This window comes from Carboxylicivirga marina (genome assembly GCF_016612505.1).
GTDB lineage: Bacteria > Bacteroidota > Bacteroidia > Bacteroidales > Marinilabiliaceae > Carboxylicivirga > Carboxylicivirga marina.
This window is the reverse complement of the sequence record NZ_JAENRR010000030.1, coordinates 1-57,671: the sequence shown is the minus strand read 5'-3', so window position 1 is coordinate 57,671 and position 57,671 is coordinate 1. Positions and strand designations below refer to the sequence as shown.

At 37.9% G+C, this 57,671-nt stretch carries 53 protein-coding genes, 2 tRNA genes and 1 pseudogene (1 of these 56 running past the window's edge); 17 read left to right on the top strand and 39 right to left on the bottom strand.

Features of this window, described 5'->3' with window-relative positions:
• The 12 genes and pseudogenes from JIV24_RS13160 to JIV24_RS13105 form a co-directional block, all read right to left on the bottom strand.
• Positions 1-167: the start of an arylsulfatase gene (locus JIV24_RS13160; protein WP_200465514.1), read on the bottom strand. Its footprint begins 1,279 nt before the window's first position; the window shows 167 of its 1,446 coding nt (coding positions 1-167); its start codon is at positions 165-167; its stop codon lies beyond the left edge, outside the window.
• 6 nt (positions 168-173) lie between these two features.
• Positions 174-1,619 carry a sulfatase gene (locus tag JIV24_RS13155; protein ID WP_200465513.1) on the bottom strand — a complete coding sequence of 482 codons (1,446 nt, stop codon included), beginning with the start codon at positions 1,617-1,619 and terminating at the stop codon, positions 174-176.
• Between the two features lie 204 nt (positions 1,620-1,823).
• Positions 1,824-2,093 (bottom strand): T9SS type A sorting domain-containing protein, encoded by a 270-nt coding sequence (locus tag JIV24_RS13150; RefSeq protein ID WP_200465512.1) that lies wholly within the window; start codon positions 2,091-2,093, stop codon positions 1,824-1,826.
• Between the two features lie 14 nt (positions 2,094-2,107).
• Positions 2,108-4,165: a sulfatase-like hydrolase/transferase gene (locus JIV24_RS13145; protein ID WP_200465511.1), complete on the bottom strand. Its 2,058-nt coding sequence runs from the start codon at positions 4,163-4,165 to the stop codon at positions 2,108-2,110.
• Between the two features lie 122 nt (positions 4,166-4,287).
• On the bottom strand, positions 4,288-5,943 hold the full coding sequence (locus JIV24_RS13140; protein WP_200465510.1) for a discoidin domain-containing protein: 1,656 nt from the start codon (positions 5,941-5,943) through the stop codon (positions 4,288-4,290).
• Positions 5,944-6,150: 207 nt separating this feature from the next.
• Positions 6,151-7,479: a LamG domain-containing protein gene (locus JIV24_RS13135; protein WP_200465509.1), complete on the bottom strand. Its 1,329-nt coding sequence runs from the start codon at positions 7,477-7,479 to the stop codon at positions 6,151-6,153.
• Between the two features lie 229 nt (positions 7,480-7,708).
• A complete protein-coding gene (locus JIV24_RS13130; protein ID WP_200465508.1) occupies positions 7,709-9,469 on the bottom strand; it encodes a RagB/SusD family nutrient uptake outer membrane protein in 1,761 nt (586 codons plus the stop codon).
• Positions 9,470-9,480: 11 nt separating this feature from the next.
• Positions 9,481-12,468 carry a SusC/RagA family TonB-linked outer membrane protein gene (locus tag JIV24_RS13125; RefSeq protein ID WP_200465507.1) on the bottom strand — a complete coding sequence of 996 codons (2,988 nt, stop codon included), beginning with the start codon at positions 12,466-12,468 and terminating at the stop codon, positions 9,481-9,483.
• A gap of 15 nt (positions 12,469-12,483) precedes the next feature.
• Complete coding sequence (locus JIV24_RS13120; protein WP_200465506.1) at positions 12,484-14,337, bottom strand: RagB/SusD family nutrient uptake outer membrane protein; 1,854 nt, start codon at positions 14,335-14,337, stop codon at positions 12,484-12,486.
• Between the two features lie 11 nt (positions 14,338-14,348).
• Positions 14,349-17,435, bottom strand: a complete 3,087-nt coding sequence (locus JIV24_RS13115) for a SusC/RagA family TonB-linked outer membrane protein (protein ID WP_200465505.1) — start codon at positions 17,433-17,435, stop codon at positions 14,349-14,351.
• Positions 17,436-17,685: 250 nt separating this feature from the next.
• Positions 17,686-18,141 (bottom strand): helix-turn-helix domain-containing protein, encoded by a 456-nt coding sequence (locus JIV24_RS13110; protein ID WP_200465504.1) that lies wholly within the window; start codon positions 18,139-18,141, stop codon positions 17,686-17,688.
• A 290-nt stretch (positions 18,142-18,431) separates the two neighbouring features.
• Positions 18,432-18,653 (bottom strand): annotated as a pseudogene (locus JIV24_RS13105) (IS66 family transposase); the annotation flags it as partial.
• Between the two features lie 1,590 nt (positions 18,654-20,243).
• On the opposite strand from JIV24_RS13105, the gene JIV24_RS13100 reads away from it, so the two are divergent.
• The 5 genes from JIV24_RS13100 to JIV24_RS13080 all read left to right on the top strand — a co-directional run bounded on the left by JIV24_RS13100 (position 20,244) and on the right by JIV24_RS13080 (position 23,116).
• Positions 20,244-20,555: a helix-turn-helix domain-containing protein gene (locus tag JIV24_RS13100; RefSeq protein ID WP_200465502.1), complete on the top strand. Its 312-nt coding sequence runs from the start codon at positions 20,244-20,246 to the stop codon at positions 20,553-20,555.
• Positions 20,500-20,940, top strand: coding sequence for a transposase (locus JIV24_RS13095; RefSeq protein ID WP_200465501.1), 441 nt, complete (start codon positions 20,500-20,502; stop codon positions 20,938-20,940). The genes JIV24_RS13100 and JIV24_RS13095 overlap by 56 nt, the downstream gene beginning before the upstream one ends.
• Positions 20,941-21,064: 124 nt before the next feature.
• Complete coding sequence (locus tag JIV24_RS13090) at positions 21,065-21,796, top strand: Mu transposase domain-containing protein (protein WP_200465500.1); 732 nt, start codon at positions 21,065-21,067, stop codon at positions 21,794-21,796.
• Between the two features lie 12 nt (positions 21,797-21,808).
• A complete protein-coding gene (istB, locus tag JIV24_RS13085) occupies positions 21,809-22,546 on the top strand; it encodes an IS21-like element helper ATPase IstB (protein ID WP_200465499.1) in 738 nt (245 codons plus the stop codon).
• Between the two features lie 186 nt (positions 22,547-22,732).
• Positions 22,733-23,116 carry a hypothetical protein gene (locus JIV24_RS13080; RefSeq protein WP_200465498.1) on the top strand — a complete coding sequence of 128 codons (384 nt, stop codon included), beginning with the start codon at positions 22,733-22,735 and terminating at the stop codon, positions 23,114-23,116.
• Between the two features lie 155 nt (positions 23,117-23,271).
• Here the strand turns inward: JIV24_RS13080 and JIV24_RS13075 are convergent, their stop codons facing one another.
• From JIV24_RS13075 to JIV24_RS12970, 22 genes are all read right to left on the bottom strand, one after another.
• Entirely contained in the window at positions 23,272-24,963 is a 1,692-nt protein-coding gene (locus JIV24_RS13075; protein WP_200465497.1) for a LamG-like jellyroll fold domain-containing protein, read from the bottom strand.
• Positions 24,964-25,140: 177 nt separating this feature from the next.
• Positions 25,141-25,341, bottom strand: coding sequence for a transposase (locus JIV24_RS13070; RefSeq protein WP_200465496.1), 201 nt, complete (start codon positions 25,339-25,341; stop codon positions 25,141-25,143).
• Positions 25,320-26,114, bottom strand: a complete 795-nt coding sequence (locus tag JIV24_RS13065) for a hypothetical protein (RefSeq protein WP_200465495.1) — start codon at positions 26,112-26,114, stop codon at positions 25,320-25,322. The genes JIV24_RS13070 and JIV24_RS13065 overlap by 22 nt, the downstream gene beginning before the upstream one ends.
• Before the next feature lie 444 nt (positions 26,115-26,558).
• Positions 26,559-27,983, bottom strand: a complete 1,425-nt coding sequence (locus tag JIV24_RS13060; RefSeq protein WP_200465494.1) for a relaxase/mobilization nuclease domain-containing protein — start codon at positions 27,981-27,983, stop codon at positions 26,559-26,561.
• A 9-nt stretch (positions 27,984-27,992) separates the two neighbouring features.
• Complete coding sequence (mobC, locus tag JIV24_RS13055; RefSeq protein WP_200465493.1) at positions 27,993-28,370, bottom strand: plasmid mobilization relaxosome protein MobC; 378 nt, start codon at positions 28,368-28,370, stop codon at positions 27,993-27,995.
• Positions 28,371-28,563: 193 nt separating this feature from the next.
• Positions 28,564-29,241: a DUF3945 domain-containing protein gene (locus tag JIV24_RS13050; protein ID WP_200465492.1), complete on the bottom strand. Its 678-nt coding sequence runs from the start codon at positions 29,239-29,241 to the stop codon at positions 28,564-28,566.
• Positions 29,242-29,277: 36 nt separating this feature from the next.
• A complete protein-coding gene (locus tag JIV24_RS13045) occupies positions 29,278-31,194 on the bottom strand; it encodes a type IV secretory system conjugative DNA transfer family protein (protein WP_200465491.1) in 1,917 nt (638 codons plus the stop codon).
• Between the two features lie 53 nt (positions 31,195-31,247).
• Positions 31,248-32,045, bottom strand: coding sequence for a DUF4138 domain-containing protein (locus JIV24_RS13040; RefSeq protein ID WP_200465490.1), 798 nt, complete (start codon positions 32,043-32,045; stop codon positions 31,248-31,250).
• A 21-nt stretch (positions 32,046-32,066) separates the two neighbouring features.
• Complete coding sequence (traM, locus tag JIV24_RS13035; protein ID WP_200465489.1) at positions 32,067-33,260, bottom strand: conjugative transposon protein TraM; 1,194 nt, start codon at positions 33,258-33,260, stop codon at positions 32,067-32,069.
• Positions 33,235-33,549: a hypothetical protein gene (locus JIV24_RS13030; protein ID WP_200465488.1), complete on the bottom strand. Its 315-nt coding sequence runs from the start codon at positions 33,547-33,549 to the stop codon at positions 33,235-33,237. The genes traM and JIV24_RS13030 overlap by 26 nt, the downstream gene beginning before the upstream one ends.
• A 21-nt stretch (positions 33,550-33,570) precedes the next feature.
• On the bottom strand, positions 33,571-34,197 hold the full coding sequence (gene traK / locus JIV24_RS13025) for a conjugative transposon protein TraK (RefSeq protein WP_200465487.1): 627 nt from the start codon (positions 34,195-34,197) through the stop codon (positions 33,571-33,573).
• A 172-nt stretch (positions 34,198-34,369) separates the two neighbouring features.
• A complete protein-coding gene (locus JIV24_RS13020; protein ID WP_200465486.1) occupies positions 34,370-35,305 on the bottom strand; it encodes a hypothetical protein in 936 nt (311 codons plus the stop codon).
• A gap of 33 nt (positions 35,306-35,338) precedes the next feature.
• Positions 35,339-36,076 (bottom strand): hypothetical protein, encoded by a 738-nt coding sequence (locus JIV24_RS13015; protein WP_234445828.1) that lies wholly within the window; start codon positions 36,074-36,076, stop codon positions 35,339-35,341.
• On the bottom strand, positions 36,063-36,326 hold the full coding sequence (locus tag JIV24_RS13010) for a hypothetical protein (RefSeq protein WP_200465484.1): 264 nt from the start codon (positions 36,324-36,326) through the stop codon (positions 36,063-36,065). The genes JIV24_RS13015 and JIV24_RS13010 overlap by 14 nt, the downstream gene beginning before the upstream one ends.
• 15 nt (positions 36,327-36,341) lie before the next feature.
• On the bottom strand, positions 36,342-36,716 hold the full coding sequence (locus JIV24_RS13005; protein ID WP_200465483.1) for a hypothetical protein: 375 nt from the start codon (positions 36,714-36,716) through the stop codon (positions 36,342-36,344).
• Position 36,717: 1 nt separating this feature from the next.
• Positions 36,718-39,105 carry a TraG family conjugative transposon ATPase gene (locus tag JIV24_RS13000; RefSeq protein ID WP_200465482.1) on the bottom strand — a complete coding sequence of 796 codons (2,388 nt, stop codon included), beginning with the start codon at positions 39,103-39,105 and terminating at the stop codon, positions 36,718-36,720.
• Positions 39,106-39,111: 6 nt separating this feature from the next.
• Positions 39,112-39,432, bottom strand: coding sequence for a DUF4133 domain-containing protein (locus tag JIV24_RS12995; RefSeq protein WP_200465481.1), 321 nt, complete (start codon positions 39,430-39,432; stop codon positions 39,112-39,114).
• Positions 39,433-39,435: 3 nt separating this feature from the next.
• On the bottom strand, positions 39,436-39,744 hold the full coding sequence (locus JIV24_RS12990) for a DUF4134 domain-containing protein (protein WP_200465480.1): 309 nt from the start codon (positions 39,742-39,744) through the stop codon (positions 39,436-39,438).
• Between the two features lie 12 nt (positions 39,745-39,756).
• Positions 39,757-40,131: a hypothetical protein gene (locus tag JIV24_RS12985; protein ID WP_200465479.1), complete on the bottom strand. Its 375-nt coding sequence runs from the start codon at positions 40,129-40,131 to the stop codon at positions 39,757-39,759.
• A 796-nt stretch (positions 40,132-40,927) separates the two neighbouring features.
• Entirely contained in the window at positions 40,928-41,239 is a 312-nt protein-coding gene (locus tag JIV24_RS12980) for a hypothetical protein (RefSeq protein ID WP_200465478.1), read from the bottom strand.
• A 53-nt stretch (positions 41,240-41,292) separates the two neighbouring features.
• Entirely contained in the window at positions 41,293-41,937 is a 645-nt protein-coding gene (locus JIV24_RS12975) for an ATP-binding protein (protein ID WP_200465477.1), read from the bottom strand.
• 2 nt (positions 41,938-41,939) lie between these two features.
• Entirely contained in the window at positions 41,940-42,266 is a 327-nt protein-coding gene (locus JIV24_RS12970; protein WP_200465476.1) for a helix-turn-helix domain-containing protein, read from the bottom strand.
• Positions 42,267-42,547: 281 nt separating this feature from the next.
• Here JIV24_RS12970 and JIV24_RS12965 point away from each other — a divergent pair, with 281 nt between their 5' ends.
• Positions 42,548-42,787, top strand: coding sequence for a hypothetical protein (locus tag JIV24_RS12965; protein ID WP_200465475.1), 240 nt, complete (start codon positions 42,548-42,550; stop codon positions 42,785-42,787).
• Positions 42,788-42,799: 12 nt separating this feature from the next.
• The gene (locus JIV24_RS12960) at positions 42,800-43,402 is read left to right on the top strand and encodes an RteC domain-containing protein (protein ID WP_200465520.1); all 603 of its coding nucleotides are present in this window, start codon (positions 42,800-42,802) and stop codon (positions 43,400-43,402) included.
• A 335-nt stretch (positions 43,403-43,737) separates the two neighbouring features.
• Here JIV24_RS12960 and JIV24_RS12955 read toward each other — a convergent pair whose 3' ends face one another.
• Positions 43,738-45,009, bottom strand: a complete 1,272-nt coding sequence (locus JIV24_RS12955; RefSeq protein WP_200465474.1) for a site-specific integrase — start codon at positions 45,007-45,009, stop codon at positions 43,738-43,740.
• Positions 45,010-45,478: 469 nt separating this feature from the next.
• Between JIV24_RS12955 and JIV24_RS12950 the strand changes: the two genes are divergently transcribed.
• The 5 genes from JIV24_RS12950 (at position 45,479) to JIV24_RS12930 (ending at position 51,100) form a co-directional block, all read left to right on the top strand.
• Positions 45,479-46,705, top strand: a complete 1,227-nt coding sequence (locus tag JIV24_RS12950; RefSeq protein WP_200465473.1) for a site-specific integrase — start codon at positions 45,479-45,481, stop codon at positions 46,703-46,705.
• Positions 46,705-47,280 carry a hypothetical protein gene (locus JIV24_RS12945; RefSeq protein WP_200465472.1) on the top strand — a complete coding sequence of 192 codons (576 nt, stop codon included), beginning with the start codon at positions 46,705-46,707 and terminating at the stop codon, positions 47,278-47,280. Before JIV24_RS12950 ends, JIV24_RS12945 begins: the two co-directional genes overlap by 1 nt.
• A 282-nt stretch (positions 47,281-47,562) precedes the next feature.
• Positions 47,563-47,850, top strand: a complete 288-nt coding sequence (locus JIV24_RS12940) for a helix-turn-helix domain-containing protein (RefSeq protein WP_200465471.1) — start codon at positions 47,563-47,565, stop codon at positions 47,848-47,850.
• 70 nt (positions 47,851-47,920) lie between these two features.
• Positions 47,921-49,495 (top strand): phage/plasmid replication domain-containing protein, encoded by a 1,575-nt coding sequence (locus JIV24_RS12935; protein WP_200465470.1) that lies wholly within the window; start codon positions 47,921-47,923, stop codon positions 49,493-49,495.
• A gap of 444 nt (positions 49,496-49,939) precedes the next feature.
• Entirely contained in the window at positions 49,940-51,100 is a 1,161-nt protein-coding gene (locus JIV24_RS12930) for a DUF3800 domain-containing protein (RefSeq protein ID WP_200465469.1), read from the top strand.
• 70 nt (positions 51,101-51,170) lie between these two features.
• On the opposite strand, the gene JIV24_RS12925 is transcribed toward JIV24_RS12930, so the two are convergent.
• From JIV24_RS12925 to recO, 3 genes are all read right to left on the bottom strand, one after another.
• Positions 51,171-51,242: transfer RNA gene (locus JIV24_RS12925), tRNA-Arg, on the bottom strand.
• A 66-nt stretch (positions 51,243-51,308) separates the two neighbouring features.
• Entirely contained in the window at positions 51,309-52,451 is a 1,143-nt protein-coding gene (locus JIV24_RS12920) for a methionine aminotransferase (RefSeq protein WP_200465468.1), read from the bottom strand.
• 152 nt (positions 52,452-52,603) lie between these two features.
• Positions 52,604-53,332 carry a DNA repair protein RecO gene (gene recO, locus JIV24_RS12915; RefSeq protein ID WP_200465467.1) on the bottom strand — a complete coding sequence of 243 codons (729 nt, stop codon included), beginning with the start codon at positions 53,330-53,332 and terminating at the stop codon, positions 52,604-52,606.
• A gap of 202 nt (positions 53,333-53,534) precedes the next feature.
• Here recO and JIV24_RS12910 point away from each other — a divergent pair, with 202 nt between their 5' ends.
• The 5 genes from JIV24_RS12910 to JIV24_RS12890 all read left to right on the top strand — a co-directional run bounded on the left by JIV24_RS12910 (position 53,535) and on the right by JIV24_RS12890 (position 57,167).
• The gene (locus JIV24_RS12910) at positions 53,535-54,932 is read left to right on the top strand and encodes an MFS transporter (RefSeq protein WP_200465466.1); all 1,398 of its coding nucleotides are present in this window, start codon (positions 53,535-53,537) and stop codon (positions 54,930-54,932) included.
• Between the two features lie 87 nt (positions 54,933-55,019).
• A tRNA-Leu gene (locus JIV24_RS12905) sits at positions 55,020-55,103 on the top strand.
• A 588-nt stretch (positions 55,104-55,691) separates the two neighbouring features.
• Complete coding sequence (locus tag JIV24_RS12900; RefSeq protein ID WP_143299601.1) at positions 55,692-55,907, top strand: type II toxin-antitoxin system Y4mF family antitoxin; 216 nt, start codon at positions 55,692-55,694, stop codon at positions 55,905-55,907.
• Positions 55,907-56,239, top strand: coding sequence for a HipA N-terminal domain-containing protein (locus JIV24_RS12895; RefSeq protein ID WP_234445826.1), 333 nt, complete (start codon positions 55,907-55,909; stop codon positions 56,237-56,239). The genes JIV24_RS12900 and JIV24_RS12895 overlap by 1 nt, the downstream gene beginning before the upstream one ends.
• Positions 56,232-57,167, top strand: coding sequence for a HipA domain-containing protein (locus JIV24_RS12890; RefSeq protein ID WP_200465464.1), 936 nt, complete (start codon positions 56,232-56,234; stop codon positions 57,165-57,167). The genes JIV24_RS12895 and JIV24_RS12890 overlap by 8 nt, the downstream gene beginning before the upstream one ends.
• Before the next feature lie 106 nt (positions 57,168-57,273).
• On the opposite strand, the gene JIV24_RS12885 is transcribed toward JIV24_RS12890, so the two are convergent.
• A partial coding sequence (locus JIV24_RS12885) for a helix-turn-helix domain-containing protein (RefSeq protein ID WP_200465463.1) occupies positions 57,274-57,671 on the bottom strand: 398 nt, incomplete at its 5' end.

Below are 57,671 nucleotides of genomic sequence, written 5' to 3'. Positions count from 1 at the left end.
TAGCAACTCAGATCGGCATAACCGAGGTCATCTGCCAGAATATAGATGACGTTTGGTCGTCGTACCTTACTTTTATCCTGCTCATTTTGCTTTACTCCACAGCCTGTCAGAACTCCTGTAAACAGAAGTAACAATAGGCTAAAAACTGAAAGATTAACTGTCTTCATTATATTTTAATTAGATATGTATTTTGAATTTAACTCTGTTGGTACTGGTGCATTCGTATTATCCCTCCATTTTTCCAAATGTTCTAATAACTCATTTGCTTTTTCTGGGTTAGATTGAGCAAGGTTATTTTTTTCACCTAAGTCATCTTTTAGATTAAACAATTCAATATCGTTATTCTCAAAATACTGAATGAGTTTCCAATCACCCAAACGGATGGCAGAGCCGGGACGGGTACGAAATAAAGGATCGAAGGTAGTGGTATCGTTATTCACATAAGCCTCAAGGTATATTGGGAAATGCCAATAGAGTGGTCTAGGTGCCATTTCTGACTGATTGGTTAATACAGGTAATATTGACCGACCATCCAGTACCTTATCAATTGGTTTTGCAACGCCAGCTACCTCAAGGATAGTTGGATAAAAATCTAAATTTGAGATCGGCGTTTCTGACTTTGTTCCTGCCAGAATTTTACCCTCCCAGTAGGCAAACATGGGTGCACGTATCCCACCTTCGTAATACGCCCCTTTACCAGATCTTAAAGGCCATTGTTTGGTAATTTTGTAGTGTCCTCCATTATCGGAAATAAACAGGATAAAGGTATTTTCAAGTTGACCTGATTCTTTCAGCTTAGCAATCATTCTTCCAATTTGTGTATCCAAATTTTCAACCATGGTAGCATACGTGGCGTTATTCTGCCCATTCCATGCTGGTTTACCTTCATATTTTTCCAGTAAAGACTTTACGGGCTGAATTGGAGTATGAACCGCATAGGGAGAATAATAAAGGAAAAACGGTTGGTCATTGGCGGCATCAAGAAAATCCAATGTTTTATCCATCACTAGGTTGGTGAGGTAATAATCGTCACTTGGTGGGGTCAATGAAGGTACCCTCTTATAAGGAGGATAGTAGCTACCAGGATTACCGGAATGGTTGCCGCCAATATTTACATCAAAGCCATTTGTGGTGGGATCGTCATTTAGGTGCCATTTACCTGAGTGGCAAGTAATGTAACCTGCTTTTTTAAGCACTTCAGGGATGAGAATATTATCTTTAGTAATATAATCCTTGTTTTTTGTTGGTATTAATTTACGAGTGGAGCTTTTTCCTCTTTCAGAAGAACCCACAGTGAAAATTCCATGACGTTGTGGCCATTGTCCACTCATCATATTGGCACGGCTTGGTGCACAGTTTGATGATGAAGCATAGGCATTGGTGAAAATCATACCACTTGCAGCCAGGGCATCTAGGTGCGGTGTTTCATAGTACTCGGAGCCCATGAAGCCAACATCACGCCATCCCATATCATCAACATTAATAAGGATTATGTTCGGTCGGATCTTTTCTGTATTTTTTTCAGCTATATATTTTTCGGCTTTATTACTGCACGAAAACAGTATTAGAAAAATAAACACAAGTGATAAACTTTGAATGCAATCCTTTGCTTGAATCATCTTTATTTTTTTTAAAAATATTGAATATCATATTATTCTTTCTGCCAGACAGACTTTTAATCCTTAAGAATACTCAATTACTATTGATTAACCTTTTGCATTGATGCTAATCGTATTCATTAGCAGGATTAATACTATTATGTAATCTCTAATATCTTTCTTCATTTTCATATTACTCCAACTATCTATAATTAATTACATAACTTAAGCTTTAACAAATTGTTGAATTATTATCTCTCTTTTATTAAGTGCAATTAATTTAAATATGTAAATTCCAGATTTAAGGTGATTAATCGATATGCTAAGATCCTTACTTTCTATTAATTCGGCTTTATCATCAAAATAGACTGTATTGCCGGTTAAATCATAAATAACTATTTTAAATGTACCCGTAAAACTATTATTTAGGCTAACATTTAGCATGTCATCTGCAGGCAATGGGTAAAGGTTTATCGTTTTAGAAGCTTCTGACATCGGATTACTAGAGGTCAGTTTTTCAAAAAAAAAGAAATAGGCTTTTTAGGCATCTCTGGCCCACTCATATATAGTTCAATTAACGGAGTATTGAGCTCATTTTGCTGATAAAAAATTCGCACTGGATGATATCCGGCCTTTAAGTTAACATCGTTTGATATTTCATTCTCTGAGAAATTAAAATCATTATCTAACAAGTGTATATCATGCAGCATGACATGACAATTGGAAGCTGAATTAAGGTAAAAGGTATAGGTACCATCCCGAGGCACATTTACATAACCATGGCAATAATAGCCTACTTCTGAATCCTGTCCATCACTACCTATATCTTCAAGGCTTTCGCAAACGTCACTTTCCACAGGGGATAAATACTTAAAGTCAGGCACCCAATCATACTTTCCTCTATATATATTCTTGCTAAGGCCATTTTTTACATTCTCTACTTCTACTGCAGGAATTAATTCACTATCATATGGTCGTTTAACGACTTCTGCTTGTCTTACCTGTAAAACTTTATCTAGCATTTGTTGCTGCAACTCAGGCATAGTAGCGGCAAGGTTATTTACCTCACGTTCGTCATCAACTACATTATAAATTTCAAAAGGTGTGCTGTGATTTTGTATTTTGTAACGTACACCCTTGTAATCTCTTATCCGAATCACCTGCATCTGCCCTCGCTTCCTTCCTCTTTTAGATGGTTCAAAGTCAGAATAATTTGGTGTTGAACTGCCTACACTATACTCGTGATAGGTGTAACCTTTATCAACTTGCTTGTCATCTTCTTGTTTTAATGACGGCATAAGAGAAATGCCATCGGTATATGCAGGAACAGGTACATTTGCCAGCTCACAAAAAGTAGCAAGCCAATCCCATTGCCCTGAAGGGAAATCCACTTCAGTACCTGTTGGAATAACGCCCGGATAGTGGCAAATAGTAGGTACTCGTATGCCACCTTCCCACATATCGCGTTTAATACCATTAAAATTACCATACGACTGAAAAGATTGAGCTTTTTGTCCACCTGTACTATGTGGTCCATTATCTGATGAAAAAACAATCATTGTTTGGTCATCGATATTTAAGTCTTTTAATAGTTGTAATAAATCAGCCACTGCATTATCAACCCGTCGAATCATAGTGGCATGTTTCTTTTCATTGGCCGTCCAACCTTTAGATGCATAATCAGGATGAATGAATGAATCCTTGGTTCCTGAAGCTGTATTTACATAGGGAGTAGGCGAATTGGCATTGGTCCATTGAAGCCCTCCTTTTAATCCGCCACCGGCTGGATAAGCCTGAGTAGGCACTTGTAATGCAGAGTGTGGTACATCGTATGCCAAGTATAAAAAGAAAGGCTGTTCAGGATTGTTTGAGCGATGCTCGCTTATCCAATGTTTCGATTTTGCTGTAAAAGCATCGGTGGTATAGCACAGTTCTGTATTGTCCATCAACATGTTATAACCATCGGTAAAATAGCAATACTTTTTAGCATTCGTAGGTTCAGGGTAATGAAGGTGCCCCTGGTTATGGTATAAAAACCCAAAGAATTGATCAAATCCTCTTTTCATAGGGTGAGCTGCTAAACTCGCTGGATCGGGATATGGGTTGTTACTTAAGTTACGCTTTCCTGCTAGTCCGGATTTGCCAATATGCATGGTTTTATATCCTGCTCTTGAAAGCAACTGAGCCACATTTAAACCATCGGCTAATGGCATGTCAAATTGATTATCACGGATACTGGCATGACCTTGATGTAATCCTTCCAAAAGCGATGAGCGAGCTGGTGCACATACCGGTGCGGCCGTGTAGTGATGTGTTAACATTGCCCCTTCATTGGCTAAAGCATCAAGTTGTGGTGTTAATAATTTTTTATCTGAGCTTCGTTGGTTTTGCCAAAACTTCCCTAGGTCACCATAGCCTAAATCATCGAGATAAACGAATATAATATTCGGCCCCTGACCTATTGATTCGTTTTTAGAATTATTATAATCCTCTTTATAAACGATTTGCGCCTGAATGAGGTGACACAACACCATGCAAATTGTAAAAAATATCTTTCTTAACCCCATACCCCTATTCAATAAGTCTATTCATTTAAAAAATCAAGATCCAAAAAACTCTCGGAACATCATAAATTGGCTATTTCCTGGAATTCGTTGTAGAATTTCGTTTGCTGATTCTCATCTTTATTTTATAAGACACTAAGCTCACATATTATTAGATTCTCTGCACCATTAGTCGCATCCGTATAAATCTCATCAACCAGAATTTTCACATATTGAACCGCAACGTTTTGATCAAATTCAATACTTATTTCCTTCGCCGCAGCAATTGATTCTACCGTATAGTTGCTTTGTTCGGCCCAGGTAGTAGCATCGGCACTGGTTTGCACAATAATATGTTTAGGTCTGAATTGTGCATTATTCTCTCTACGGGAATACAAATAGACCCCTTTGATATCAGTTATTGATCCCATATTTATTATAATTTCATGCGCCCCATTGTTAGCAATATTATATGGCCACTTTGAATGCCAGAATGTAGAATAATCTCCATCTAACATATTAGGTGACTTATCTTCTTCGCTAGTCTGAGAATTAGCTTGAGCCGTCCACGCCGATCGATCAAGTAAATTAAAGACAGGGGGCCAGCTGTATAATATATCATCGTTTGGAACCATGGTAGAGGTATTAGTGGTATAACTGCGCGTTGATATAACCTTTTTTATTCCATTTTCGCATACGATGTTTAAACTTATTTCTGCTTCATCCTTATTGCCACTCTGATAGCCATTAAATAAGTCTTCGTATGGCACCTCAAATTGTACTGTATATGTACCTTCCCCCAAAATCGTAGGAATTTCGGCATAAGTAATTTCGTCATAGTTATCATTTGGATGACTGGCGCCTTCATTAACAAAGTCGAATCCCACATAGGTATTGGTAACCTGAATATTTGATTCAAATTCAGCATCTATTGTAATGCTTCCATTAGCTGCATCCTTATTGATAATTATTTTATTCAACTTCGTACTAGGCTGTTGCCCGTAATAATTGATGCCATTATCTGTTCTATTGAAAAGTGGATTTACATTTAATATGGCACAGCTACTTTTTGTAAGAAATACTTTTTCCGGATTTTTACTGAACGTACTATTTCCATAACCCATTAAACTGACATTGGGCATTTCTGAGACTTTATAAGAATTATGTGGAAGGTTTAAACCATGCCCTAACTCGTGATAAACACCCCCTGCTTTTTTTCTTAATTCCAGGTCTCCCAGGTATAATCCGATTGGTTCTGTAATATAATTCGAACTGGCTGCATGTGCCCATTTACCCAATCCTGCAAAACCAACTCCTCCAGTACCTAAAACAAGGGTGTGCTCACTTTTTTCGGCACCCGGATTTTCACTAAAGTATTGTTTTACATCGCTGTTAACTTCCCCGGTTGAGCCCCCATTGTTATCATAGCCCTGAACCACATGAATCTTAACGGCTCCAAATTGGTTTTTTTCCAAGCCAAAGGTTTTGTAACCGTAACCTTGTAATTTCATTTGTTCACCAAACCAGGCCTGACAAAAATTCATCATTACTGATATATCTTCCAGCATGGCGTTTGTTACCTTTTCGCCAACCGGCTTGAAAAGCACGACGTTTAGGGCGGCCTGACCTTCTGGATAGATATTCCAAACAGGATCTTCTTTTACTGGTATATTTTCCTCGAATAGAGGTTCATTTTCATCAGGTGAACAAGAGTTGAGAATAATGGTTAGCAGAAAGACTGAAAGAGTTATAAATTGAGTTAGCCTACTTTTTTGACGTTGGTATTGGTTATATTTAATCATAATAGTGTTAGTGTAATTTAAGGAATCGTAACTATAATAAAATACAAGTGCGTTATATCATAATAAATACGATATGAACACACTATGTATTTTTCTTACAATTTATATACCTGTACCCTCGAGGTCTACAAAACGTATATTTCTAGATTTAAACATCGTTCGATTCTGTTGATTCCATTTATAAATTCCTTTGTTCAAAAGGCTACATTAATTAACGATTGCACTTTGCATAACAGCTTCCAATTCAGCTTGAGAAAGGGCAACGTCATACACTCTTACATCATCAATCTGACAATCAGTTATTCCTGATGGATTAGTTCCAGCGTATTTAGCTCCAACTAAGGCATATTTGGTATCTGTAATGAGGTTGTATTGTGTATTTAAAGCTTGTCCATTTGCGGCCTTCGCAGCCTCACTAATAAGAGAGTTTCCATCCCCTCTATACAAAGTAGAGCCAGCCATTGTACCCGCACCATCAGTGTGTGTTACAGCTACAAATACCCATTCACCTGGGGTAACAGCCAATGCTCCAGAGGCCTCATAACCATCACCTGCAATCTCGACTCTTGGCGAACCACTAGTTTTACCAACAGCAAACGAATACCTTTGGCCTTTAATGCCATGGTCTTGTCCGAAGTTGAAAAGGTATTGATTTATAGTTGGCTTTGCATTTATCTTTACCCACATTGTAATAGTACGTGCATCTTGCCCACTGATTTCATTATATTCGCTCCACAACACATTATTTGGTGAGGATATAACTTTGTAGCCTTTATCTGCTTTCCCATCAACATAAGTTGCTACACCACCTGTAAGTACATTTAGATCACCGATAGCATTAGCAGTACCAGAATTAGTAAGTACATCATTAAATGTGTAATGCAAAACAGGCTGTGCAATCGAAGCATCTTTAATTGGGCTTGCTGACACATTAACTGTTTGCGATGATTTATCACCGTTTAAATAAACTGTTGATAGCTTGAAAGTATACTCAGTTGAAGAATCCAAACCTTCGTACAATTTACCGGTTTCAGTTGGCGTAATCATATCCGTTCCTATACTACTTACACATTCGATATAATCAACACCTTCGGTTGTTGATAGTGTATATTGAATTTCTATGCTACCCGGACCAGGAACTGCTGTTAAATTTTGAACTTCATTTTCGATAAATCTTTCAGGGGTCGCCCTTACCTTAATGGCTTTTGACTTATCACCATTATCATAAACGGTTGACAGGTAAAAGGTATACTCAGTTAAAGCATCCAAACCTTCATACAGTTTACCTGATGCAGTTGGTTCAATATTATGATTTCCTATACTACTTACACATTCGATATAATCAACATCATCGGTTGCAGATAGGGTATATTGAATACCAATACTATTTGGGCCCGGAACTGCTACTTCATTTTCTATAACATTAACACCTGGTGTACCCACTATTTCTTCAGGTAACACATTTTCACTACAGGAGGTATAAACTACTATTCCAACAAATAATAGTAATAATAAATTTAAACTCGTTTTTTTCATGTGACTATTATTTAGTTTTCAATTGCCACTTGTAACGCGCTAAGGTCTTCAATATCCAAATTAGAATATGTTTCCTCATAGCTTGTTTCATGTGACTATTATTTTTATTTCACAAGCGATTACTACTACCACTTTTTATATCGTTTTTGTAAGAGTAGTAATCAGTTTTCAACACGGAGTTTAAACATGTTTAAACTCCGTGTTGATTAACACTAACTAATACAACAGACTACCATCCTGGATTTTGAGGTAGCTCAACACCACTATAAACTTCTGAACGCGGAATTGGGTACAAATTCATGTGTTCTTCAAACACGCGTTCTTCAACTTTTTTAACCTCGTAAGAGAACTCTTCATCCCAAAGCAAGTTTCCATCCTCATCCACATCCTGAACACCATCATTATCTTCATCACGAGGTATCAGTTGACGTTCAATATCAACACCATGCACTGGTGAATTTAAAAACTCCACACCGACGTTCCAACGTCTTACATCCCAATGACGATGATCTTCAAAGGCCAACTCTACACGTCGCTCATTTCTAAGCTTCGTTCTGAACTCATCAGCATTAGCAGCTACCACAGCAGGCATGTTAACGCGCGAACGCACCATGTTAACTGCTTCACGGGCTGTCATACCATATCCACTTGGATCAACATCCGGATCATTGTGCAACTCGTTCATGGCCTCGGCATAGTTAAGTAGCACTTCGGCATAGCGGAATAAGAACCAATAGTGCTGCTTCATATTACCTTGAACAAAGTCAAGGTTGGTATGAATATATTTTTTCAAATAATAACCAGTTCGTGTTCCTATTGTAAATTCCTGTACTGGTCCATCTAATCCTCCATTAAAAGTCTCCACTTTACGAGCCATCTCAACATTTCCAACATCCATTTGAGCACCATTATGCAGTATGGTAGCGTAAAAACGAGGATCACGATTCTCATACGGCGCAGCAGCATGTGTTGAGTTATCCCAATCAAACGGGGTACCATCGGCCATCTCAAAGGCATCTACCAAGTCCTGTGTAGGGTTCGTATGCCCACTTCCTTGATTAAAACCAACCGGGTAATTGCTTTTCTCTAAGGAGTTGGATGCTGCAGCACGTTTATCAAAAATGACATCGTTGTTTTTAAAGTGAACTCCACTCCCAGGGGTAAATAAATCATTATAGTTAACACCAGATACACTATAGCCCATATTAAAAAGGCGAGCTGCATTAACTGCACAACTATCATAATAAGCATGGTACGCTCCAGTTGGATTATTCAATTCACTTGCAGCATACAAAAAGGCTCTGGTTTTTAGCGCCAGGGCAGCTCCTTTTGTCGCATGTCCCATATCTGAGTTTTTAAACTCAGATTTTACAGGCAAATATTTCATGGCTGAATCACATGTAAGGGCGATGTACTCCACCACTTCATTAAATGGTTTTCTTGTTGCGTCAGCAGGTAAATACTCATTAACCCACTTTTCAACTATTGGCACACCTCCATAACGCTTGATTAACTCAAAATAGAAATAAGCCTTTAAAAAACGAGCCTCACCTCTCCAGCGATACAAATACTCTAATTGGGTATTATAATTATCATTCCACTTATTTTTATATAAAGTAAGCGTATCGGCATTTTCAATAAACTTAGAGGCCAGACGTATCCCATCATAATTTTTTGACCATCCGCTATTTGGATGACTAAATTCGCTAAGCGCACCTGTGTTATACCTCTCTACATCGCTACTTAGGTTAGCATGCTCAGCGTCATCGGTTGATGCGGCTAAAAATGCTCCTCCAACATAAGCAAATGTGGAAGGCGTTTTGTCATAGATTGCTGCTAAATACTTTTCTACATTAGTATATTCGGTCCAAACCAATTCATCTGTCCAGACCTTATCTTCATCATAATCCAAATAATCGGAACATGAAAAGCTTGTAAAAGCCAACAGTGAGATGAGTAAAGCAGTAAATATATTTTTATTACTTTTCATTTTCTTAAACTTTAAAATTGTACGTTAAGGCCAATATTATAAGATTTTAAAAGAGGATGACCTCCCATCACTTCAGGATCAACATCACCTTCAATACTATGCAGCACAGCCAGGTTATGTCCTCTAACATAAACTTTAGCACCTGCAATCCTTATTTTCTGTAAGATTGACTTGTTGAACTTATAACCAATCTCTGCTGAGCGTAACCTAAAAAAGCTACCATCTTGTAAATACAAACTACTAGCCACGTAATTATTATAGTTATCACTTACGCTTAGACGTGGTAAACGAGCTGAATTTCCTCTATCCGGCGTCCAGTGGTTATTGGCCGCATATTCCGAAATATTACTATAACCACTACCTAATGGCCGATAAACAGAGTGATAATTCATCATTACATCGCGCTGTAGACCATCAAGTGATGCAGATACATAAACGCCCTTGATCTCAGCACCCAGATTTATACCATAATGTAGCTCTGGGATAGCATTACCCAATACAGTTCTGTCATGTTCATCAATGACACCACTACCGGCTATGTTTTTGTATTTTACATCTCCTGGCTGAACAGGGTGTAAGGTATTGACTGGGGATGCGGCTATATCAGCAGGATTTTGGTAAAAACCATCGGCCAGGTAACCATATATGGCACCTAATGATTCTCCAACCATAGATGTAGGATTATTACCCACTTCATAAGCCTTTGTAATTTCATTCGTGGCAAATCCTACATTACCTTCAACATACCAAGATATTCCATTAGTCATGTTATCGGAATAACCTAAGGCAGTTTCAAATCCTGTATTTTTGACCTCTCCATAATTGAACTGTGGCACAGCAATACCAACCATTTCAGTCACCTCAGGATTGATCGACTGAAGAATGTCTGTGGTGTTTTGTTTAAAGTAGTCGAACGACAGATTGACCTTGTTTAATAAAACCGCATCGAAACCAATGTTTAACTGGTAATTTTTCGACCATTGATAATCGGGATTCACGATAGATTTTTCACTTAAACCACCAATAGAAACACCGGCAGTTTTTCCAAATCGATAACTCCCATCACCACTGTAATTAGGCAGATAAGTAAAACGTGGAACTCCTTCACTGTTACCGGTAATACCGTAACTTGAACGTAATTTCAGATAATCAACTAGCTTATTGCTATTCAAGAAATCCTCGTTGCTTACAATCCATGAGGCTCCAAGTGCTGGGAAAAAGCCATATTGCTTCTCCGGGTTATAAGCATTTGATCCGTTATATGAGCCAACCAAATCTAAGAAGTACTTATTCTGGTAGCCGTAATTAGCGCGTAACGACCAACCATTATATTTGTAAGCCTCTGCCTGATTCTGATACACCTGTTTATTCTGGTCGTACAAAAACAAGGCATTAATGGCATGATTACCAAATGTTCGGTCGTAGGCTAGATAAGCTCTGAATGTCTCGGTACGATCCTGTACAGTTGAACGCCCATTATATGTAATTGTCGTCTCCGTACCATAAGGCACATAGTTTAACTCTGTAGTTCCGTCAGGTAAGGTATTCAATACACGGTCGTACACCCTATAAGAGGCATTGAAGCGTTCAGTACCGGTAAATGCATTATTAAATGCCACTTCGGCACTGGCACTTAATCCCTTTGCAATAAAATCCATTGCATAATTCAATCGCATATTGAAATTAATATATCTCGAGTGTGCGTCTGTATATCCCTTTCCAACCATCTCTCCCATTGGATTAGCGCGATACTGGCTTGACCCGCCATAAGTGCCATTTTCGTTATACATGACATAACGATTGGCTGGCGAATTTTGAATATTATACATCAAACCAGCCGTTCCACTTTGTGGATCATTTCTACTTTCTAATCGACCACCTATACCAATGTTTAAATCAAAATTGTTCGTTAGTGCAATATCTGCGTTGGTACGAAAATTAATGCGATTAAACTTGTTGGCAGAACTATACTGAGGGTTTTCATCGGTATGCTTAAACAATCCATTGGCATACATATATGCAATCATCGAATAGTATTGAACGCGTTCAGAACCACCTCTAAACTCAACACTGGTATTCATATAGTCAGTTGCACTCTTCAGCATCTCCTCTTGCCAGTCTACGTTGGGATAGTTATACGGATCATTATCCAACTGGTAACCATCGAGTTCACTTTGTGAATAACGAGGCGCTAAACCATCATTGGCATGGGCCTGATTGGCTAATGATGAGTAGGTATAAGCATCCACATAGTCTGGCAGGTTTGTTGGCATCAAAGTTCCAAAATCCGCATTGACCTTCATCGATGTTTGACCAACATATCCTTTTTTAGTTGTTACCAGTATCACCCCATTTGAAGCACGCATACCATACATGGCTGTAGCAACAGCATCTTTAAGCACAGTAATGGTTTCAATTTCAAAGTTACTTAAGTGGGCAAAGCTACTTTCAAAACCATCTACCAATACCAATGGTGTATTGGTTCCAAAGGTATTGTTACCACGAATTCTAAAAGAGAGACCATTACTTCCGGGCTCACCATTATTCATTGTAGTGGTAAGACCAGCCAACTGACCAATTGTTACATGGTGTGTATTGGTATAACTGGTTGATTCAATTTTGTCGGCCGTTAAAATATCCATTGCCGATGAACTTGTTGAACGATTAACCTTGCCATAGGCACCATCTACGCTCTTTACAAATGGATTTTCGTGCAGGAAGTAAACCGCATTCTCACCTTTTACTTCCAACTCACTAACTTTAATGCCGTTTAACAATACATCCAACACGTCGTTGGCAGATGCATTAATGGTAAAATTGCCCCGTTTACCAGTCTTAATTTCCTGCCCGGTTGCGTTATTTCTAATAACATAACCGATCAATTCCTTATTTTTACTATTCTTAATTAAACCGGATACCTCTTGAGCAAAACTCATCGTTCCGGATGCAATTAGTAATAGTATCAGGACATAAATCTTTATAAATTTATATATCTTCATAATCAATTGCCTTTTTTAATTGTAACCAGGATTTTGAACAAGCCCTTTTCCCTTATTTATCTCATACCTTGGGAAAGGCATTAAATACAACTTGTCATTCCAAATGCGTTGCAGGTTAGCATTACATTCCTTAATCATATAATCACCAAACTCATAAGGAACACCATTCTCATCAGTAAGCCCAGCAGCCACGTCGTCCTCATTAATACGATGCACACCATATTTTGTAGCACCAATGGTTTCAGCAGCAATCTTCCAACGTTTCACATCAAACAATCGTTGATCTTCGAAGATCAGCTCAATGGCACGTTCATTACGAATAAGCTCACGCATTTCGCTTTGTGATGAAGCATTTACATTAGGCATCCCTGCTCTATTGCGCAACTTGTTTAAGTTAGTAGTTATGTCATTATTACCTGGTGATGCCTCATTTAAAGCTTCTGCATAGTTTAAATATAGCTCTGGTAAGCGCATATATAGATATGGTGCATCGTAACGTAATGCCTCATTGGTATATTGATCTTCATGCAAAAATTTTCGCATGTAGAAACCTGAAATCCAACCATTTTTAAGATCATTATTCTTTACAGGATTTGCAACAGGGCTATTCATGCTCGTGTAAATATTAGCATTAATGGTAACACCACCAAAATCAGCCTTATCATGAACAATGGATGCGTGAAAACGCGGATCAAGCTTCTCCCATGGGTTATCAGCTCTTAAATCTACTTCACTCCCATCAACTGTTTGATATAAAGAAACCATATTATAGGTAGGACTAGTCAAACCTGCACCATTATTATTAGCTCCGGCCCTCGGAGGCAGATGACGACCAAACAATTGGTTATTCTCTTTTGAACCATTCGAGCTTGCTATCCTGCGCGAGAATAATATTAACTCCGTATTACCAATGATGTCACGCGTAGCCAGGGTATAATCTGCCACCGGATTACCAGTGTTTACTAAGGCGAAACCAGCACTCTCACAGTAGTCAATAGCCTCCTTGGTTACATCCGCTGCTTTTTGCCATAGTGTTGCATCGTAACCGCCAAGCCAAATGGCGTCATTGGCATCATCGTTATCCATGTAAGGGGCATTACTATTAAATAAGGGGCTGGCTGCCAACAACCATAACCTTGAACGTAAAAAATATGCACTTGCCCTTGTTACACGTCCCTGGTTGGCATCGTTATAGCTTTCGGGTAAATAAGGAAGTGCTTCCATGATCATATTGTCAACCCTTTGAATGATTTCACTCAACGGAGGACGTTTTTCACTAATCATTTCATTTGGTAATAACACATGATCGACCCATGGCACACTACCATAACGTTTAATTAATTCATAATAACCAATGGCGTTCAAGAGCTTAGCTTGTGCTTTTGTCTCATCAATAAAAGCACTGGTAGCACCACGGGTAACGTCCACTCCCTCTATGTAAGTAAATGCACGATAAAAATAAATGTAAGGCACTTCAAAAAGATGTTCAATCATACCTCGTTCAGTAGCAGCAGCGTACCTACCCACATTATCAGGTGACAATTGACAATCGCCGTAATAGAAAATTTTTGCTCCGGTCCATACAGATCCTGTTACCGCTTCATCGGTTATAGAAGCAGTTATATTCTGGTGTATTCTGCTCGAATTACTTGTTGTTGATGAAGTCCACCAACCCGTGGGCCATAAATAAGGTACTTGACTATAAGCCGAATTCAAAAGTTTTTCGGCATTAAGCATGCTGTTAAACACCGTGTCCTGGGTGATGTTTTGTTCTATTGGTTCACCAAAAAAATCGTCGCAGGCATTGTTGCTTATAAATACCAGTAGGGCAACAGCTACTATTTGTATATATCTTATTGTTTTTTTCATTCCTTTATTGTTTAAAACGAAACATTAACTCCCATGGTATAGACCTTGTTAGGGCCGACTAACGCACTAGAACCCGACTTCGTTTCCGGGTCAACAAAATCAAGATCTGTCCATGTCATTAAATTGGTACCACTTAAATACATGCGCACTGATGATATGCCAAAATCTTTCAACTTTTTCCCTTTCAAGCGATAGGCTAGTTCCATATTTTTCAACCGTATATAAGAGGCGTCACGAAACCAGAAATCGGAATTTTTGTAGTTGTGATTGTGCTTACCAGAAGATGTCAATCGAGGAAATTCTATTTTTTCACCGGCAGCTGCCCTTTCTGATGTCCAACGATTAAGCAAAATTTCGGACCCATTACCAACTCCGGATATAAATGGTTCGCGTACAAAACCACTAATATTATAGGTTACATCATCAACTCCCTGAAAAAATACATTTAAAGACCAGCCTTTATAGGCTAAATTGGTACCGAAGCCATAGGAGGTAGCAGGAATTGATAAATTTTCAAACACCTTCATATCCGAATCATTGGTTACCCCATCACCGTTTAAATCAACATACTTAAGGTCTCCCGCTTGCAAACTTTCGCCCACATAGCCAGACGAAACAACCTGCTCATCACCTACCCAATTATTTGCAGCCAGATAATCGATGTCATCCTGTGAGTAAAAGCCATCAAAAACCATTCCATCAATAGCACTTGGATGTCTACCTGTTCTCTCTTGCCAGGCATAATCTTGGGGTATTTCGTCCTTAAAAACCCATTCCTTATCAACAGTACTAAAGTTTCCGAACACCCTTACATCAACAGCACCAATTTTTGTTTTGTAGTTGGCTTGTAATTCATATCCCCAAATACGCTGCTCTCCAATATTAGCAGGAGGGTTATTAGGAGCTCCTATGATACCAGCGATATTATTCGGTGTTATTAATATATCCTTTTTTTCAGTTTCAAATACATCGGCCTGCAACTTTAATTTACCATCGAACCAACGTGTTTCTAAAGCTAGGTTTTTCTGATAACTGGTACTCCATGACACATTAGGATTACCAACCTTGGTTTGTAGAGCTTGGCCCTGACCATCTGGCAACACACCAAATAAATAGCCGCCGCCATACGTAATATTATAAGCATCGTAGTAAGCAAAACGATTTGGAACTTTGTCATTACCTGTAGTACCATACGAACCACGTAGTTTTACAAAACTTAGGATATCATTTTTCGGAAAAAACGCTTCATTACTCAACACCCATCCACCCGAAATAGCAGGAAAAAAGCCGAATCGTGTTTCTCCTGGTGCAAAGTTTTCAGAGCCATTGTAGCCGCCGTTAAATTCTAAAAAGTATTTATCCGCAAAATTATACGAAACGCGACCGGCTGCTTCTACATATCGACGTGGCACATAAGTAGGATTATTTCCACCGCCACTCAGAAAAGCAACTTCATTGGTAGTAAACACACCAACACCTCCAATATTATGACGGCCAAACGAACGTTTATAATTCATCTTTAACCGAACATTAATGGTTTTAGTTTTCGTTGAAGTACTACGGCTTTCACCAAGTTTAGTTTCAGAACCAAAACGTCTTAAATTGATGTTTTCAGGATTATTAGCATCGACAAAAGCCTCATAAACAGGAATGTTTTTGCTAGCTACAAAATCATTACCATAGCCATGATCATAAGAAAATGTGCCATCAAAACTCAAACCTTTCGTGATAAAGTTCAGATTTTGTTTTAGTTTAGCCGAAAACTGCAGTTTATTGCTATAATTATCCCGATAGCCATTGTCATACAATTGTTGAAATGGCGTATCATTCACCACATTATCGTTCACACGAATGATTTTGTCATTCCATATAACAGCAGCGTCAGATGGCGTTTTAAACATTGTGGTAGTTAAACCACCCAAGCTTGTATTGGGCATATGGCGATTACTAAATTGCCCCGCTACATTTACACTTAACACCGTGGTGCTTGTTAAATCAATATCAAGATTAGTACGCAAGTTATAGCGTTTGTATTTTGATTCATCGTCGTAACCCACATCGTAATCTTTGTAAATATCACGCTCCTGTATATAACCAACAGATGTAAAATACCTCAGCTTCTGATGACCTCCGGACATATTAACGGTATAACGCTGTCGATGGCCAAATTCATTAGTCATCTCATCAAACCAGCTATTGTTAGGATGAAATAGTGGGTCTTCACCAGTACGAAATAACTCTATGTCTTCAGCTGTATAAACAGGCTGATTACCATCATTAGCAAGTGCTTCGTTCATCAATCGGGCATAGTCATATGAGTTTAAAGTATTTAGTATCTGACCTTGCTGAATCAAGCCAAACTCCGTTTTAACAGAAATTTTTGCAGGTCCATCTTTTCCTCGCTTGGTTGTAATAATTATAACACCATCTCCACCACGGATACCGTATACAGCTGTTGCAGAAGCATCTTTTAGAGTGGTAACGCTCTCTATTTCATCTGGGTCTAAATCCTGAAAGCCACGTTCAACACCATCAACCAGGATTAATGGATTTTCTTCTCCTCCACGAATTCGAATTTCGGAAGCACCACTACCTGCAACTCCATTCGACTGCACCACCACCGTTCCAGGAAGTCGCCCTGTTAATGCGGTTGCTACCGACGAGGATGAGGCAGCAGCCAAATCTTCTGTTTTAATCGTGTTAACGGCACCTGTAACGCTAATACGTTTTTGAGTGCCATAACCTACCACAACTACTTCATCAACCTCGTTTAAATCAGACACCATTACAACATCCAACCTAGCTTGTTCGGCAAGTGACATCCTCTGAGTTTTCATTCCTATAAATGAAAAAACAATAACCGGATTATTAATAGCCGGAATTTTCAGTGAATAATTACCATCTATATCGGTAATGGTTCCAAGAGTAGTACCATCAATCATCACTGTAACTCCAGGAATAGTTAATCCTTCAGTATCAGTAATATTTCCCGTCAATAATTTCTCTTGCGAGAAGGCATTAATATTGACAATCATTACCATCGCAATAATCATAAGTCTAGAGAAGCAACTTCCTCTGGCCTTTTTTGTTTTTTTCATAACTTAAATTTAAATGAACTATATATAATCAATCTAAACTGACTGACTCATCGGCATTCTACTTATATTTCAACTTTTAATTACTTAAAGAAAAAATTAATGCTATTAACATCCCTATTAACACTACATACAAAAAACCAATCAGAAATTTCAATTGAATTGCTCTAACTCTGATACGTTATTTATGTTATAAAATGTCAATTAATGTTAGGTTTGGCAGTAGTCTATTAACAATAGAATACATTTTAATTCAAGCATCAATATGTTTTCGTCTGTATAAAGTTGGAGATTCTCCGATTTTTTTCTTGAAAACTCTAGTGAAATAAGCTGCATCACAAAATCCTACTTCATTTGCTATTTCCCATATTTTCATATCATTATACTTTAATAAATGAGTGGCGTGTTGAAGTCTGACATTACGTATAAATTCCTTTGGAGATTGTCCAACAATTCTAGAAAATTTATTGTATAACACCGTTTTACTTGTATTCATATCCCTTACAAACATTTCTGCAGTATATTCCGAATCTGAAATTCTTGATTCAATTATGCTCCTTGCCGTATTAATAAATTCATCATCACTCTGCTCTATTACATGCTCAACTTTATATTGTTTAAAACAATGATCATTTTTGGGTTTTATTTTGAACAAGTGCCCCCTATTCATGTTCAAACTTTCCATCTCAACATTTCTAATTTTAAGCATATTATTCCCTTTTGATTTACAGATACACTTTAATAATTCCGGATACTCAACCTAACTACCAAGTGCAAAGTGAGAAACATAAATATAAATCACATCTTAATTCTTTCATTTTATGCACTCATAATTTCAACGCGCTGTCCACCTGCAATTTAAACACCACATAATCGACAATACCTTTAAGGGCAATTCGAAGAACTCATATAGACATTCGACGCACTCGTTAGTTCGTTAAATCGTAATGCAAATTAGCTAACACCTCATGTTCTCAACATCCTTCAAGTATGCATAGATTAGACAGTGCAAAACTGCTTCTTCTGCGTTGCTAGTGCAATAGAAAGTCGAAGCATCTCAAAGATATCTGCACCTCGCGTAAAACGAAATCCACCTGAAACTCCTTGTTTGACTTTAATATTTCGGATCGCTCGCTCAGAGCCTTTGTTATCAAAAGGCACATCCGGGTGGTATAAGAAAGTAAGAATAGCATCACGCCATTTTCTCAAGCGCTTTTGAAATGCAGGTAACTTTGGTACGTTTTCTTGTAGTGGGTGTTTTACAAGTTCATCAAGTCCATATTATATCAGTCAATGCACTTGCATAGATTCATTATATTGCTGGGAATTCAATGTCTTTTTTAATCCGATGGCTTTCTCGAATAGAGACTTTAGCACACACGCCCATTGATTATCAGCACTAAACGTACCAAACACAACTAATGTAAAATTGCAGGTGTTTTTAGTTGTGCACTTAACGAATCACTTATGAGTTCAGCACCGGAAAATCAATTCGGAAATTCATTTTCGATGGTCACATTGGCACAGCTCAGCTTAATTGTAATGTATGTTTACGTATCTGTTTGCCATGGCCACTTCCATTAATTGTCGCCACAGACTTTAACGCCTGACCCATCACTACCAACAACTGTTGCTCTTGCCACATTCTGTTTGATGCCATATAAATAGTACCAGAAAGAAAACTCCGAATTTTTGAATCTAATTTTACTTTTCTATTGTAAAATTCAGTAGTATGTTATCTCTCTCGCGAATATTAATCCAATACTGTCGTGAAGAAGGCACAATCTATTGGCCTCTGAATATTTGTGATTTTTTTATATATGTACCCCATTAAAACTATTGGTTTTTCATGTAATTAGACTCTAAATAGCGTTTTACTGAATTGCTCTACGCTGCTAAAGTTTGCATCTGTATTGGGTCTTCTTTCAGCTTATATTTTAATAGTTACTTCCCAATCTTCTGAAGATTATAAGCTACAATACCAATTCCTATATATCTCCTTACTTCCGCGAGCAAATGGCCCAAGAATAATGTAACAATTTGAAAAACAAGACCTGCAAAGCTTGCAGGTCTTGAAAATTTTAACCCATTTGGGTGTGTGAACAAAATTTTCAATTCAAAAGTAACCCCATTTGGGGGTATCCACCTTATTCATGAGCAACTTTTCGCTAAGGAGATATTGATTTTATTGACAATCAACTAGGTAAAAGGGCAAAGGCGATAGATTACAATTATTCAGATATTTTACTGAGTCGGATCTATACCGCATTCTGTGTGTGTGTGTGGGGGGGGGTAATACCACCGAAGATGTAAACTATGTGCGAGACAGCACATTAAATCACCTCAAGGGAATAGGAATTCCGTCAGCTGATACAATCTTGCGTGGCGATGTTGAACTACCTGTGCCTTGTGATTACTTAGAAATAGCATCGGGGTAAACAAACAAAATTAATGTCAACACGAAGATTAATAAGTTTCTGGTTTACAGCGCGATAATGCTTAAGCAATTAAGCCCCAGTGCTAGAGGTTTGATAGATGATTTTGACCACCAGTTCTTCGCAGCCGATAAATACGATGCAGAATATAGTTACAAAAAACAAAAGAGGATATTTTCCTGAGATAGTGGATAAAACGTTTCGTTTTATGCCAGTAACCTCGGAGTCTTTACGTCAGTGATTTCGGTTCAAACAGTGCCAATTTTAGCCGAATATTTCATTCGGGGCACGTTTCGTTTTGTGCCATTTATTTCGGTTCAATTTGTGCCACTTTGAAAGATCAAGTAAAATCTGCTATCTCGCATAAAAAAGCGATATGGCCAATAAACTTGATCCAATGGATTTAAAACAGATAATTACTTTGCACCTTGATGGTGTAAGTAATCGCAAGATTGAAAAGACGATAGGTATTTCCCGCAATACCATCAATACGTATATAAAGTTGTTCAAGTCATGTGAATACTCATTGAAGGAGTTAGTTTCATTTGACAACTTAAAGCTTAGGGAGCTCTTCCCCGGTAACAGCACTATAAAAAATGAGCGTTACGATGAGCTAATGCTCCATTTTGAGAATGGTAAACGATGCACGCCATCATCCAGGCTTTACCTTCCAATTTCATTACAATGAATATCGGCGTGAGTCAAAAGAACCTTATGGTTACACTCAATACATGGAGCATTATAACCGTAAACACTCAAAGATAAAAGGCTCTATGAAGCTAGAGCATGAAGCAGGTTATGAGGTCTTTATCGATTATGCAGGCAAGAAGTTATACATTACCAATAAAGAGACTGGGGAACTAACACCAGTAGAAGTATTTGTTGCGATTTTACCAAACAGCCAATACACCTACGTTGAAGCTTCATATAGTCAAAAGCGGGAAGATATGATAACAAGCATGGGTAATACTCTGGCGTACTATGGTGGCGTTCCTAAGGCTATTGTATCAGACAATCTCAAATCGGCAGTAACTAGAGCCAGTAAATACGAACCTGACATTAATAGGTCATAAAGACTTTGCACGTCATTATAACTGCGTTATTAACCCTACCCGAAGTTATGCTCCACAAGACAAGGCATTAGTCGAAAATGCGGTTCAATTGGCTTATCAACGTATTTATTATCCCCTAAGGGAAATGACTTTCTTTTCACTGGATGAACTCAATCAGGAAATTAAGAAATGGCTTGTCGATTACAATAACCGCCTACTAACACGCAAAGGCGCAAGTAGAAAAGAACTCTTCCAATCAGTAGAGAGAAGTTACTTAAAGCCACTTCCATCATCGGGTTACGAACTTAAAGATTATCGTAGAGCCAAGGTTCAAAAAATGGGTTACGTGTATTTTTCGCCCGATAAAAACTATTACAGTGTGCCCCATCGATATATCGGAAAATCAACCCAAATTCATTATACAAGATCAACTGTGGAGGTCTTTTATAATCATGAACGAATAGCATCTCATCAGCGTAATCCTGCGATGGGTATTTACATTACCAATAAAGACCATCTGAGCAGTACACACAAGGCATATACAGAATGGAGTCCTGCCTATTTTGAGAAGAAAGCGGCTAAGCATGGTGTTCATGTAGTGGCTTGTATTCAAGGAGTAATCAGCAATAGCATCTATCCTGAGATTGCCTACAAAAGAGCGATGGGTATTATCCAACTTCATCGCACCTATGACTCTGAGCGACTCAATAATGCTTGTAAGAGAGCTGTTGAGGCAGGTGCTTTTTCTTACAAGCGCATACAGAATATCTTAAAAAACAATCTCGATAAAGAGGATGCCGTAGAGCAAGTGAAAGCATCTAATACACCTCATATTCCAGTACATGAAAACTTACATGGAGCTTCGGCTTACCAATAAAAACAATTTACAATGAACAACAATCAAACAATTGAAAAACTAAGGCAAATGCGCCTTGGTGCCATGGCTGATTTGCATCTTCAGCATATGAAAAACAATCAGTTAAAGAGTGTGACGCCTGATGAATACTTGGCACTACTTACCGATCAGGAGTGGGAGTATCGGCAAAATAGTAAGATCGCAAGGCTGATTGCACAAGCTAATTTTAAGCAAAAAGCAACGGTGGCAGATATTAATTATGGGCCATCCAGAAATCTCGATAAAAACATGTTTATGCGCCTTGCATCACTTGATTTTTTAACCAAAATGGAGAATGTAATTATATCAGGAGCTTCGGGCGTTGGAAAAAGTTATTTAGCTCAATCTTTGGGGCATCAAGCATGTTTAATGGGTTATAAGGTGATTTATGCCAATACGGCTCGATTGTTTACAAGACTCAAATTATCCAAAGTAGATGGCACATATTTAAAGGAGCTAAAGAAGCTATCTAAGGCTGATATACTTATCCTTGATGACTTTGGATTGCAGGCCTTTGATAATCATGCCAGAGAAGCTCTTATGGATATTATAGATGACCGATATAATCAAACATCAACTATTGTCTCATCACAAATACCTGTTTCGGTATGGTACGACATTATTGGAGAAGGTACCATTGCCGATGCCATTTTAGATCGATTGGTCAACTCATCACACCGTATAGATCTAAAAGGTGAATCTTTAAGAAAAGGATATTTAGTGAGTGAATAGTAAATTTTTTTCTATTATTGCAGCATCTTTTAAAGTGGCACGGTTACTCCGAAATCGCTGGCATGGTCACTCCGAAATAGCCAGATAGCAAGCATCTCGAATATTCCGGTTTATATTGAGGGACGAAATGGGAACTGTAATGTTAAAACAGCACAACTATCAACACATAAAAGAGCATTACAAATCTTGGTAGACAAGGGAGTAAAACCTCGTTATGCCCGAATGGATTGTGGCTCATATATAAAAGAAGTTACAGATCATTTCCACAAAGAAGATATTCTTTTTTCAATAAGAGCTTCAAATTCAAAAACCTTGTTGACACTGGCGGTCGATACCGAGAATTGGAAATCTTCCACCATCAATTTTCAGGATATGGAGATCAACAGTTTCAAATATCAATTTGGTGATTACCAACATCGTATTATTGCTTATCGCATGCCTAATAAAACCGGTCAAAGGTCGATTTTCACAGGCGATGCTAAAAAATATTTGTTCATTATTTCAAATGATTGGGAAGTAGTTCTTTTGAAAATTATAGCTCATCAAAATATGAGGTTTTTTAAGGTTTGACTAATTAAAAGCTTCCAGCGACTGGTGAATGACAGAGCCATTTTTGAGCTACGTCGTCGAAAAGTCTTGTTATTGCAATTTGGCTATTTCCTGCTTACATTGGTCTTACTTTAGCGACTTCACAAATTTTCAAGATACAAGAAAGAACCACGTATTTAATTTAATCTGAACTCCGTAGGAGTTTTTCCAAATTTCTCCCTAAAGCATTTATTAAAATACGCCCTGCTTATAAAACCAACTGCCTCTGAAATTTCATTAACTGGCATATCGCTTTCTCTCAACATCTCAGAAGCTTTCAACAGTCGGCATTCTCGGATATACTCTTTTGGAGATCGCCCTGTGCGTAACTTTAATTCATTATATAATTTAGTCTTACTCATTCCCATAAGTAAAGAAAATCCGTCAACCATAAAGTTCGGATCAGCGAATTTTTCTTCAACAATTTCATTGAGCTTAATAAGAAATGGATCCATTTGCTCTACTGAACCGTAAACCAGCTTTCTTTTTTTACTTCTTATCTTTAAAAATAAAAACAATAAAAATAGGAGGGATAGTATGGGTAACACAAAAACTTTATATTGAAACTGTTGTATTCTTTTAGGCTTTAATTCATTTTGCCAATATTCATTATCTTTTTTAAAAACATGCCTAATCTCCTCATCACTAAGCACTCTGTTCCAAATGATTAAATCATCCATTTCTCCAATAAAGAATTCACTCCAAATGTTAGTTCCAATTCTTAACTCTTTAGTTGCATCCTTATATTCCTCTATAGGTGAATCTCCTATTTTCTCCCCATTCAGATAAAAAGTAACACCTTTTCCTTCTTTAAATGTTATACCTACATGATGCCAACTATTCATTTTTAGCTGAACAGAATTTTCCTTCAAATCCACAATTGTAGGAATTGTTAGAACTAATCTCCCTTCAGCGGTCAAACTAAAAGATATAGCTTGCCTTAAAGATATTAATGCACCTTTTTTTTGACTTAATAGTTGTGGTTTTATCCACAAAGAAACACTAACAACATTGTCTATCGGAATCAAGCCAAAGTCAATAAAACTTTCTTTACCACTAAAGTATCCAACAGTACCGTGAATTGAATCAGGTTTAAAAATTACATTATTAATTTTTAAACCTGATCCTTTATAGGCCTGAAAAAACTTATCATCATCGTAAGGATAATATATTACTAACCCCTCAGTTAATGGTTGTTGTCTAGAACTTTCAGCATACAAATCTTTAATTACCTCTGTATCAAGCTTACCATCATAAACTGATATCTCACGCATATTACCATGAAATGCACTTTGATAGTTATCTTTTCCTATAATTAAAGAATTACCAAAATCATAGTCATTCACAAACTGAAATTCTCCTATATAATCTGAATTGCAATAGATTTTAACACTTTTATAATCAACTACAAAACACATAAAACTCCAAACGTTATTACTTAACAACACACCTGAAGTGTATATATTCCCAATACTTAATTCGGCAAAACGTATTTCACGATTCGTACTCGCAAAGAGCCAAAACACATCTGGAATACCCATTATTGCCATGTCGTTTTTATGAATATCTTCCGGTTTAATCCAAGCACAAAAGGTAAATGGTTTTGAAATAACAGATCCACAATTAAGTTTTATTCGTGAATCAATCCCATTAAAATAAAAATTGGTCAATTGTGAACGGTCTTTCTGAATTTGTATATTTTCTTCTGACTTTTCACACCGATGAAAAACATTGGTAATTTTATTATTTTCAATATTCACATTACCAATAACCACTTCGCAATAGAAGAAGAATAAGATATTTAATATATGGAGTAACTTATTTCCCATTTAAAATCACAATAGTTCGTTAAACGTTTTAAGCGACAATAGTGCCGTGATACAATAATTCTCGTTCCTTCCTTGTGTTTTTAGGCAAGTGTGGATTAACACCAATACTTATCAAAACAAATTCAACTGTAAGGCATTGTGGTTTATTGTTTTAACATCTGTTATTTAAAAAGATTTTCAAAGCTCTTTAGGCACGCTCAACCAATGGCTAATCTTGGCAAGATTAATTGCTGTCAACGAAGCGTTAAAGTGAAAATTCAATTTATTCTCGCCTCTGGCTTGACAATCATTCAAGCCTACATGCTGCTTTCCATCACCATAGAGAAATTCAATCTGGAAACGGCTTTGATAGTATTTCAAGATATCTGATGCATCCATATTAATATCGGTTGAAAATTCAATTTATGGTTCTGCTTACCGTTTTTATTGTCATAAAGAACATGAACAACCTTGATATTGCGCTTTAAGGATATAAAATATACAATAGCACTATGTATTACAGAGTGCTCATCCTTTGACATAAGCTTAAAGTGGTTCTTGTCGATATTTGTGTTATCAACTTTTCCATTATACTTTTGGGATCTGCCACGTTTTCCTGTAGGTTTGCCTTGATGTAGGTATCGTATATTGGCATCATCTCTAAGTCGACCTATTAGATGCATGTCGCTCTGTATTACCTGATCAACAAATAAACACTTGGCAAACCATGCCTCTGCCACCAGAGAAGGCGATATCCCAAGTAATTGTTCTTTGCGGTCTGAAATGACCTTTGCATACCAATCAGAAAGGGATTGCTCTTTATCGACCATGGTCTGAACAGCCTCTAAATGAAATGCGGTATGGTTATCAATGTCAATTGCTGCCAAACCACCAATTTCGAGACCCCACCTAGCACGGTTAGCACATCCTGACCAAAAATAACCAACACCAGGAGTGTGTTTACCTGCCTTATTGATATATGAAGGGTCAAAAGCTATTGCATACTGACCGCTGCCCTGAAACGGTGTCAATTCTTTATTGAATGTTAGGAAGTCAAATGATTTTTCGAATTGTTGTCGGTACCTTTGCTCTTTGATGCATAAAAACAGGATAAGAGTCTCTGTAACAAACTCTTTTCTCCAATGATTGATATTTAAAATCCTTGATAACACGCCCTCTATGTGTGTTTTATAAATATTATTCCCCTTGACAATCACTATTATTGAAGTCGTCAGAATCATTCGCTAATGATATTCATTGCCATGACTTTAGATAAGCATTCCGGCAACATAAGCCACTCATTGTTGTTTGTTTATTCCATGCCCTAACAGGGGTATTGAAAACAAATATTGACTATCAAATATAATACAATCTACTAAAAAGACAGACATTTTGTAACAATAGTTCGTTAAAGTTTTAAGCGGCAATAGTGCCGTGATACAATAGTTCCCATGTTTAGTTTATTTTTAGGCAAATGCAATGAACGCCCCAGGAGCAAGCTCCGAGATTCAAATTACGTTAACTACGCAAACTAACCTAAATAAAATAAAAGGTCAAAGACTGGCTTTTAGAAAAAAAGCCTGTTATTAACAGCAGAAATGACATTTCAATGATTTTTAATACCGTTTTCCTTTTCGTTTCTTTATTTGATTCTGCTTCCTTTTTGTAAGATCATTTCTTTTTTGATTTCCTTTCTCTAAATAGTGCACTAGTTCGTATATGAATTGCCGATTTAAACGTTCCCAACATCTTTGTTGGTTAATCATGGAATTTACTTGATAAACATTTGAACTAAGTTTATCCTTTGCCTTGTTTAAAGTATATTCAAAATGCAATCTAACGGCATATTGAATGTCATTGAGGTCTTTATCTTCAATCCCCTTGATATGTTTTATCTGGGATAATTCAGGCATTTTAAGCGTGATTTTGGCATCCACTTTATTTACTATGTTCTGATTGTTTTCCTTCGTCGTTAATTCATCCAGTATTGACACCCCTCTTTTCTGACACAGATCTGCATATTCACGAATGATAATGTAAAAATCATCCTGACTGAGCTTGAACGACTTCAATCGGATCGAGTATTTCTTAAGATTTTCCTGAGCATCAACTACCGTCTTATCGATAGGAGAATAAACACTCATATTTCCGTTTTCAGAACGTCTATAAAGCAATAAATTGTGCTTACTCAGTGCTTGTGTCAATTCTGATTCAGTGTAAAAACGATAGCTTTTATTAAGTTCCTGAAGTATTTGCTTTACTTTCACCTGCAGGTCTTTCTGAAGCTGTGTATTACTCACATTTTCCTTACAAGCTTCATAGAGTGGCTTCTCTTTAAAGTGGGATACAGGAATGGCATGACGAAGGGTTTGCTCACCCTGTTTAATTAGAACCGACTGGCCCTTTTCTGAAGTATAAAATTGTAGGTTAAACGCTTTTAATACATCTAAGTATTCTTGTTTGCCGGAAATATTGGATTGATTCAAAAGTTTAAAAACTTGTTGGATGCTTTCATGTAAGTTTTCACCAGTAACATTAGCAACAAGGTTCACCTTTTGAATGGGTTCTATGTTTTTACTTAAGGCATGACGTTGGCAAAGCTCATTAATAAATTTAGATGCTTTTCGTTTTTCATTACTATCACTAATCTTCTTACCGGATCTAGCATCAATTCTAGTGGATACAATGTGGTAATGGGTGCGGTCAACGTCTGCGTGTTCATACACAAAGTAGGGTTGATGACCATAACCCATCTGCTGCATAAAAGTATCTATTTCATTCATCAGGCCATCTCTACTTAGCATTTTTAATTCGTTGGAAGTCGGATTAATGGAGACATGAAAGCATTTGTTCTTCACACGATTATTCCGATTTTCAATACCCGTCAGCAAGTCTAAGCGATGGGCCTTAGTATGGATAAATGGGTCAACTGAAATGGTATTTCGACTATGAAAGAAGCCAGCATGTTTCTCCTCCACCTTTTTCTCATTGTAGTTAAAGGCTCCTTTGGTACTGGCCACTTGATGAATCTTAATTACCACGAATTCAAATTAATTAATCAGATGAAGGTATTTATCCAGAATCTCAAAGCAGCTTTTTAATTGTTTAAAACATGACTCAAAAGCCAGCTTATCCTGCTCTGTTAACATATAGGTATTGTAAGCATTCAACTTGTGAGCTATCTGATTGAGGTTATTCCCAATTTTCGTCAAGTTAAAATCCAAGGTGCGAAAAATTCGAATATACTCATCACTCACTGTTATTCGTTTACTTAAACGTTTGATAAATAATCGTGACCGCACATAATCCGTGATTGTGATAAATCGTTCCTCGTTCATTCGCTTTACTATTTCGTCTTTCTCAGTAGTTTTTAGGCGAATAATGACATGGACTGATAACTGTTGTTTATCGTCTTTCTTGGGTCTCATAACTAAATTTTAACTTGGATTTCAATTCAACCTCGTAGAGCAAGGAAACTCGTTTTTGTATTACAAAAACACATCTTGCATCTACTTCGTAAGAGTGACTCTGTATTTTAATAATAGAGTTAAAATCAAACCTGAAAAAAGGAAAAGTATCCGTTGACAGCCTTTCCTTTTAGCATCTACTGGTCGTATCATTTTATCCTACTTTCATGGATTTTGTATTCTTTTTATCCTGTGCTTGTTCTTTCTTTTGAGTTGCCACCTTTTCATTTTTAAAGTCCGTAAATCGAATGTTCCTCACCGCTGGATCAATCTGTAGCGTTGCAGAAAATTTCTTCTCATTGCGTCCAGTCATGCCTTTAAGCTGTACTTTTTCACCTTTGGATAACTTCTCTTTTTGAGCAGCAGACAGGCTCACCCCTTTGATTTTATCGGCAACCTGTATGTTTTTTTGCTTAAGCGGAATAATTTCATTGGTTTTGGGATCAATACCAATGTAGTACTTGTCTTTCTTGCCATTGAAATCCTGCATTTCAATCACCTTACCCAGGTTACGATCTTTCAAAAGAGTATCCCGTTCTTCTTTCGAGAAAGCATGCCCCATAAAACTGTCGGGTATATGCAAGCGCTGAATGGGATGGATACGTATCTTTATCTCTTCCCCCTCCCTCTGCAACCTTATTTTGGCTGGGATACGGTAATTCTCATCATTGATCTGAGCATTGATGGTGTACAGCTTATCAGAACGGAAACCATTTAGAAAATCCGTGAGCTCCTTTTTTTCCATCTTGGAGATAAAGTCCTGTTGAATGCCCACCTTCTGCAATTTAGCCAAGGGCACTTCTTCGAGTTTGTAACGTGTGTTCTGTTCCATTTTTTTCCTTTTTAAGTGTTCTACATCGTATTTTAATTAAGTATGAATAATTTGATGGTATATCTTCTGAATATCATTATAGATCTGTTTCCTATTGCATTCAAGCACTTGGTCCTTACTATCAAAGGTGTAAAAGTCAGGCATAGCGCTCTCGCTTTTATAGGCATCATCCTTAGGCTTTAGCAAGGCATTAAAATTCTTACGTGTGATGGGCTGTCCGAAACTGTCTGCCACCTGCCCCACCATATATCCTTGTGGGAGAGTCGCTATCTTTCCTTCCGGCACTAGGTAATCCAGTTGAGTGGAGATTGTGGATGATTGGGTGGCTCGGTTAATATTAAGCGATTGTCGCTCCTGCAGTACTTTACCCATGCGACTTTGCATGTATTTGGCTGTATCACCCGTGGCCTGCCCGGAGAATACATTGCCAATATTGGTCAGGATAGCGTTGGCAGCTTCCTTACCATAGTCACGCACCAGCTGATCAATGGTCTGTATTCCCAGAAGTGTTGATATCTTATTACTTCTGGCCGTGGCAATCAAGGTATCCAAACCTCTAAAATAGATGGTGGGCAACTCATCAAAAATAAGGGAGGTAGCCCTTTGTCCTTTCTTATTGATAACCTTGAGCATACGGGTGATAAACAGTGATAGCACTGCACCATATATCTCTATGCGTAAAGGATTATTAGCCAGACACAGTACTTTGGGTGATTCAGGATTATTAAGATCCAGTGAAAAATCATTACCCGAACAGATCCAATAAATCTCTGGTGTGATAATTTTCGAGATAGCGATTTTCAGACTGCCTAACTGACCTTCCAGCTGCTCACTGGCACCTCGTTGGTGTGCATTGATAAAGGGGTTGATAATGTTCACCACATCCTTTTCAGTGGCCATGATTTCAAAAAGGTCATCATAATCCATTTGCAACAGCTCTATCGCATGGGGCAAAGTGCAAAACTTACCTCCTTCATAGCGTTTCAAGAACCAGATAACAGCTGCAAAAAAGGTCACCGCTGATTCGGAGAAAAACTCCCCTTGCTTGCGTATCCACTCTCGATTAAGGTTATAAAGAATCGTTCGCGAGGCTTCAAAGGCATCAATGGGACTATCCATTAGCTCGGGTGCCAAAGGGTTGCAACGTTGGCTCTTATTGATATCATCCAGATTAATCACACAAAACTGTGTGTGCGGTGGCAAGAGACCATTGACCTTACCTCTTTGATAATGAGCAAAAGCCAAGGCTGAGAGATCCGGATATTTAAAGTCATAAATACCCATGGAAAACCCTTTGTACAGGTGCTGTCGGATAAAAGGCTGCACCACCCCAAAGGATTTACCGGAGCCGGGTGTTCCTATCACCATGGAAGCTCTAAAAGGATTCACCACATTGATCCAGCCCTGCCTACCCCTGGCATGCATAATGTATTGCATGGGGATGTTAACTGACCACGGGTTGGTTTTCAGCTTCTCTTCTTGCCTGAAACTCTCATTCCCCTGATTGAAACGATCGCTCATCAGGTTCACATTAATGACTTTAGAAACATTATCAAAGCCCACATTCAACATCACAAAAGAGGTGGTAGAAAGCAGTAAATAACCCAAGGTGTAAGCAGGTAATAAAAAGATGCTCGTCCAATAGAAGAGTAAGCCACTAAGTATCTGCAACACAATTTTGGCGATGCTCAAATCCGGCTCTTTGCGTGCTTTAGTTCCAAGACAAGTGATCAACAACACCAATGAGGTACATAGTTTGGAATAGATGATATCCGACAAAAATGGCAATCGATACAAACGCTCAATCACAACTGCAAACTCGTTTTGATAGATACCCTGAGTCTTGAAAAAATGTAGACAAGTCAGATACAGTGATGCAAACAGCAAGAGGTAGCTGATAAAGCGAAAAGCTTCATGCAAGCGGATTAATTGAGTGCCTTCGGAGTTGGACATGGTCTTGAGTTGTGACTGTTCGATTTTTTGATTGCTTGTTGGCCTTGGGGTTTCTATAAAGTGCCTGCTTTGGCAATGGCTTTATTGCTAAAGCTGAGGTTTAGATCGCGTCCGGTGTAACCTGCTGTTTGTTCTCGCAGTAGTATCATTACTTCCTTATGCCGCGGGATGCTAAAAGTCTTAAACACCATAATTACTTGCTTTTCTTCTCCTGGTGTGATAAACAATTCATCAATGGACACCCGGCAGGGCTCTAGTAAATACTCCTGCACATTAGCGGCCTTGCGTGGTCTCTTATCCTGCATCACAAAAACAGGAGCTCCTGCTCTATAGTTGGTGTTGGTTGTGTTATGTACCTTAAGACGTATAAAAAGCAGATCGTGCTTCACACGCAGTTCATCCAATTGCAGTTTAATTCCGTCTATTTCTGTTTTGCAGTTGATGCCCTTGCTTTCCATGGCCTGCAGCCTATAGATACAGGCCTGCACTTTATGCAGAGGCATACTTACTGATTCAAACTCTTTAATGGATTCACCAGAGTAATTGTAGAGTTGTAGTTGAAGTGCAGATGGCTTATCATAGCTGACTTCAAAGGCAAACAACTCGCCCTGACAGACAATGGTCAATGAGGAGGTGCCATCAAATTCATGCACGGCTTTGATGCGCACAATATTTGGATAGTCGCTGATGGTCTCAGCCATGAGTTGATCATGCTGCCCCACCTGCACATAACTGACTGCCGCCGGGCAAATCAGATGAACACAGGTTTGTTCATTGATAGTGATTTGATTGCCGGCACTTATTCGTAGACTAATTAGTAATCCGCCTAGTATTATCAAAATGGTTTTCATATGATTAGTGTTTAGAAGTGATTATTCATTTTTAAGGATGACAACAGTGTTTTTGCGTAAGAAGACTTTCTTCTGCCGGACACTTTTCATCATGCTTCGACTCAGATCATTGGCGGCATTCAGCCCCATGTATGAAATGGGATTATTAGCCGGTGCAAGCAGCATGGCTGGGTTGATATCCCCTGCCACATCCTGATAGACCTTGCGCGCCACGTGATCGGGTACATAGATGCCTTTGATGCCGTCCAGGTCATAGGCACAGAGGTTCACGGGCAGGTAATTATTCTGAGTGGGAATGCTGCTAATTAAGACCTGCAATCGCTCATTATTGGTCTTGCACAGTCCATAAATGAAAGTACCGGCTTTGATTGCTTGACCATTGATTTGGATACCATTGATAAGTCGCAGCCGTATGCGATTACCGGTCAATACCTTGCTATCCTCCACCACCTGTGCTCGCATAAGCGAGTTTTTATTACCTGGGCGATTAAAGCGACTTTGGCTCTGAATACTCACTTTAAAGGTGTGTTTTTCCTTCTCTTGGTAGTGTTTAAGAATGTGATTTGCTTGCTGCAATTGATGCTGTAGGGAGTCATTTTGATTCAGCAGCTTTTCATGCTCTGTGAGCAATTCATCCAACTCTTCAATGCCCGTCAGGTTTTTATAGGGTTGGTGAGCTGCTGAATACTCCGGACTTGATATAAATACCTCTGCATTATCTGTTTTTTTCTTTGGAGTCGTTTTCCTTTGTTGTACCTGAGGCCTATGCCTAGGCAGTGAAGAATTCAAGTTGTTACTTCCTGGTGACTTTTGCGTCTTCGTCACTTCCGGTTTTGTTAGTGCTTGGTTTAATGCTGCACGGGATAGTTCCTCCTGCTTTTTCACATGTGCCAGAAGAATGGTATTGACATCAACTTGTGAGCTATGTTCCGCTATCTCAAGCGGTGTCAATTGTTGAGACGTATCCACATTCAGTTTGATGGTTTTTTCACCTTGTTGCTCTGGCAACTGCTCATAGGCTTCTTTTTTATCCAGTATCGCAATCTGACGATCTGCATCCGGCAATTGGTAATTGGCTCCATCACTTGCTAAATGCATCTTTTTAACTTGCTTACCACTGCCACCACCTAGGATATAGAATATCAAGGTGATAAATGGCAATACGATGAGAGGTAAGACAAATAGCCCTTTATTTTTCTGAATGAGTGTTTTCATGGATGTGCTGATTTAAGAGTTGTTCAAAGGAGTCAGTTGGCAGCGTAAATGACTTTTTATGTAGCAGTGAATCTAATTCGGTGCTATCTCTAATTGCTGTGGGAAGTGGTAAACAGCTTACAGAAAATGAGGGCTTTTCCCTTCCCACCATAAAAGACAGGACATAGAGTATAAATAGGGTTCCAAGAATGCCTATCCATTTGATTTTTCGTGTATATTGGCTCAGCTGTTGATCACTTTCATCTACCTTTTGTAGCCATTTTTTGAGGTGCTGTTTGAGTTTCATCATCTTTTGATTTTAGTCTATTGATTAAAAATTACTACGTCGACGGGTTTCGATGTCGGCATTCTCTTCTATCATCCAGCCTTCGATTAAAAAGCCATGGGTATTGTTATCCGTTCGTGAGATATTCCTCAACTTACCTTTGGTGATGAGACGACGGATCGTGATATTGGATTTTCGTACTATTTTCTGCTTACCGTAATAGCAAAAACCATAGGGGTAAGTGGAAAAATCCATCTGTACGGAATCCGTTAGAAGAGTCATGCTGATATCAGAGGCAATCACCCGGTTATACAGGTTGTTCTCCTTAAAGGTGGTGTATTGCTTCATGGCACTCTGGTCGGCCAAATAAAGGGCTTCTCGGATATTGCTTTCGATGTAGTCCTTATCCGGCTCCAGAGTAAAGAAAAGCTCATGGAAACGCTTGAGGTGGTGCCTGGCTTCTGCCGGACGGTTATCTGATATATCGGCTCTCAAGGCCAATAACAGGGACTGCCCATTATCCAGAACATAGATCTTCTGCCGGGATTGCCTGACCAGTTGCAGAGAAGTGATATAGGTGTAAATGCCCCCTCCAATGGATAAAACAGTGGTTAGCATCAATACATAAACCGTATAACGAAAGCGATTTTGGATATGAATGAGTTGTTGCATGGATAGATTATTAGACCTTAGATATGGAGACTGTTAGACTTTTAATTTGTTTCAACGCAGAGCCGCAAAGACACAGAGTTTTTGTTGCTACTTTCATCAAGCTTGCATTATTGGCTCTCTTATTTTTTATTTAAATATTGCCAATCAATTATTGGCTGGGACGCCTCGCCCCTTACTTTAGGGCGCCTTTGGAGACAGCCATCATGGCGGCTGTGCGCAGCATGCGTCCTCCACCCGTGCTGGTGCCTGAAGCATTGATGATCCATGTCGCTACCTTGGGTACCATCATAAGGCCACAGATACCACAGAGTGGCACAATCAGTCCCGAAACAAAAAATAGGGAGGACTGGTAGAAACCCATCTGGTTCATCATATTAATCTCCACATCCAACACGTAGATAAGTAGGTGCTGTGTCAGTGACAGGATAATCAGGGCAATGGGTAGGTAGAGGTTGACACTGACAAATCGTGCTATCCATTGTAGGTAGTTATCCTGAAAACCATCGAAGATGGACAAGGCAAACACCAATGGCCCAAAGATGATGAGTAGTACACAGAAGATGGTGCGTAAAAAAGCAATCAGGTAAACCACCACTTCAAACACAACCTCGGTCACCTGACGGATGCCTTCCATGATGTAATAATTAATTTGGTTACGAATAGCACGACCACTGACAATGTTATAGGTGGTTAGTAGGACATTGATGCCCTTATCCCACAGATCCGCTTCCTTTTCCTGGTTCTCTTCAAAAAGTGGCAGGTCGGTATTGAGCATAACGCTTTGTTTCTCCTGTAATTTTTGGCTCACTTCCTCTTGTCGATTGCTATAAATGGCTTCACTCAAATGGGTCAGTCCTTGGGTGGGCACCATCAGAATGTTGATAAAAGCACCCCAAAAGGTAATAACCAGTACCAAGGCAAAAGGTCTTAGAAGTGGTAGTATCATGATGGGATTATCGGCTATCAACTGCTCAAAGATGCGTTTGGCGATATACAAAAAGGCGGCGATGCCTCCAATGGCACGAGCCATGTCAACTAGTAGTCTGGCGTTGTCCATGCCAATGCCGATCAGGTTATCTGTGAATTGAAAGAAGTTTTCGATGTTCATACGATGCTTTATTAATGCGTTTGAAGCCTATGATTAGCGCCCCAGAAAGCTGAGGCTATGTCTTATTTCTTGATTCCACTTCTGGAAATACTCAATCTTTTGAGCCGTATAGCGAATAGTGCCTGTCAGCTGCTTGATTTCATGGTTAACTTGACCCAATGCCTTAAGCTTCTCCCCTTGCTCAGCATCCAGTTTATTGATCATCAGGTAGGTCTCCACTTGTTGTTCCATGCTCCACTCCAGTTGTTGAATGATGTCTTTGGGAACTTCTTCAGTGTTCAGATCAGCTAAAGCCGTCATGCAGTTTTGTAAACTTTGGGGCGTGTTGTAGATATCCAGTAAGGATCTGAGGCGACTATCTCTTAAAAAGCTTTCAATGGCTTCATGTTGCCATTGGTTATTTTGAATGCCACTGATCTCCTGCATGTTGGTTAGTAAGGCTTTCTTGTCAATATTTTTAAGAACCAGTTTCAGAACACTCTGAAAAGTCATGTTCACGTAGCTCTTGCTATCAACAACCGGTAGGGAGTTGACGTAGTAGTAATAGTGCGAGGGATAGAGTCGTACAAAAAAATGAGGTACAGGCGGCAGCCAGCCTTTCCATGAGACAAAAGTGAATGGATAGTCATTGTTCATTCTCGGGTATCTTCCTTTCCATTTCTTCACTGCAAAAGCACTTTGTGCCTGGCTAGCTTCAATGGTTAAAAGGCTAAGCAACATGATAAATATTGTTATCAAGCATTTCATGGCAAAAGGTTTAGTTCGTTTCATAAAGGCTGTAGTAAAAAGCAAAGGTTTTCAGATCACCCAATTGGTAGCTTCGCATGTAAGAGGCGTAGAGAATCTTGTTGTAGAGGTAGCAAATGGTACCATAATGACGGTGCACCTGACGATAGATACCGTTGATCACATCGTAACGCGCTTTGTCATCCATCAAAAAGGCTTTATCAATGGTGATGGTATTCAGCACCTCTGTCACCAAATCACGGCTATCGGTCAGTATGATATCAAAAGCCTGCAAGATGGCAGCGGCCTGTTATGGAGTGAAGTTATGATCCTGGATTAGCTTCGGCACTTTATCAGAGTAAATTTCCAGTATCTTAGACAGCATCTCACGCGTTTCCTGTATGCGCTTGTAATCTTTTATCAGCCCTGATACATTTTCAACGGCATCCAGCAGTTGCTCATCAATGCCCAAGAGCTCACCCGTCAGTCCTTTGATATCGCCATTCAGGGCTTTAATCAATAGGTTGTACCAGTTCATCTTACTCAGGATGCCTTTCTCTTGTGTCCAGAGGGCTTCTCGCTGGATACCGGCTCCCACATCGGTTACGGGTGCTTGGGCTCTTAGTGTGCTATTTAGACAAAATAGCAAAGTCATTGATACAAGTGTAATTTTTAGGATTCTCATCTTATACGTTTTTTAGTAGTTCAATAAAATTGTCATAGCAGGCTAATTGCTGTTTAATGGCTTCTTTCTCTTTTTCCTCTGAGGTGTAACAGTGATATTCCTGTCGACTCACTTCCAATGCCAGGACTCGTGAGTAGCTACCCAGGCCAACGAAGCATTCTTTCAACTTACGGTTTGTGGGCAGGTGGCGATTAACCGACAGTATCTGCTCTTTCTGAAAGTCCGTCAGGCCCAGCACCTGGCTAATGCGTTCAAACTTATTGGTAAACTTGCGCATGTCCAATAAAATCTTGGTGTCGGCATTGTTAATAATGGCATCCTTGATGATGGGGCTGGACAGTACATCTTCTATTTCCTGTGTTACCACCATAGCTTCACCAAAAAATTTACGGATAGTCTTGAAAAAATACTTGATGTAATCGGCCATCTGAGGTGTGGCAATGGCTTTCCAGGCTTCCTCGATGCAGATGACCTTGCGTGTGCCTTTCAAAAGACGCATCTTCTGCATAAATATGTCGATGATAATCAGTGTGGCCACCGGAAAGATCACCGGGTGGTCTTTGATATTATCCAATTCAAAAACAATAAAGGGACAACGAAAGAATTCATCGGTCTGCATCTGTTTATTAAGCAAATAGTCGTACTCTCCTCCTTCATAGTATTTACTCAGAATGAAAAAGTACTCGCCCACATTAAACATGAGGCCTTTGTCTTTCACTAAGAGCGGTATCCACTCTTGGCTAAACTCATAGTAGTTGTTGAAGCTGTGATTACCATTGTGCTTCTTATAATAGGCCGTCAGGGATTGGGCAATCACATCTTTATCAACCTCGGATAGATTGGGTTTATAGATGGTGTAGAGCACCGACAAAATGGTTTGCTTGCGCTCAGTGCACAGTCCATCGGTCAGCACAAAAGGATTAAAGGAGATGGGCTGCTCATCGGTGAACTCCACCAACATGGCCCCTCCTTTATCTTTAAGGTAGTCTTTGAGGTAGCGCACCAAAAGTTCATAGCTGCGTCCCACATCCAGGAGAACCACATGGCAATTATCACTCTCTGCATAATGCCTTAGTAGGTGATTGGTCAAAAAGGATTTGCCCGATCCGGAACCACCAATGATAATTTTATTGCGGTTGTGGATGTGGTGCTTCTCCATGGGCTCGTCGGATATATCCACTTTCACTGGACAGCCGTTCAGACGGTCGGAGAAATGTATGTAAAAAGGTGATTCACTGCTTTGAATACCTCCCTCATAGTTGATAAAACAGCTGGCTTCCGGCGCTTGCATCAGCATCAATTCTGTTTCGGGCAGCTGAGTACTGCCAGGCATACTCGCCCAATACATCAGGGGCAGATCAAAGCTATGACGATAGGGCAGGCAGTTCATCTGTGAAAAGGCGGTGGCCGCTGCGCTGCGCCGGTGCTTTAGCCCTTGCAAACTCTCATCAAAGAGCATCAGGTTAAAATGCATCTGTACAATTGGGTCTCCGCCTTGTTGAACCGTTTCCAGAAAACAACTGATGAGCTCGGCATTCAGTTTATTCTCCGTGGAGAATTTAGAGAGTGAGTAGATTTTCTTTTGCGCATTTTCCAACTGCGCTTTGATGCTGTTTTGATTGCCCACATAGATAAAGCAATTAGTAATATGGGAAAATGGTAGGTTAAAAGTCAGTGGATACACCATCGAAACGGGTAGTTTGGTGGATGGATGCTCCACACTACAACTAACCTCTGTGGGTAAATGATTATAGTCACTCAGACTATAGCATTCCACAAAATGGTTCATCACTTTGAGGTGATCACGAAAATCCAGGCTGCCCAACAAGCTTGTGTTCTTTTGAAAATTCATGCTAAGATAGTTTTGCAGCAAGTTAATGTGTGCCTCCTTGCTGAGTAACTCACTCTCAATGCCAACCTGTTTTAGTTGGGCACGTACATTATCCCTCACTTCTTCCAGTTGTTCTTTCTGATGGTTGGCTTTCTTTTTTTGCGTATGAGGATGCAGCAAGCTGCCATTTAAGTAGCTTTTCAAAAGTCCCTTATTGAGCAAGGAGATAAACAGATAGGCTTCATGCTTGAGTTGCTTGCGTCCTTCAAAGTGATTCAAGTAAGCATTTGACAAATAGGATGAGTTAGCGGCTGCGTCTTTAGCGTTAAAGGGCTCTTGCAAAAATAGATCCTGACGATGAAGCAAAGTACCCGCCGGCAGCATGGCGATCAGGCGACGAAAAGCAGCATGTAAGTTTTGTAAGTGCTCATCACTGCAGGACAACAATTCGGGTAGTTGTAACTTCAAGCCAATGGTCATATCCAAGTTTTGAGACAGCATCACATCGCCGTCAAAACCCAATACGGGCAGGGTCTCTTGTATGCTTTTTACGTTCATGGTAAACTATTGATTATGCTGAATAAGGGTGTTGACTGCTTGCTTAATAGTGATAAAATCAGGTAGCTTGTTGGCACTTTGGCGTTTCCGGTAGCCATCGGGGCCTAAGGTTTGTTGTATCCAATTAAGTCGATAGAGAACCATCAGAAGAATTGGCACAATAACCAGGATGGCGATGTAAGGGCTGGTCAGCAGGTAGAGAAGCACGAATCCGCCCAAGGCTGATAAAATAGCGTACAGGGCTTTGTACACAAGTACACCACTAAAGCCTTTGACATAGATGCGTGTATCTACCTTGCTGATACGATACAATTGTTTGCCCTTCATATCCTAGCCAAAAAAGGCTCTTATCACAACGCCGACCAAAATCAGAAAGAGGCAGGCTCCGAACCAGCCCATCAGAGCTTTCTGTGTATCTTGGTCACCGCTTTGCCATTTTATGTAGACCCGAATACCACCGATGAGACCAACAACGGCACCTATGGCAATGATTAGGTTGGCCACCGGATCCACATAAGATTGCACCTCGGACGTGGCCTGGGTTATGCCTTGGGATGATTGGGCCAGTAGCTTCAATGTTGCATTGGCAATAAGCACGGCAAGTAATAAGCCTTTTTGAAGTGTGTTTGTTTTTTTCATGGTCTTGATGATTTAAGTATTCGATTTTGTTTGCTGTATTTCGTATTCAATGCTATTGAGAAAGGCCTCTTTATTAGGTAACTTTTTATTCGTCATATGCTCTAAGGCATAACCACTATAGTCAGGTTCCTCATCCATGCAGGCTCTTAAGCCTTCCGTATCTTGTTCACTCAGATTAATTTCCTCGGATGGATAATCCGATGCCCTCACCTTATGAACAGGTTCTTTATTTGTAAGAGAAGTTGCCTGCTGCTCAAAGCTCATCTTGTCAGTAGTCTGGATATGCCGCAATTTCAAATAGAGGATAACGATCACGTAATAGCCAATTAGACATAAGGCCAATGCCTTTATAAAATGCCAGTGAGAAATAGTTTCTAATCCGAACATGATGATTATTTTTTCGTAATTGCCAACTGTAATTAATGACACTACAAAGTTGATACATGCAGAGATAGCAAGGTCATGAGCTATACAGGAGTCCTGATACATTTTCTTAACATTGGTCTTATATGCTCCTATATGCTCCTATTTGATGGGCTTGAGTTTTTGCTTTTTTTCACCTTTACAGGAGATACTACTCTTGCATACATAATTATATGAGGCATTTTTATTCGCTTAAGCCACTTTATTAATTAGGGAGAAACTATATGCAAAAGGAAGCGGAATAAATGCTCGGGTAGATATTGATGGGCATTACATGCTTGATGGGCAAAATGGATGCTTGTTTGATAAACTCCAATAAGCTTTACACCCCTTAGTAAAATTCCTGAAAAACAAGCATTGGTTTTGCCATCAGACGACTCCAATGCGCATCAAGTGCGATGGGTTTATGCCGAACACTTTTGCAGATGTTGATCCCGATAACAGCTTCGCGTTTGCGAAATAGAAATGCATGGCTTAAAAACCTTTTATTGGGCTGGTTTTAAACGATTTCCAATGTACAAACGGAGAGAGTAATTGAAGATAAACAACAAGGAAGCATGTCAGGCAAAGAGGTGGACAAAACCTAGGTTAGGATGGGTTCAGGCAGGTTTTGGACACCGATTCGCCTGTTATGCTAATAATTGGGCAGGCTTGTGGGAACAAGAGCTTAAGTGAAAAAGAAAACTATCACGTTTAATTCTAGATACTAGTCCTTATTGTTTTTTCAGTTGTGCTCTTGGGCATGGATCTTAAAGTTCATTTAGTAAATACGTATTCCTTCTTCCTGAACTTTCTTGTAAATAGGTGTATTAGCAAACTGTTGATGCCAATCGTGTTGATGGTAAATGTATACTGAGATGGATTTGCCAGATTGTAATTCCAGTTTATACTTTGCATCTTGATATTGTTGTTCCAAATGAAAATCAAGCTTTTCAGGCGTTAACACAAAAATTTGCATATCATCCTGTACGGGTTTAATATGAAGGGAAAGCATCACTAATTCGGCCTTTTTGTTTAATGCCCTCAGATGTAGATTCACCAATACTGAGATACGGCTATCTTCGTTATTCATGCCCTAAAAATACGATTAATGTTATAATCTAAAACCTATTTCTTACTGAGTATTTACTCTTCCAGATGAATAATGTTACACATCTCTTCTATTCGCCTTTGAAAACGCTTTCCATATCGTTGGCCTAGTTCATCTGGTGTGAATTCTGTTAATAAATGCGTAACCATGCCTTTTTTAAGGTAATGATCGTAACGTGATAATACAATCTCTTTCAATACATCACATTCGTTTTCAAAATAATGGATCGGTCGCTCTTGTCCAACATCATCAAAACAATAGACCTTAGGTAAGTAGTGCTGCTGATAATAGCCATATGATCCTGTGGTGTATTGACTAAGTAGCTTATACCCATGGCGAATAAATGCAAAGCTGACTTCGCGTGCTGACTGAAGCTTAAATCTCTTCTGTGGCGGAAAGAAATAATTAAGCAGCATTAATAACTGACTCTTTCCCACACCAGAAGCTCCGTACACCAAGAGTCCCTTTTTAGGATTTAAACCTTTTCTCTTCATGTTTTCAATATCCCCGATAGCATATACCAACAGCTTATAAAGAATGTCTTGTCTATTTTTATGAATGGAAAAGTGAGCACCAAACTGTTTCTTACCCTGACAGTCCAACCATTCAAGTGAGGTTTGAAAGCTATAATGTATCCAACCGTCCTGAAGCCAACGGATATTTTTATCCCTTGAAGACATAACTATCTTCTTCTGCGTGTTATTTCTTCCATTTTCTCTTTGATATTGATGCGATTTTTCTCAAAAAGCTTGAGTATTTCTTCATAATCATAAAAAATCATCGTATTGACCTTTGAATAGGATAGCACTCCTTTAAAACGCATGTTTTGCAATGTGCCGGCTGAAATATTTAAGAGCTGCATCACTTCAAAACTACGCAGCCATTTGCGGTTAAAACGATCGTTGTTCTTTAATCCTTCAATTTCTCGCAGCAGATCACTACGTAATTCGTACAAGTCATCAAAGGAGACTGTTCCTTCGGGTGTCGTTTTTATTGTATTACGAGCCATAACAATAATATTAGTGGAATAACAAATATCTGAAATTAGAACAGTTACCTCTCGGTAGTTACTCGGTAGTCCTGACTGATTTTATTTAAACTAAATGATACATAAAAACAATTGTCATCAACGCAAATCATAAAATATCCATAATTCATGTATAAATATAGCGGCTACATCAAGTAAAATGAATCGTTAATCATATTATTCATTTGCATCAACTATGCTAGATGTGTTTTCATCAAAATTCGTCATAACTTTCTTCATACGATAACTTTTAAACTAAATCTATGAAACAACACAACGAATGCCTTGAGGTGATTGAACAGTTTAAAATTAAGATTAACGCCATTCATATCACACAACCAAATCCCCTACCTGATATTGAAAAAGCAATGCGCCTTTGTCAGGTTTACCTTCGCCAGCTAAGGGAGAAAGTGTACAAGGGCTGCATCCAAAATGATGAAGATGAAGTTTTTTTCTTTAAAACAGTTAAACCTACCATTGTGGGTCATTTCCTTTATTTCTAATATTTACAGAAGATCGAAAACGAGAGGCCTAAAAAACTGTATCCCATTATCAGGCGTTATTTGGTGAATACGCATATAGAATTCAGTAATTTTCTAAAGGATAAAAACAATTGTTACTACTACTATCAAAGCAAAGATGATAAGTACGATCAGCAAGCTTTCATACGCTGCAACCTGAGACCCAAGGATTACAATTACCACCCTTACTCAATGCTCGACAGTGAATTTGCAACAAGTAAGGATTATTTATTCGCTGAATTCAGAGCAAAAGATATGGTTATTGAATACCTGGCCAAAGAGATTGATGAGTTGGATATGGCAAACAACAGAAACGCACGATCCATGGAAGAAATCATGAAAAAGAGTCCATTCAATTGGACAGGGACTAAAGTGGAAGCCGTGGAACTTATTTATGCACTCAAACACTCAGGTGTAATCAACATGGGAAACGTGAATATAAATGAATTGGCAAAATATTTTGGTTTGCTATTCAATATCGATGATTTACGCATCTATAAAACCTTCATGGAGATCAAAGGACGTGAAAAACCAGCTGCTTTTATGGAGCAATTAAGAGATTGCATCATTAAGTTGTGGAAGAAGAGTTTGAAGTGATACGGCTTATTAATGGGATGAAATAGGCAAATAGTATTTTACACAACGTTTGATTTAGGCCACCTATTAAATATTTAAAGGTGGCTTATTTGAAACTAGCAGCATATAACCTTGCTACAAAAAGGCAGCTAACTATATTAAAAACCCCACTACAAACTTTTCAGTAGTGGGGTATTCTGATTTTTTGAAAACCGTAAAGTTATCAATGCAAAGATATTGCATAGTCACTCGAATCGATTGAAAAACTCCTATTTATTTGCGGTCACTAACTTTGCATCTTCATTTATGATTTAATAAACGTATGTCAGTCTTTATCATGACTTTTTTTACAGAAACTAGCTCAGCTTTATTTTTGTTGTTGATACAATGGAATTTTCAGTGTTGACATTTAATTTAGTACGAAGTTCCATCATGTCTTGGCTTATTTTGTTTTCTAAGACCTTGGCATATATTTGAGTTGTGGCTATCCGATTATGACCAAGAACCTTGCTCACTGTTTCTATGGGTACCCCATTGCTTAAGGTGATCGTTGTAGCGAAAGTATGACGAGCCATATGAAAAGTGAGGTGCTTTTTAATCTCACAAATTTCAGCAATCTCTTTCAAGTAGGCATTAATCTTTTGGTTAGATGGAACTGGGAAAAGTTTATTTTTCACTTGTGAAACTGGATGGTCTTCGTATTTATGTACTAATTCAGCAGCGACCGGTAACAATGGAATCTGAAGGATTGTATCAGTTTTTTTACGAGAGCTATTAATCCAATTACCCCCATCAATCCCGATAATTACTGAGTCTTTGGTCAGTAATTTAATGTCGCTATAAGCTAAGCCAGTATAGCACGAGAAAATAAATAAATCTTTGGTTAACTGCAGACGGTCAAAGGTGAATCTTTTGTTTTCAATTCTTTGTAGTTCATACATCGTTAAGTAGGTTCGCTTGCTTTGTTTATAACTAATCTTATATGATTTGAAAGGATATTTTTCCATCCACCCTAACTTTATAGCTAGGTTTATTATCGTTCGTAAGTGTGCTAAATGTTTCATAATTGTATTATGGGCCAATTTTCTTACACCAAGATCAAGCGGCTGATATTGCCAGAGAAATGCTTCAAAATCAGTAAGGAACCGAAAGTCAATTTTCGATAGTGAAATGTCATGAATGTTTTTTCTTTTTTCCAGAAATGCATATAGATAGTTTCGGGTGGTTCTATAGTATTTTAATGTACATGGCTCTAAGGTGTCTTGATGACTGTCGAGATGATACTCAATGAGTTCTCTAAGGCTGTAGTTCTCCTGCTCATCGCCAATGAATTTTTGTCTTATTACCTGTGGTGTTAAGAAGTCATCCATTAATCTTTCTTGTTGAAAAATAGAAATTAGCTTAGCTTTTACTTGTTCCAACATTAGATTGTTGGTTTTGCTTTCTACTGATGTCCCTTTAAAGTGTCCTTTCTTAGAATCCCATTCAGTTTTTTTGCAATCAAGGTTTGAGGTGAAATCGGTTCTTAGACCATTCGCAGTGACACGAATGTAGATGGTTCCATAACTCTTGTTATTTCTTTTTGCTCTAAAAAAGAATAGGACGGCAAATGTTTGTTGGTTGCTCATGATAAAAGATTTTAAAAGTTAATACCTCGCCTCTAGTAGAAAAGGCAATCATTTACGACCAAAAGACACTAGATAGTACTATTTAATAATATTTGTGCGACACAGCTCAAGCTCAATGGAAGCAATTGATAGAGGGGTGTCTGGTGTAACACAAGTTAAATAAAATTTGGTGTCACCGAATTTCACACCAGTATATTGCTGTTATATGTAGCCATGTGTTAGTCGATAAAAACAGAAAGGCTTGAAAATCAATAGATTCACAAGCCACTATTTCTGTTTGTTACCCTAGAAAGTAGTCCCTACGGGAACAAAAAATATCCTTTAACGTACTTTCGTTAAAATTAATATGCTTCTCAAAACCCCTATGTATAAAGGAATAGCTATATTTGAACTTTAACAAGGGTTCAAAAACGTTAAATGAATTAATCAAAATTTGACACCACATTTGACACCACTTTATAAATAGGCTATGAAATACCAAACTAACAAGCTCGTTAAATTCAACCTTAAGAAATCTGCCAAAACAGATAAGCCATTTCAGATATTTTTAATACTAAGCCATAAGGGTAATAGATTACGCCACTACATAGGTAAACGTATTGAAGAAAAGAATTGGTTACCTAAGAAGCAAAGAGCAAAACCACAATATGCCAATGCTGGTACTTTAAACGCATTTCTCGATACGCTTGCCAACTATGTTGAAGATGAGTACAACAAACTTTTAATGGCTGGAGAAATAATCCACATTGAGAAGATAAAGGAGTTAATCAACGATTATTTAAATCGTGTTGATTCGGATGGAATACTACCTCATTTTAAAGAATACATAGAGGTATCTAAAAATAGTAAGAAGCCTAACACAATAAAGAGCTATCAAACAACTTTAAGCCATTTAGAAGAGTTTATTAAAGACACGAAGTTTAATCTTGAGTACAATACAATTGATAATTCATTTCATGAAAAGTATGTTGATTACTTGCTTAATGAGAAAAACTTAGCCAATAGCACCATTGCAAAAGACATAAAGAAGTTAAAAACGTTTCTCAATTGGGCTACTGAGAAAAACTACAATAAAAACACTGTTTACCTTAAGTTTAAAAATGCATCAAATGAGGGGCAAATTTACTTTTTGACTTGGGATGAACTAATGCACTTAAATAATTACGACCTTTCAAAAAATGACCGTCTTAGAAAGGTTAGAGACATATTTTGTTTTGGTTGTTTTACTGGTATGCGTTTCTCTGATATTATGAATCTCAAACATGAAAATGTAGAAAGTGATTACATCAATATTATTACAATAAAAACAAGCACTCCTTGCTCCATTCCTTTAAATCAATATTCACGTTCCATTTACAAGCAGTACAAGGCAAAAGAGAGCAATGTGTTTGAAGAAATTAGCAATCAAAAATTCAACGATTATTTAAAAGAATTAGGCCGTTTAGCTGAATTAAACGCACCTGTGCAAATTGTTACTTACAAGGGGGCAAAACGCGAGGAATCCATTGTGGATAAGTGTGAAATATTAACTTCGCATATTGCTCGAAAAACGTTTATCACTAATGCACTTGAAAAAGGCATGAAAACAGAAGTGATAATGGATATCACAACACACAAAGATTTCAAAGTCTTTAAACGTTATTTTAAAGTGGTGGATGAGCATAAGAAAAATGAAATGGATAAAGTATTTGGATAATGGATGCACCTATTGTTATTAAGGATTACGAACTCAGAAAAGAACGCCTGGAGCAACAAGCAAAAGAAGAAGGTAGAGAACTTAATTATGATGTCGAAGAAGAAATTCGGAAGAGGTATAATGAGTTGAGGAATAAGAAAATTTGGGGTGGACCAAAGCGAACAAATCGTTTCTTTAAGGAAATACAACTTCTTGAATATGCCGTTGAGTACCTCGATAATAAAAAACAACAAAATACCGTTAAAGCGACCAATCAAGGCACAACCAAGCAAGTTGCCTTAGCTTTTTATTATTTAAGAGAAGCAAAAAGATTTCCACGCTCAGCAAGTAATACAGTAGATGCAAAGTTTATACAATTCCTTAGTGGAAGAGATTACGGTGAAGTACGAAAGCGTTTAGGTCAACCAGATAAAAGAGGCGATGACAAAAGTGGGAGAGCTACCAAAGCCTTAATTAAAGATTTGGAAATTGTCAAAGAGCAATTGCAGGAGGTTGGTTTTATAGAAGGCATTAACTTAGTAAAAGAGGATATCGAAAAGTTGAAAAATGACCTTAAGACTTTTAACGAACATTAAACACCTACAATAAGCATCTTTCTACGTCTTGCCCTTCCCCTAAACAACCTCTTGCGTTATTGCATTAAACCGAAGGTAGGCCACAAAGAAGGGCTGGCCTCTGTCATGCACCTAAATTTCTGTTTACGTTCGAGTTAGTGCTTCGCCTAACGAGTAATGCACATAATTAATTTCAGTTTTGTTATTTAGTGTTTATGTCTCTTGGGGGTACCCAATTAACCCTCCCCAAGCATGATTTCAGATAGACTTTTGAATCAAAATAATTTTAAAAATTGATTCATTATGAAGTTGGAATTTACATTAACACAAGAGTTTAAAGAAGAGATTAGAACTCTACTAAAAGAAACAATTCAAGAAGAACTTAATGCTATAAGTTCGCCACAAAGCACAACCGCCAAAGATGACAAAATGCTGTCACGTGAAGAAGCTAGTCAATTTCTTGGCTGTTCACTTACATCACTTTACCACTATCAAAGGAAAAACCTAGTTCCTTATCACCAAGTAGGTAGAAGAATTCTATTCAGCAAATCCGATTTAGTTAACCATTTAAAAGTTGAGGCAATCAAGTAAAGGACTTCTGCGAGCTTATAACATAGCAGAACCTGTGCAAGATTTTCACTCACGCTAGGGAGGATTAGAGATGATAGACACAATAGTATTAAGAATTAAAAATATACATCAATACCCAAAGGTTATTGAATCACTAAGAAAAGAAGGAGAAGGAAATTCAACAACTATTTTAGATAGTCCGCATGATAAAGAAGCTGTTGATTATGAAACAGGGGAAATAAGTAATGACCGTTTTTTACAAGTCAAACAGATGCATTATTCCGATACGGGCAACACCTTTAGTATTTACCGAAATAAGACACTTACATCATCCCACTATTATTTGGCTTATAGTATAAGGGTTGATAGGGATTTTGTGGAAATGAATTTCTCGATTCCTAAATACGTTTACGGAACTAATATCATGCAATTTGTACCTCATAAGCATGAAGAGCACAACTACAATAATGATGATTTAGATTCTCTAGAATTTAATGTTGAGAAGACTTATGAGCGATTAATGGCTTTTATTGATTCATTTATTAATGATTGGTTTAAAGGGATTGAAATTGCCAATGAAGATATTGAAATAGCACGTTTAGACATATGTTACAACCAATATTTTAAGAGTGAAGAGGATTCTTTAAAGTATCTTGATTATCAGAAGCGTATTAAAAAGAAGTACCTAAAAAGGACAACAAAAAACAAAGTGGATTGGGGAACATCCATTTTTATTAGTAATGGTAGGTATGCCGCCAAAATATATCACAAAGGCTCTGAATATAAAAGCTCAAAGGGCGAACGGAAGCATCATTTAGCAATGAATAAAAAGCTAGGAAAAGAGCATTTTGAAGTTGAAAGCAAATATAAAGACGGGATTATGATTCGCGAGGGATTAGAAGATACTGCAAATCGTATTTTGCGCTACGAAATTACTTTCAAAAATTCATACATAAGCTACCTGTATAAAAAGAATCTTTTTGCAAAAGATTGCCCTAGATGGAATCAAGCCCAGAAGGATTTTAAAGAAGTAGATAAGGTAGTTAAGAAAATTAATGAACGACGTTTAAAAGGTGAAAGTATTTATCAGCTCGAAACAGAACTTAGAAGATTATCACCAGAAAAGCGAGTGCATCATAAAATTTACGGTAAGATTCTTAATCGTAGTAATTCTTTTAGATTGGCTATATCAGAACGGGATAGGCAAGATAATGAATCATTAGAATTATGCTTAAAAGATGATAAAGGAAATTTCAATTTACCGAAAGATGCCCTGTTTTCAAAAGAGGTATTGGATGAAATGTTCAAAGTATTTCTCAATTTTAAAGAAGAGTTTCGTATTAGTTCAATGGATAAGTTTACTGATACCACTAAAAGGATTATTGCATATAACAAGGATGTAGAGAAGTATAATAAGAACTTGCCTAAAGGCGATAAAGAGCGCAAATCTCGTATTTCTGAAACTTACATAAACTCTATTCTTATGTTGATGCAAACACATTCTTTTGATGAGTTGGTGCAACATAAAATCATATCAGCTCGTACGAAGTATAATTATATAAATGCTCTATGTAAGATTGGTTTAAATAAAAATCACTTGGCTGTTGACAGTGTGGAAATTGAAAAGAGTGAAGAATTTACAGAGTATCATCGTCTATTAAAATAATTGTCAAATGGAATATTCATATAGATTTTTAAATGCAGAAACGATGCTATGCACTAAGTGTAATGTATCATATAAAGTAGTTTTATTTCATGAGATGCCTACTGAAGTACAACGCAATATATTAGCAATTAAAGGGTTAGAGACCCCAGATGAAATTATAGACTTTTTAGATTATAAAGAGTATTTTTATTATTGTCGTTCATGTGGTAGTACACAGATGAGTGAAGATTATTGACATAATTTGATTCCCTTGTTGCTTTTAGCAAGGGGGTTTTTAATTGTTAAAAGATAGGTTTAAGTAAAAATCATTTAGCTAATGATAGTGTGGAGATTGGAAAGAGTGCAGATTAACATGCATTGATAGATTGAATACAATGTGTATATTTATAGAATAGTGGGTGTTTTGCATTAATTCTGTTATAAAAGTTCATGTAATCTAAAAGTATGGCCATAACTAACGAAGAAAACCAAACTAATGCTACTCAGGAAGATGTGGCATTAGATAATTTAGATGTGGAGCTATCCAAAGATGAAAAGAAGCGTTTGAGAATAGAAAAGGAGAGGAAAGATATGCTCGATAAACTTCTTTCTAATGAAATCAAACACTTACGAGAAAAAGTGGCGTTTATCCTACACAATAGTTCCTCGGCAAGGAATTCGGATAATGAATTAGTATGGCAGTATTGGACTACTTTTGAAAGTAAACACATAATAAAAGGTGCCATTTCTAAAAGTGGGATGAAGGAACTCACTAAGCAATCATCGATAATACGAGAGAGGTGCAGAATACAATATGACTATAAGTTATTTGAAGCTGATGAAAAAGTTAAAAAAAAGAGGGGGAAGCTAGAAGAAGAGAAAAGACAAGAGGCCGTAGATGAAAAACCTGTTGATTTACCTCTGTGCTCAATATATATAGATGAAACAGGAAAGACACAAAAACACCTTGCTGTTGGGAGCTTATGGAATTATGATGGGTTTGCAATTCTTAATGCGTCTAGCGAATTAATTAAATGGAAAGAAAGAGAAAATATAGATTACGAATTTCACTTTAATAAATTGAGTAAGAACAAATTACAAGTCTATAAAACATTTTTTCTAAAATTTCTTCAATTAATGCCAACATCTGCATTTAAGGCCATTATTATTAATAGAGATGGTTTGAAAAATATATCTGAGGCTATTACTGATTTAATATTTCATCTCATTAACAAAGGTATTCTTCATGAAAACTCTAGTGGGCGTGCGCCTCTGCCAAGAAGGCTTCAGGTATGGTTAGATGCAGATGAGGAGGGGAGTGATAAATTGAGACTTGAAAATATTAAAGAGAGATTGAATAGGCAAAATATTGAAGGCTTGAATTTAGGTGATTTTGAGGCTGTCAATTCAGAAAAGAATATTTTCATTCAAGCAGTGGATTTATTTACAGCAGCATTAAATAGAAAAATTAATACGGAAGTAAATAATGGTAGAAACCACAAGGATGAATTTGCAGATTATATTTTAACCTTACTGAACTTTAAGATTGATAATTTGGATAAAAGTAATCTAGAAATAGATAAGTCTAAGATTTTTGATTTGACGTATACGGAAATAAATAATTGATTATTTGACACCGTATTTGACACCTTAAAAATACAAAAGCCTGCAAATCAATTGATTGCAGGCTTTTTTGTAGTCCCTACGGGAATCGAACCCATATCTACAGTTTAGGAAACTGCTATTCTATCCGTTGAACTAAGGGACTGTTTCTCATTAAGTGGTCGCAAATGTAATAGTTTCTGTGGAAATCAGAAAATGTATGCTTAAAATATCAAATTCCTTTTAATCGTTTTGCAGCCTCTTCAAGTTCTTCATCGGGTTTGGCAAAGTTAATTCTGATGTGATGCCGTTGCTGGCGCTCCTTAATAAATGCACTAATAGGCATGGTAGCTACGTTGTGTTCTTTAATCAGACGAATTACAAAATCGCGGTCTTTCTCTTCGCTTAATTGGCTATAGTCAAATAACTGAAAAAAGGTGCCTGAACATTTCAGGGGTTTCAATTTAGAGCCATGCATCATCCTTAAAAAATCATCGCGTTTCTTCTGGTAAAATGCATTTAGCTTCTTGTACTCATCTTTATATTCTAAAAAGTCGGCAATAGCCATTTGGAAAGGGGAGTTGACACTATGAATTATAGCTTCATGTACCTGGCGAAATTCACGCATAATTTCTTCAGGGGCGGCGCAGTAGCCAATTTGCCATCCGGTTACGTGGTATGTTTCGCCAAAGGAAGATATAATGACGCTTCGTTCGGCCAGCTTAGGAAAGCAGGCGATGCTTTGGTGCAGGTTGCCATCAAACAGCATATGTTCAAAGGTTTCCTCGCTAAGAATAATAATTTTTGTGCCATTGATGATTTTCTGGAGGCGCAACATATCAATTTCACCCATGGTCCATCCGGTGGGTGCATGTGGCGAATTGATAATAATCATCCGTGTTTTATTGGAAATCATTTGTTGCACTAATTCCCAGTCAATACTGTATTCTTTGCCGGTCATTGGAACGGTGCGTACTTGTCCGCCGTTCATCTCAATGGCAGGTACATAATATTCATTGGCAGGTTCAAATATAATGACTTCATCACCTTCAGTAACTAATGCTGCAATGGCAGTATAGATGCCTTGAGCTGCTCCAGCAGTAATGGTTATTTCTGTTTCGGGCTGGTAAACCTTATCATACAAGGCCTGTATCTTTTGAGAAACTTTTGTTCGAAGCTCTATTTCACCGGCCGAGTCGGCAAAGCGGTTAAGGCCTTCTTGCAGGTGTTTCTGTACCAGCTCAATGAGTTTTGGAGAACAGTGAAAGCCAGTGTAGCCCGATGCCAGATTAATAGCGTTAAACTCACTGATTAATGGGTTTATCTTCGTCAGGAAACTGGATTCCAGGTTGTGAAACTTCGAGTTTATTTTCATGATGATGTTTAAAGGAAGCAGGCTAAAGTATTTATGTAACTCAATTTAATCATTAAGTTTTTAAAATGCGATTTGTTTTGTGGAAAGAATCGTTTTGTGCAGTCAATGTGCTTAATTATTTGACTAATGGATTCTATCCTCGTGCCAAAGAATTATTCATCATGAAAAAGCTGGTGGACGATTGGAAGTGATTTAAGCTCGCCCAATGAGTCGATGTGCAAATTGTAATATTCCAGAAGGTCTTCCAGCAACCTGAATCGTTCATCACCCGATAGTTTTAATTCTTTTAGATTTTGAATGTCAACTCGCATTAGCTTTCTCCAGTTTTTCAGCTCATCGGCATGTAAACTAAAACCATGCGAAGGTTCATCAAAGCAGTAAAAGCCATTCATTAAATCGAAGTAGCCGGCTTCGTCATTTTTTTCGTCAGGTCCAAAGCCCAGAAACCGAGTAAGATGAAGCAAGAAAAATAAATGAAAATTATAATGCCCTGATATGCCTGTATCAAACACTTCAATACTGTGGTAAATAAAATTGAATAAGTCGGTGTTTTCTTCTTCTTCCATCAATACCTTGCTCATCATTTCGGTAAGAAAAAATGCCATGGCCCGTTTTTCTTGCTTAAAAGGGATGCTATTTAGCGGGTGAGCCACTTTAAAGTCTTTAATACGTTGGATATCTGATTTTGGGCGATGATAGACATTCATATCCAGTAATGTCAATGGTTGAAGCAGGACTGTATTGCCCTTACTGCGTTTGGTACGTACTTTGTTAACCATGTAACTCTGTCGTCCAAACTGTAAGGTGTAAATATTAACGATAATGCTGGTTTCTTTGTATTTAATGTGATTGAGAACTATCCCTTTGGTGGCGTGTATCATTGATAATGAAAATAAAATGAAAGTTAATATAGGGTATATCGGACTTTTATTGTCTGAGGTATGAGGGGTTAAATGTGCTATATATGTTCATATATTAATAAAAGTACATGAGGTTATAAGAAAGTAACTATTTTTGCCATTAGTAGTATTACTACCATTGACGCAACAAAATTATAATATATAAATCTTTAACAATTAACTTATGACAGGAGTTGTCAATTTTTTTAAGCGATTCAGTAAGGGTTTTTGGGTAGCTAACTTTGCTGAGTTATTAGAACGAGCTGCCTACTACGGTGTATTCATTGTTATTACACTTTACTTATCACGTATCCTGGCTTTTAGTGATGTGGAAGCCGCGCTTATTTCAGGTACATTCAGTGCTTTATTGTACTTTCTGCCAACATTTACCGGTGCATATGCCGATAAAATAGGCTTCAAAAAGTCCTTAGTTGTTGCTTTTGGCTTTTTAACCATAGGTTATTTTGGTCTGGGTGTGTTCCCTACGTTTCTTGAAGGCGCAGGATTAGCTACCTACGGTTTTACAACTGAGTTTACCGGGCTAAAAGAAGCCAATGAAAAGTATATTATCATTCCGATTATGGCTTTGATAATAATAGGAGGTAGCTTTATTAAATCGGTCATTACAGGTACAGTTGCCAAAGAAACATCAACCGCAACACGTGCAACTGGATTCTCAATATTCTATACAATTGTAAATATTGGTTCATTCTCGGGTAAAACCATAGTGAAGCCTTTGCGTGAGGCGATGGGTAATGTGGGATTAATTAATATCAGTTACTTCTCAGCCGGAATGACCTTGTTAGCATTAATTGCTATTATTTTCTTCTTTCGCCCAAGTGTCACACATGGCGAAGGTAAGTCGATTAAAGAAATCTGGAAGGCTCTTGTTAGAGTGGTTCTTAACTTCCGTTTACTGATTTTGATTATCATTATCACAGGATTTTGGATGGTACAGCACCAGTTGTATGCAACAATGCCTAAGTATGTTTTACGTATGGCCGGTGAAGGTGCTTCTCCATCGTGGTATGCCAATGTTAATCCATTAGTTGTGTTTACTACCGTTGGATTGATTACTTCATGGCTCAGGAAAAAGACAGCATTGTTCTCCATGACGGTCGGAATGTTTATTATGCCGGTTTCAGCGTTCGCTATGGCCGCAGGTAATATGATTGGTGGCGAAACAATGGGCTTTGTCAATATGCACCCGGTAGCTTTTATGATGATTGTAGGTATTGGATTTCAAGGCTTAGCTGAGTCATTTATCTCACCACGCTTTTTGGAATATTTCTCACTGCAGGCACCAAAGGGTGAGGAGGGATTGTATCTCGGATTTAGTCACCTGCACTCATTTCTATCCTCCCTGCTCGGATTTGGATTGTCGGGTGTCTTATTAGAAAAATGGTGTCCTGACCCGCTTACATTAAGTGACACGGAGAAATTGACAGCTTATGACAATGCCCATTACATTTGGTTTGTATTTGTCGCTATTGCATCAGTTTCGGCCATTGCATTGATTGTTTATGGTTATGTAACAAAAAAGCTAGATGCTAAGAAAGAGTTGCTTAGCTCAGAGGTATAAATAAATTAAAAATATTTTATTGAGTTTTCTTGCAGAACAAAGGTTTTGACTTATCTTTGCAACCGCAAAATGCTCAATAGAGTATTTGCCCAGATGGCGGAATTGGTAGACGCGCTGGTCTCAAACACCAGTGATAGCAATATCGTGCCGGTTCGATCCCGGCTCTGGGTACTGGAAGGAAATCCAAAAAGTACCAAAAGCGCTTAAAACTAATGTTTTAGGCGTTTTTTTTTATTCTCTGCGGTTGGCAAAAAACATCAAATAATCGCATGTTAACCGAGAACATATCGAGAACAGCCTCTATTTTTCTCATTTTTTCCTGTTTGTTCTCGGCAAACTCTGTAACTAATACATTTTGACCTGTTAAGATTTTGTTTACTCTTGGAAATAAGCCTCTAATTCCCTAAGATTCGAACTGGAATTTGATGTTTATCGAGAGTAGCGAGAACACTTTTTACTAACCGTTTTTATAAAGGAGGTACAAATCTGGTTTATGAGAATAAAGGATTAAAAGAAAATGGTCTAAAGTACAATTACTTAAAAGCTATAAATGTCGTAACGCCTGAAGTTTCAGCTAGGTTGGATACAGTTTTTAATATTCAGCGAAACGAAGAGGAGATTGAAAAGATAAAAAGAATAGTAAATGATTTCAACAACTAATTATATGCATTAAAATATAAATTTATAATAAAGTTGATTAATTATATCATTTTGCATATAATATTGCTATATTTCAGTTTTTATATCTCAAAGCATATAATGAAGACATTAGCTGAATTTGTAAAACAACGTCGAAAAGAGGTGAATTTGACGCAAGAGGAATTTGCTGAACGGGCAGGAGTGGCCTTGACGGTGGTTCGAAAAATAGAACAGGGCAAAACTAATATGAACCTTGATAGAGTTAATCAAGTATTGGCCATGTTTGGTCATGAACTGGCTCCCGTTAATTCAAGGGAACTTCAAACTAATAAATGATGAGACAAGCTAAAATATATTACCAGGATATCTATGCCGGTTTATTAGTTGAGACTGACGATGGAGATTACTTATTCACTTACGATGAGCAATATGTGGAACAGCGCCCTCAGCAGTTTTTAACCTTTACTATGCCAGTTATCAAGCAGACCTATAAATCTAGCCGCTTATTCCCATTTTTTGAAGGTCTGATTCCTGAGGGTTGGTTGTTGGAGATTGCTTCAAAAAGCTGGAAAATAAATCAGAATGACCGCATGGGACTTTTATTAGCCTGCTGTCAGAATTGCATTGGTGCAGTGAGTGTTGAACCTATATCTGAAGAAGATGAATAAGTGTTTATATTGTTATCAACCAATAAATGGAGAAGGCGACTTCCATGACGCATGTAGTCAGAAATTCTTTGGATCAAAATTCCCACCTGAGTTACCTTATTCAATCGACCAAATGTCAGAATTGGCTAAAGATGTGGTGGAGCGAAGTGTTACAGTTCCAGGTGTGCAGCCCAAGCTATCAATGAGTTTGGTTGAGGAGGCAGGAACGAAGGCTGATAAGCGTTTAACAGTTGTTGGTGCTTTAGGTGGAAACTACATTTTTAAGCCACCATCAGCAGATTATCCTGAAGTGCCAGCCAATGAACATCTGACTATGCGAATGGCAGAAACATTCGGAATAAATGTGGTGCCATCAAGTTTGATTCGTTTACAATCGGGTGAATTATCTTACATTACCAAACGCGTTGACAGAACAGAGAAAGGAGATAAAGTACACATGCTCGATATGTTTCAAATCACCGAAGCCTTTGATAAGTATAAAAGCTCAATGGAAAAAGTGGGAAAGGCGCTTGGAGCCTATTCTGCCAATCCGCTTTTGGATAAACTATTCTTGTTTGAGCTAACATTGTTTAGTTTCCTTACTGGTAACAATGATATGCACCTGAAGAATTTTTCCATGATTTTAACCAATGACACATGGAAGTTGGCACCGGCTTATGATTTGCTCAATGTATCCATCGTTTTACCGGAAGATACAGAAGAACTAGCTTTGACACTTGGAGGTAAAAAGAAGAAACTGACCAAAAGCTATTTTGATGCATATGGACAAAATCTTGGTTTGAATAAAAAGCAAGTAAATAGTGTTTATAAGCGCTTTATTAAAAACAAATCTTTGGCATTGAAGTGGATTGAAGTGTCATTTTTAAGTGAGGAGATGAAAGTGAAATATAAGTTGGTTTTGGAGGAGAGGTATATACTTTTAGTTTGATTTGAAGGGGTAGTCTTATAAAACCTGGGTTTGCTGAGACTAATAATTATATTAATGCCTATTTTGAAAGCTTTTTAAATACTACCTTCTGTTACTTATGAAAGTATTATTTTTTACTAGAAATATATTCGGCTACGGTCATACCTTTTACCTTCTTGAACATACTATTAAAATGGGCATGACTATTGACGCCAACAGCATCCATTGCTTCCTGAATTCTGTCACAACCCTGATCAAACATTCTTGAGGCAAACTTCACCTTTATTGAATTAACGAAGGAGGTTGTAGATTGGCCAGATAAAGCCTTTAATTTACGATGTAATTGCATCCTGCTCAAGCCAACAGCAAGAGCAAAGCTGTCTGGATTAAATTCTGAATTATCAATATTATTTTCAACTACTTTTATAGCTTTAGATATGAACTCTTGATGCTCTTTTCGTTCCAAAACTGGACCACTATTGCAGCGGTTATAATTACTTTTAGTTCCTTGCTGCCTATTGAAAT

Bases quoted from the DNA above. Each gene is read 5' to 3' on its own strand.
- traM (WP_200465489.1), bottom strand. From the start codon at position 33,260: ATGAAAACACTCATTCAGAAAAATAAAGGGCTATTTGTCTTACCTCTC.
- JIV24_RS13005 (WP_200465483.1), bottom strand. From the start codon at position 36,716: ATGAGAATCCTAAAAATTACACTTGTATCAATGACTTTGCTATTTTGT.
- mobC (WP_200465493.1), bottom strand. From the start codon at position 28,370: ATGAGACCCAAGAAAGACGATAAACAACAGTTATCAGTCCATGTCATT.
- JIV24_RS13100 (WP_200465502.1), top strand. From the start codon at position 20,244: ATGGCCAATAAACTTGATCCAATGGATTTAAAACAGATAATTACTTTG.
- JIV24_RS12890 (WP_200465464.1), top strand. From the start codon at position 56,232: ATGAATAAGTGTTTATATTGTTATCAACCAATAAATGGAGAAGGCGAC.
- JIV24_RS13115 (WP_200465505.1), bottom strand. From the start codon at position 17,435: ATGAAAAAAACAAAAAAGGCCAGAGGAAGTTGCTTCTCTAGACTTATG.
- JIV24_RS13110 (WP_200465504.1), bottom strand. From the start codon at position 18,141: ATGCTTAAAATTAGAAATGTTGAGATGGAAAGTTTGAACATGAATAGG.
- JIV24_RS12985 (WP_200465479.1), bottom strand. From the start codon at position 40,131: ATGTTCGGATTAGAAACTATTTCTCACTGGCATTTTATAAAGGCATTG.
- JIV24_RS12970 (WP_200465476.1), bottom strand. From the start codon at position 42,266: ATGGCTCGTAATACAATAAAAACGACACCCGAAGGAACAGTCTCCTTT.
- JIV24_RS12995 (WP_200465481.1), bottom strand. From the start codon at position 39,432: ATGAAGGGCAAACAATTGTATCGTATCAGCAAGGTAGATACACGCATC.
- JIV24_RS13095 (WP_200465501.1), top strand. From the start codon at position 20,500: ATGGTAAACGATGCACGCCATCATCCAGGCTTTACCTTCCAATTTCAT.
- JIV24_RS13050 (WP_200465492.1), bottom strand. From the start codon at position 29,241: ATGGAACAGAACACACGTTACAAACTCGAAGAAGTGCCCTTGGCTAAA.
- JIV24_RS13135 (WP_200465509.1), bottom strand. From the start codon at position 7,479: ATGAAAAAAACGAGTTTAAATTTATTATTACTATTATTTGTTGGAATA.
- JIV24_RS13130 (WP_200465508.1), bottom strand. From the start codon at position 9,469: ATGAAAAGTAATAAAAATATATTTACTGCTTTACTCATCTCACTGTTG.
- JIV24_RS13125 (WP_200465507.1), bottom strand. From the start codon at position 12,468: ATGAAGATATATAAATTTATAAAGATTTATGTCCTGATACTATTACTA.
- JIV24_RS12930 (WP_200465469.1), top strand. From the start codon at position 49,940: ATGGCCATAACTAACGAAGAAAACCAAACTAATGCTACTCAGGAAGAT.
- JIV24_RS12910 (WP_200465466.1), top strand. From the start codon at position 53,535: ATGACAGGAGTTGTCAATTTTTTTAAGCGATTCAGTAAGGGTTTTTGG.
- istB (WP_200465499.1), top strand. From the start codon at position 21,809: ATGAACAACAATCAAACAATTGAAAAACTAAGGCAAATGCGCCTTGGT.
- JIV24_RS12955 (WP_200465474.1), bottom strand. From the start codon at position 45,009: ATGAGCAACCAACAAACATTTGCCGTCCTATTCTTTTTTAGAGCAAAA.
- JIV24_RS13150 (WP_200465512.1), bottom strand. From the start codon at position 2,093: ATGTCAGAAGCTTCTAAAACGATAAACCTTTACCCATTGCCTGCAGAT.
- JIV24_RS12900 (WP_143299601.1), top strand. From the start codon at position 55,692: ATGAAGACATTAGCTGAATTTGTAAAACAACGTCGAAAAGAGGTGAAT.
- JIV24_RS13075 (WP_200465497.1), bottom strand. From the start codon at position 24,963: ATGGGAAATAAGTTACTCCATATATTAAATATCTTATTCTTCTTCTAT.
- JIV24_RS13015 (WP_234445828.1), bottom strand. From the start codon at position 36,076: ATGAAACGAACTAAACCTTTTGCCATGAAATGCTTGATAACAATATTT.
- JIV24_RS12895 (WP_234445826.1), top strand. From the start codon at position 55,907: ATGAGACAAGCTAAAATATATTACCAGGATATCTATGCCGGTTTATTA.
- JIV24_RS12935 (WP_200465470.1), top strand. From the start codon at position 47,921: ATGATAGACACAATAGTATTAAGAATTAAAAATATACATCAATACCCA.
- JIV24_RS13000 (WP_200465482.1), bottom strand. From the start codon at position 39,105: ATGAACGTAAAAAGCATACAAGAGACCCTGCCCGTATTGGGTTTTGAC.
- JIV24_RS13145 (WP_200465511.1), bottom strand. From the start codon at position 4,165: ATGGGGTTAAGAAAGATATTTTTTACAATTTGCATGGTGTTGTGTCAC.
- recO (WP_200465467.1), bottom strand. From the start codon at position 53,332: ATGATACACGCCACCAAAGGGATAGTTCTCAATCACATTAAATACAAA.
- JIV24_RS13040 (WP_200465490.1), bottom strand. From the start codon at position 32,045: ATGAAAACCATTTTGATAATACTAGGCGGATTACTAATTAGTCTACGA.
- JIV24_RS13030 (WP_200465488.1), bottom strand. From the start codon at position 33,549: ATGATGAAACTCAAACAGCACCTCAAAAAATGGCTACAAAAGGTAGAT.
- JIV24_RS12965 (WP_200465475.1), top strand. From the start codon at position 42,548: ATGAAACAACACAACGAATGCCTTGAGGTGATTGAACAGTTTAAAATT.
- JIV24_RS12980 (WP_200465478.1), bottom strand. From the start codon at position 41,239: ATGAATAACGAAGATAGCCGTATCTCAGTATTGGTGAATCTACATCTG.
- JIV24_RS13155 (WP_200465513.1), bottom strand. From the start codon at position 1,619: ATGATTCAAGCAAAGGATTGCATTCAAAGTTTATCACTTGTGTTTATT.
- JIV24_RS12975 (WP_200465477.1), bottom strand. From the start codon at position 41,937: ATGTCTTCAAGGGATAAAAATATCCGTTGGCTTCAGGACGGTTGGATA.
- JIV24_RS13045 (WP_200465491.1), bottom strand. From the start codon at position 31,194: ATGTCCAACTCCGAAGGCACTCAATTAATCCGCTTGCATGAAGCTTTT.
- JIV24_RS13090 (WP_200465500.1), top strand. From the start codon at position 21,065: ATGACTTTCTTTTCACTGGATGAACTCAATCAGGAAATTAAGAAATGG.
- JIV24_RS12945 (WP_200465472.1), top strand. From the start codon at position 46,705: ATGGATGCACCTATTGTTATTAAGGATTACGAACTCAGAAAAGAACGC.
- JIV24_RS13140 (WP_200465510.1), bottom strand. From the start codon at position 5,943: ATGATTAAATATAACCAATACCAACGTCAAAAAAGTAGGCTAACTCAA.
- JIV24_RS12920 (WP_200465468.1), bottom strand. From the start codon at position 52,451: ATGAAAATAAACTCGAAGTTTCACAACCTGGAATCCAGTTTCCTGACG.
- JIV24_RS12940 (WP_200465471.1), top strand. From the start codon at position 47,563: ATGAAGTTGGAATTTACATTAACACAAGAGTTTAAAGAAGAGATTAGA.
- JIV24_RS12990 (WP_200465480.1), bottom strand. From the start codon at position 39,744: ATGAAAAAAACAAACACACTTCAAAAAGGCTTATTACTTGCCGTGCTT.
- JIV24_RS13120 (WP_200465506.1), bottom strand. From the start codon at position 14,337: ATGAAAAAAACAATAAGATATATACAAATAGTAGCTGTTGCCCTACTG.
- JIV24_RS13020 (WP_200465486.1), bottom strand. From the start codon at position 35,305: ATGAACATCGAAAACTTCTTTCAATTCACAGATAACCTGATCGGCATT.
- JIV24_RS12950 (WP_200465473.1), top strand. From the start codon at position 45,479: ATGAAATACCAAACTAACAAGCTCGTTAAATTCAACCTTAAGAAATCT.
- traK (WP_200465487.1), bottom strand. From the start codon at position 34,197: ATGCAACAACTCATTCATATCCAAAATCGCTTTCGTTATACGGTTTAT.
- JIV24_RS13070 (WP_200465496.1), bottom strand. From the start codon at position 25,341: ATGGATGCATCAGATATCTTGAAATACTATCAAAGCCGTTTCCAGATT.